Genomic DNA, 57,671 nt, shown 5'->3' with positions numbered 1-57,671 from the left:
CCATCTATTGTCCCAATGCGGCTTGTGCAATGGCGCACGGGCAATTGTCCCGCTGCGGCATAGCGCCCAAGCGGCCCGCAAAGCCCATCCGCGGCGGCCGCCACAGACGCGCGGCTTGACCGGTTTGTGAGTTTAACCAAGGCCGATTTCCGTCAAGGAGTGGCGGCCGGCGTCCAGATCACGTCATCGATCCTCGTCGCGCCCGTTGCCAGCATCACCAGCCGGTCGAAGCCGAGCGCCGAGCCGCTGGCTTGCGGCATGATGGCGAGGGCGGCGAGAAAATCCTCATCCAGCGGATAGCGCTCGCCATAGACGCGCTCCTTCTCGTCCATCTCGGCGGCAAAGCGCCGGCGCTGCTCGGCCGGATCGGTCAGTTCGCCAAAAGCATTGGCGAGCTCGACGCCGCAGCAATAGAGCTCGAAGCGCTCGGCCACGCGCTGGTCCTCCGCGCTCGGCCGGGCGAGCGCCGCTTCCGAGATCGGATAGCCGTACAAGATGGTGGCCCGCCCCTGCCCCAGCACCGGTTCGACCTTCTCGACCATTACCCGGCTGAACAAATCGGCCCAGTTGTCATCGCCGGCCGTGCGCAGGCCGGCCTTGACCAGAGCATCATGGAGTGCGGCGCGGTCTGTGCCGCCATCGGCAGAAACGGTGGCAAGAAGATCGATGCCGGCGTAACGCGCAAAAGCTTCCGCCACGCTCACGCGTTCCGGCTCGGCGAACGGATCGGCCTCGCGGCCGCGAAAGCGGAAGGTTTTGGCGCCGGCCCGCTCGGCTGCCAGCTTCAGCAGTTCGGCGCAATCGGCCATCAGGCTGTCATAGGTTTCGCCGACCCGATACCATTCCAGCATGGTGAATTCGGGATGGTGCAAGGGGCCGCGCTCGCGGTTGCGCCAGACGGCGCCCAGGCTGAAGATGCGCCGCTCACCGGCGGCCAGCAGCTTCTTGCAGGCGAACTCCGGCGAGGTGTGGAGATAAAGCGGCCGGCGCGCGCCGTCGGCGCCGATCGCCTCGGTGGCGAAGGCTGAGAGATGCGCCTCGTTGCCGGGCGAAATCTGCAATGCCGCCGTCTCGACCTCGATGAAGTCCCGCTCGCCAAACCAGCCGCGCATTGCGGCAGCTATGGCGTTGCGGGCCATCAGCCGCGGCCGGCGGTCGGCGTGAACATCCGGCGTCCACCAGGGCGAAGCGCCAGTCATGGGTTTGCCGGGCAACGGAATTGCTGACAGGGCTGGCGGTTCGGGCCAAGATGCGCTACGGCGACGGCTCTCGCAGCCGATTTGCGCCGAACGATCGTTTCAGGCCAACGAAGTCTAGGATTGAAAACCGTGGTGAAGGTCATCGCCAGTTCGCTCCGTAAAGGCAATGTCGTCGACAAGGACGGCAAGCTTTACGTGATCCTCTTTGCCGAAAACATCCACCCTGGCAAGGGTACGCCGGTCACCCAGCTCGACATGCGCCGCATCTCCGACGGGGTGAAGGTTTCGGAGCGCTACCGCACCACCGAGCAGGTCGAGCGCGCCTATGTCGAGGAGCGCGAGCACACCTTCCTCTACGCCGACGCCGAGGGGTATCACTTCATGAACCCGGAAAGCTACGACCAGGTCGCGGTGCCGGAAAGCGTGGTCGGCGACATGGCGCCCTACCTGCTCGAAGGCATGGCGGTGCAGATTTCGCAGTTCAACGGCATCGCCATAGCCCTGGTGCTGCCGCAGCGCGCTACTTTCGAAGTGGTCGAGACGGAGCCGACGACCAAAGGCCAGACGGCGTCCTCGTCATACAAGCCGGCCGTGCTTTCCAACGGCGTGCGCACGCTGGTGCCGCCGCACATCGCGCCGGGTACCCGCGTGGTGGTGATGACGGCTGACGGGGCCTATGTGGAGCGGGCGAAGGACTGAGGCGCGAGCGCCTCCGTCCTGGTTAATCCCTTGCCCGGTACTAATCCCCCACATTGCCTTCTGCGGCCGCTGGCTCGATAGTCCTGCCGATGTGGCAGACCTTTGTGACCTACTGGCCTCTGATCCTTGTGATCATTCCGATGCTGATGGCCGCCATCGGCATCGTCCACGCAATCATGACCAAGGAAGACGTGCGCGCCGCCACCGGCTGGGTCGGCGTGATGATCTTGTCGCCGTTCCTTGGCGCGATCATCTATGCCATTGCCGGCATCAACCGCATCCGCCGCGCCACGATCAGCGCCATGCGGCCCGTCGCCGGTGAAGCCGAGACAGCCAAACACGACCACGACATTGCGCTCGAAACACTCATCTCAGCCGAATTCGGCCAGCGCTTTGCCGGCCTGAAGACGCTAGGCGACAGGGTGGCGCGGCGCGGCCTGCTTTCGGGAAATGCAATCACCATCCTGAGGACCGGCGACGAAGCCTACGCGGCAATGTGCGGGGCGATCGACGGCGCACGGCGCAGCATCCTGCTCGAGACCTACATCTTCGACAATGACGAGATCGGACGACGTTTTGTCGGATCGCTGGCCGGAGCGGTCCGGCGCGGTGTGACGGTTCGCGTGCTGATCGATGCGGTGGGCGTGCGCTATTCCGTGCCCAGCATTCTTGGGACACTCCGGGAAGCCGGCGTCACCGTCGATCTGTTCAACGGCAACATCGTCATGGGCCTGAGACTTCCCTATGCGAATTTGAGGACGCACAGGAAAATCCTGATCGTCGACGGTGTGGTGGCGTTCACGGGAGGCATGAACATCCGCAAGGGATTCTCGGCCGAATTCGCCGGCAGCGCCAGTTCGGCGGATACGCATTTCCAGGTCACGGGGCCCGTCGTGGCCGACCTGTTCGCGGTTGCCGCCGAAGACTGGCGTTTTGCCGGCAACGAGGCCCTCAAGGACGAGGTCTGGCACGTGGAAAAGCCCTCGCCGCCTCCCGGTCAACCGATCCTGGTGCGGGCGGTGGCGTCGGGGCCTGACGCCAGCATCGAAACCAACCATAAATTGCTGATGGGGGCATTTTCCGTCGCCCGCAAATCGATCCGCATCATGTCGCCCTATTTCCTGCCGGACCGGGAATTTGTCAGCGCGCTGGTCACGGCGGCCCGGCGCGGTGTCGAGATCGACATCGTCGTGCCCGCGGTCAACAATCTCTTCCTGGTCGGCCGCGCCATGACGGCGCAGTACGACCAGGTGCTGAAGCACTATTGCCGCGTCTGGCGTCATGAAGGGTCATTCGACCATTCGAAGCTGTTGTCGGTCGATGGCGTCTGGGCCTATGTCGGCTCTTCCAACCTCGACGCCCGGTCGCTGCGGCTGAATTTCGAAATCGACCTGGAGGTGCTGGATACCGGCTTTGCCGCCGAGATCGAAGGGCGCATCGGAGCGGCAATCGCTTCCGCCAAACCCGTCACACTCGCAACCTTGAAAGCGCGGCCATTTCTCATCCGGGTTTTTGACCGGTTGTTATGGCTGGGATCGCCCTATCTCTAATGCATACCGCCTCGAAGTGGTCCCGGTTGTGAGAGAACGATATGCATAGAACAAAGAATCAGGACATCGAATAGCAGGCCTATGGACATAAACGGACGCAGCCTTCCTGAAACAGTGCTCCTGTCGATCCGCGGCAGGAAAGCGCGCAAGGCGAACGCGACGCCGCGCAAGCACATTGAAGGCGCCCAGATGGTGGTCGCCTCCTACAACGTCCACAAATGCATCGGCACCGACCGCAGGTTCGACCCCGAACGCACCGCCCGCGTCATCCGCGAGATCGGCCCCGACGTCATCGCACTGCAGGAGGCCGACAACCGCTTCGGCGATCGCGCCGGGCTGCTCGACCTTGCCCGGATCGAACACGAAACCGGGCTTGTGCCGGTGCCGGTTTCCGGAAGCGGCAAGGGCCATGGCTGGCGCGGCAACGTGCTTTTGTTCAAGCGCGGCACCGTGCGCGACGTCCATCAGATCAAGCTTCCGGGACTGGAGCCCCGCGGCGCGCTGGTTGCCGAGATCGACCTCGACGAAACGCGCACTCTGCGCGTCATCGCCGCGCATCTCGGCCTGTTGCGCCGCTCGCGCTCGGAGCAGGCCCGCGTCGTGCTCGACATCATGAGCAACCAGGATGAAAGGCCGACCTTGCTGCTCGGCGACCTCAACGAATGGCGGCTGGGCAACCGCTCGGCGCTCAAGACGCTGCACGCCACCTTTGGTTTCACGCCGGCGGCGGTGCCGACTTTTCCCTCAGGCCTGCCGGTGCTGGCGCTCGACCGGATCATGGCCAACCGGCACGGCATGGTCTCGTCGGTGGAAGCCCATGACACGCCGCTGTCGCGGGTTGCGTCGGATCATTTGCCGCTGACGGCGTTCGTCAGCCTGTAACTCATCCGTCCCGCAGCCAGACCAGCATCTCACCAGGTTCGCGGTTGTCCCAGGCAAAGTACGGGACAGCGGTGATTTTCGTTTCGCTCACCGCCGGCGGATCGGTGCGATAGAGCCCGGGTCCCCAGTTTTCCTGCGCTTCCTTGCTGGCAAGTGCCGAAAGCGTGACGATGCCGCCGAGCAGGTTCGGCTCGGCATGCGCCTCGATTTTTGCCGTTCGCGGCAGAGCGATCCGATGCAACTGGCCGGCATTGTCGGTCTCCTCGACGCAATAGATCAGCGGACCGCGCGCAAGTGCGACGCGGCCGATGTCCTGACGCACCTCCGGATTGGCGAACAGACGGGCGATCGACATTTCGAGATCGAGTTCGACCCGGTCGCCCTGGCGCCACTCGCGCCGGATCGCGGCATAGCCGTCGCTGGTGATGTCATCCAGATCGACCGCGGCGCCGTTGACCTTGAGCGCCGCCTTGCCGCACCAGGAGGGGACGCGCAGGTGCAAGGTGAACTCGACCGGCGCGTCGGCTTCGATCAGGATCGAGACCGCGCCATCCCAAGGATAATTGCTGGTCTGAATCAGACTGACCGCCCGGTTCGATATGTCGAAGCGCGCGGTGCTGTCGCCGTAGAGATGGACGGCCAGCGCGTCGTCCGAGAGGGAGTAGAAATAGCTGCCGATGGACGCGACCATGCGGCCGACATTGGGCGGGCAACAGGGGCAGCGATGCCATTTCCAGCGATTGTGCCTGCCCCGGCTCTCCAACGGGTTCTCGTAGAAGAACAGCGAGCCGTCGAGCGACAGGCCGGAGATCGAGCCGTTGTAGAGCGCCCGCTCCATCATGTCGGCGTAGCGGGCGTTGGGACCCATGCCGAGCATGCGGCTGGCCCAGAACACGAGGCCGACCGAGGCACAGGTCTCGGCATAGGCGGTTTCGTTGGGCAGGTCGTAGTCGCTGGTAAAGCCCTCATTGTGCGCCGATGGCCCGAGGCCGCCGGTGATATAGAGGTTTTTGGTGGTGAGATCGTTCCAGAGCCGGTCGAGCGCTACCCTGAGCGTATCGTCGCCATATTCGGTGGCGATGTCGGCCATGCCGGAATAGAGGTACATCGCCCTGACCGCATGGCCGACGACCTTGTCCTGCTCGCGCACCGGCTTGTGCGACTGGTTGTACTCATAAGTCTTGAAATGATAGGCCTTCGGATCGGCGCCGCGCGCACGCGCCTCCTCGTCGAAATAATGCGGCTGTTGCCCGCGCTGGTCGATGAAATACCTGGCCAGGTCCATGTATTTCTGCTCGCCGGTCGCCCGCGCCAGCTTGACCAGCGCCAGCTCGATCTCCTCATGGCCGCAATAGCCCTTCTTCTTGCCCAGCTCCGGACCGAAGGTGTCGGCGATATGGTCGACATAGCGGCACATGATATCCAGCAGCTTGCGCTTGCCGGTGGCCTGGTAGTAGGCGACCGCGCCTTCGATCAGATGGCCGGCGCAATAGAGCTCGTGGCAATCGCGCAGATTGGTCCAGCGCTTGCCGGGCTGGATACGCTGGTACCAGCTGGAGAGATAACCGTCTTCCTGCTGCAGTCTGCCGTAGAGGTCGATGACGGCATCGATCTTCTTCTCGAGTGCCGCGTTCTTGCGCCGGTAGAGCGAATAGGCCGCGGTCTCGATGGTCTTGCCCCAATCGGAGTCCCAGAACATCTGCGTCGTCACCGTCGAGCCGGTGAAGCCGGGGCTGGCAGCCTCGTCGGGCGACGGCGAATGGAACGGAATGACGACGCCCGGCGAGGGCCGGTCCGGGTCGATCTGCTCCAGCATGCGCGCCTCGACGCAGCGCTCGTAGAGGATGTCGGCGGTGCGCGACGCCACGGCATCGACACGGTCGCCCCAGAAGCCGCGGACATCGACCTGCGGCACCGGCAGTGGGCGGAAGGCGAGTTTGTTGGCGGATGGTTGAACGGTCATCGTGTCACTCCGTTGGATAGTGGTCATTCACGGCGGGTCATTTCACCGCGCCGGCCATCAGGCCGCGGATGTAGAAGCGCTGCAGCAAGAGGAAGAGCACCAGGCACGGCACCATCATCACGGTGACGCCCGCCTGCACCGCGCCCCAGTCGATGGCGCCGAAGCGGCCGGACTGAAGTGCGGTCATCATGATCGGCAGCGTGAATTTGGACTGATCGGTCATCAGCACGAGGGCGGCCAGGAATTCGTTCCAGGCGCCGAGGAAGGCAAACAGCGCGATGGTGACGATGCCCGGCCAGACCAGCGGCAGCATCACCTTGAGCAGCATGGTGACGTTGTTGGCGCCGTCCATGCGCGCGGCCTCCTCGATCTCGCGCGGCACCGCGTCGAAGGCGTTGCGCATCATGAAGATCGAGAACGGCAATTGCAGCGTGACGTAGACCAGGACCAGCCCGGTCAGCGTGTTGTGCAGGCCGACCTTGGTCAGCACCAGGAAGATCGGCGTCAGGATCGACTGGAACGGGATCATGATCGTCGACAGGATGACGATGAAGAGCACATCCTTCATGGGAAAGCGGAAGCGCGAAAAGCCGTAGCCGGCCAGCACGCTGACGACGACCGACAGGATCACCGTCATCGAGGCGACATAGAGGCTGTTTTGCGCCGGCAGCCAGAGGCCGTCGCCAAAGGTGTCGAGCGTGCGGTAGTTCTCGACCGAGAAGCCGGTCGTCGGCCATGGCGGCAGCGGCGGCTGGCGCGCCTCCTGCGCCGGCTTGAAGGTCGACAGCACGGCCCAGACGATCGGCGCGATGAACAGCACTGAGGCGATCATGCCGGTCGAATGCTCGGCGATCCTGAGCCAGAGGCGGCTGCTGCGGCTTCTTGCCTGCGCCATCAGTCGATGCCCTCCGGCTTGCGCAGCAGCCACAGCTGAACCAGGCTGAGCGCCACCAATATGGCCAGCAGGATCATCGACAAAGCTGCGCCATAGCCGAGCTTGAACGAAACGAAGGACTGGTTGAAGATCCAGTAGACGGCGGTCAGCGTCTGGTTGCGCGGGCCGCCGCGCAGGATGATGTAGAACTGGTCGAAGGCCAGGATCGAACCGGCGATCGACAGGATCAGCGCCAGCGCCAGCGTGCGGCGCATCAGCGGCAGGGTGATGGCGCGAAAGCGCGCGAACGGCCCTGCCCCGTCGATCATCGCCGACTCCTGCAGATCGGTCGGGATCGACTGCAGGCCGGTCATCAGGATGATCATGGTGAAGCCCGCCACCTTCCAGACGACCATGGCGATGATCGACCAGAAGGCGGGCTGGAACGTCGCCAGCAGGTTGAACTTCTTCGCCGTCAGGCCAAGGTCGTAGGCGGCCGGGCTGAACAGGCCGGAATCGACATTGAGCAGCCACGACCAGAGCAGGCTGGCCGAGGCAAAACCGACGACCGCCGGCATGAAGAAGGATGTCCGGTAAAAACCGGTCAGCCGCCTGGGCTTTTCGATGAACAGCGCCAGCGGAAAGGCGACGGCGAAGATCACGATGGTGACGATCACGGTGTAGTAGGCGGTGAAGCTCAGCGCGTTCCAGAAACGGTTGTCGCGCAGGATCGCCCGGTAATTGTCGAAGCCGATGTAAAAATGCTCGCCCATCAGCGGCCAGTTGTGCAGCGACATCCAGGCCGTCATGCCGAGCGGAATGATGAAGAACACGACGACCAGCGCCACGGCCGGCGCGACATAGAGCAGGCCGATCCACTGCCGGCGGCCGGCGCCGACCAGTTTTCTGGCGCGTGGCGGGGTGGTGGTGGTGGTCATACGTGGGCTCCGGGTGCGGTGATCCCCCTCCCCCTCGAGGGGAGGGTCCGGNCCGGCCGCAGGCCGGGGGTGGGGTCCTCCGCGCAGTGCGCCGACGAAAAAGAACGTCGAGCACTGCCGGAACGACCCCACCCGGACCTGCGGTCCGACCTCCCCTCGAGGGGGAGGTAGGGGCGGCGCCGCTTACTTTTGCGGCGCCTGGTCGATGATCGACTGCATGGTCTCTTGTGCATTGGCGATGGCGCCGTCGACGTCGTCGCCGAAGACGACCTCGTTGATCATCTGCGTCCACGGACCGTTGGCCGAGTTGATCAGGTCGTTGAACACCACGGAATAGGGCGTGCGGCCCTTGGCCATGGCTTCGGCGGCGATCTGGTAGCGCGGATCGAGATCTTTCAGCGCCTCCTTGGCGATGTCGCCGCGCACCGGCAGGCTGCCGTATTTGGCCAGGATGGTCTGGCCTTCGAGCGAATAGGCGAAGTCGAGAAACTCCTTCACCACGGCGAGCTTCTTGGTGCCCTTGGTGACGACGAAATTGTCGCCGCCGGCAAACGACGACCAGCCGCTGTCCTTGCCCGGCAGGAAGGTGACGCCATAGTCGATATCCGGATACTGCGTGTTGAGTGCGCCGATGGCGAAGGCGCCGGACGGCGAAATGCCGATATTGCCGGTGGCGAAGGCGGCAAAGAAATTGGCGCCGGTGTCGGTCTGCGCGCCGGCCGGCACCAGATCCTTCTTGACCATAGAGCGGTAGAGGTCGATGGCGCCGCGCAGTTGCGGGCTGTCGAGCGTCGCCTTCGAGCCGTCCTCGGAGAGGATGTCGCCGCCCGATGCCCACACCAGCGGCGTGAAGGTGAAGATGTTGCAGCCGCCGCAATTGCCGGAGAAGTAGAAGCCCTTGATGTCGCCACCGAGCGCGTTGACCTTTTCGGCATCGGCCTCGATCTCGGCCCAGTTGGCCGGCCCCTTGTCGGGATCGAGCCCCGCCTGCTTGAACAATTTCTTGTTCCAGATCAGCACCGAGGCGTCGGCCGAGAACGGCAGCCCGTAAATGTGGTCCTTGTAGGTGCCGGTCTTGACATGCGCCGGCGACAGGCTGGCGAAATAGGGCAGCGATTTCGCCCAGTCGGTGATGTCTTCGAGCTGGCCGGCGGCGGCAAAGGATGGCGTGTAGATCAGGTCGAGCGACAGCGCGTCGGGCGCCGTGCCGCCGGCGGCGGCGGCGCCATATTTCGGGATGATCTCGGCATTGGGAATGATGTCCAGCTTGACCTGGTTCTCATGGCCCTTGTTGAAGGCGTCGACGATGCGCGGCATGAAGTTCGAGCCGTCGGCGCGAACCCAGATGTTGGCGGTGTCGGCGGCCATTGCAGGCAAGGCAATGATGCTCGCGGCGAGCGCGAACCCGGTAATCACGGTCTTCATGGTTTTCCTCCTCATGGTTCTGTTCTCCTCCCTGTTGCGGCGCTCCCTTAGATGGCGCCGCACGTTCTCCTAGCCGTCCAATGGGCGGCCGCATGACTGACGCACCACCAGCCGGCACGGCAGTTTTCGAATGCCCGGCGCGGCGGGTTCGCCACCGACGAGCGAAAGCAGTGTGAGGCCGGCCTCGCGGCCGAGCGCTGCCAGGTTCATGTCGACCGAGGTCAGCGGCGGGCGGGTTGCCTCCGCCACGATCTCCCAATTGTCGAAGCCGATGACGCCGACATCGCCGGGCACGCCAAGGCCGCGCTCGCGCAGCGCATCGATGACGCCGCGCGCGATCTGGTCGTTGCCGCAGAACACCGCATCGGGTTTCTCTCCCTTCTTGTTGAAGAGCGTTGGGCCGTCGAACAGCTTTCCGACGGCTTCATGCCCCCAGGCTTCCGACCACGAGCCGAGCAAGGGCTCGGTGACCGGCAGGCCGTGCGCGGCCAGCACATCGCGAAAAGCCTGTGCCCGCTCATTCACCACGGCAAAACTTTCGGGACCGCTGACATGGGCGATGCGCCGCCGCCCGAGGCGGCAAAAATGCTCGACCGCCAGCCGCGCTCCGCCGGCATCGTCGGAGACGAAGGCGATGGCATCGGGATCGGGCTGGCTGAAGGCGTAGATGACGGGCACGCCGAGATTGGCGAGGTCGACCGGCAGATGGCGGTCGATGCGCTTGCCGCTGGCGATGATGCCGTCGATGCGCTTGTCCAGCATCGCCTCGACATGCAGCTGCGCCAGCCGCGGATCGTCCTCGACATTGCACATGAACACCGAAACGCCGGCATCGACCAGCGCATCGGAAATGCCCGACATGACCGGCAGCGAAAAGCGGCCATAGGTGTCGTTGGTCAACAGGCCGACGGTAAAGGAGCGCCGCCGCAGCAGGCTCTGCGCCAGGCTGTTGGGGCGAAAGCCAAGCCGCTGCGCCGTCTCGCGAATGCGCTGCCGCGTCTCGGCGGTCATCCGCCCCTGCCCGTTCAGCGCCTTGGAGGCCGTGGCCACACTGACGCCAGCCATCGCCGCCACTTCACGCAGCGTGACGGGTTGTTTGGCGGGTGGTGGCGTGTCGGAGGCCATGTTTTGGGTGTCGGTCCTCGGTTTGGGAAAAGGTTTTCTCTTAGTGGGGCGGAGCATGTCGAGATGGGTGGTCGGCGGGTGCTGCGGGGTTTGGGAAAACGTTTTCTCAGAGGGAGATTAGGATGAGAATTTGGGGATGGCAAGAGGGATAGAGGGGTGACTGGCAGGCAGTTGAGCATGGTTCACACGATGCGACACCGGCTCGAAGCGGATATTCCCCTAACGGTAGCCATCTGCTGCCGCCAGCCGGAAATGGATACAAGGCATCGTAGACGCCGCCCAGCCAAACGATCATATCAGTCGCATGCCGGTGTTTGATGCTGTTGACTACAATGGCTGGCCACGAACGCGAAAGGCGGCGAGGGATAGTTCGTTGGTAGTCGGTCTTCAAGGAGGATATGGTGACAGACTCAGGCAAGAGAGATTAGATTGCACATAGCAGCGGGGATTTATGGCCAAGCGGGTGAGCGTAATAAATTTCAAGGGCGGCGTCGGGAAAACCACGCTGTCATTTCAGTTCGCCGCGGGGCTGGCTCGTTTCCATCGCAGCCGCGTGTTGCTAGTGGACGTCGACCATCAAAGCAGCCTTTCGATTGTTTGTTTAACTGCCCCAGTTTGGGGCCGTTCCATACAAGCAAATCGAACTATCAATGAGATTTTCAAACCGTTCATAGGTCAATCTGGCTCGTTACCCGGCGCTGGTATCATTGAAAAGAACGCCATAAAAACGGTTCCTGGCAACCACTACGCCTCACTGGATATTGTTCCAGCGAGCCTAGAGCTGGACGACGTTGAAATTGAGCTTACGGCATCTCATCATGGCAACGCGATACATTCCGAATGGGATAAGCGTACGCTAATTTGCAAGTGGCTAGAGACTGCTGGAATAGACGAATTATACGACTACATCATTTTTGATTGCCCGCCTGCCACGAAAATCGTTTCACAGAATGCCATCGCCGCCAGCCACGGATACATTCTTCCAGTTATCCCCGAGGCTGTCATGGAACGTGGCGCGCCACATCTAGTAAGCATGATTCAAAACGGTATCGACGTAAGGCTGAAGGCGCTAGCGACCATGGGGGCTAGCCGCCCCATGCATGTACCAGACACCCAATTGGTGGGCGTTGCCATAACCCGGATCCGCACTCACGGGGCGGCACATTCTGGATATGTTGACGACCATACGGTTCATCTTGCATCGCTGCAAAGGCGTTGGGGCCAGAATCTGCTACGGCCCTACATTGAAGAAGGGACAGGTGTGTCGCAGGCCCTTGCCGACGCGGTGCCTGTCTACGACCGAGCGAACACGCAGAACATTGGCGCGAGGGGCCTACATACAATGTACCGAAACCTCACCGACACACTAAAAGCACGGATTGACGCACTTTGAAGAGCAGAAGGAAAATTAGTGGTATGGCTGACCGGATCGCCAAGGGCCTATCCGATCAGGATGTGGTGCGATTTTTGAGACAGATGGTCACCTTGTACAAAGATCGCCGCAGTGGAAACCCTGCCCTAGCCGAAGCGTTAAGGAAGCTCGCCGATCGGCTAGAAAAGGAGGCTGCGGCTCAACGTGTCGATTCCTCCCCGGCGCAATCGTCCCTTTGGGTAACCCCGTCCACTGAAGAGTTAAGGGCCTACGACGACGACGCAATCTCGACATACATCACTGACGAGGCCCGTACGAAGCTGGATTTGGTCGAACTTGCGTTTGCGCGCTTTTCAATCCCGCGTTCAAAACTTCAACGGATGCCCGCCGCTGAAATTCGGGATGCAATCAGTGCAGCCCTCAAGCACGAACAGTCACTTAAGATAATTTCAGAAGAAGCCGAGCGATACGGCGCAAGTCGCCGTTCTTAGCGTGGAGGATAGGCGATCGCCGGCCAATCAAAAAACTGTCGGTGCGTTTCGCGCTTGACCAAGACCCATTCCTTCCTCGTTTGCGGAACTGTTCTGACACGCTGCCCGAGCAGCGCGCAATCACGTGCCTAAAATGCGTCCGCGCTGGCTGCTAAGCAGCTACTGAGTACGGCCAATGATGTGAAGATGAGTATTCATCTTCTTTCACCTTAACGGACACATTGAAGCGCGCGCCAGGTGCGCTGTCTGAAACAGTCTTAGGGCAGCGTCTGATATCGATGGTGGTATCGAGCCCTTGACCGTCCACCGCCCGAACAACCTTCTTCTTTCCGTCCTGCATCACCTCTACTAAGTAACTCTGGTAGGGCGCATGCCCACCCTTGGCTTCGCTGTGGTCTGGAATGAATGTTAGCGCGCAAGGAATTCGCGCGAAGTCAAGCCGCTGCATGTTTCTCATCAAGCTAAGTTTTGAGAAAAGCGGAAGATTTCCGGACGCGCCTGTCACGTCTTTATGAGTAATGATGCCAAATACGATCTTGTAGTCCGAATCCACAAACGGCGCTAGAAAATTTGCTGGATCAGCACCCTCTAGTTTTTGGGTAATGATCGCTTCCAACTTCTCTCGAGACGCGGCCTCGTGCGTGATCAGTTCAACAGAATTCACGCCCTGGTTGAACAGGTGACTGAGGTGCGATGAGCGCGTGGAGATCTTGATGTGATAAAATACGCCCCGTTGACCGGACCTCGCGATTGCATCGGCGCGCGCCGTGTAGATGTCGCAAGGTTCAATCGTTGTGCTTCCAGAGGGACTAATATCGGTCTGGTCAAGGCAAAGAAACCCTGCGTGCGCGGCCGCCATTGCCTCATTGTAGTTTGCTTCGCTGTAAACACGCTTTCCCTTGTTCATAGCGTCGTGGTTGTAGGGGCTTAGGTCGGTCATCTCGCACTTGGCATCCAGGTAGGTTCTCAGCCGCGCGGCAAAGGCCTTTTCAACCTTATACCAAGCGCCCTCACATAGATGATAGATCACGTCCTCGCCCGGAGGTTCTATGTCGAATAGAACGCTGCGATAAAGTCCATATGACTTATCGGGCAAACCTTCTGTGTCGGTGAGGATGAGACGGTATTCACCTTTAAGGGCATCCATAGTGAGATCAGCGAGACCCTCATCGCCGACGTATTCGTAGAACTGCTCAATGGAGATGTCGGGGTAAATCTGGCTTGGGCCCTCACCGCCCCCGAACATGCAGCAGGTGTTATCTTTGTAGTCGACGATGTCGGGAATGGTGAGTGTCGTCGCCCCGTCTTTCCCCCTGATCGAGGCAAGGAGTTGAGCATCCAATGGCGCAATATCGGCGGGATTGCGCACGGGTGTTATGTTTTCGATATTCGGGAACGAAACTTTGTATTCGTCACTCTCATAAAGTTTTAGAAAGCGACCGCATCGATCAGCCAGTTGATCTGGTTGAATTTTGAGGCTGATCTTTAGGCTAGCTGAGCCAGTAGCGCTTTTAAAAAGCTCCTCAAACTCCGGCTTCACCTTGCCGGTGAGACTCTTAATTATCTCGCTATTGGCGTCGAAATCGAGGTACGTCAATTCAGTTGAAATCGGGACTTGCGTGCGTTTTCGGCGCGCAGGTCCCGGTTCAACCATGTCAGCGCTTCGCAGTTCTTTGGGATCAAGCATGTTTAGGGTAACGCGCAAGCCGAAGTCATACTCGTAAGCGACATCCTTGAGATTGTGATGGACTTGCCCGAAACAGACTGCAAAATGGCGTTCGCCTACCGTCAAGAACAGGAGCGCCCCTTTGAACTCCTGCCAGATGTCATCCTCGATGCCGAAATACGAGCGCCACCAAGGGCGCTTTCGATCGGCATCAAGTAAATATATGACCGCACCTTTGGGCACGTGGTTGGCCTGAGCAGGCTCCAGCTCATGATCATCTACGAGAGAATTATTTGAATCGTAATTTTCACGCAGAAGATAAATAGAAAACGGCCTTGATTTTTCGGCCATGCCGCCCCCCCCTAGACAACCGATTACTTTTGTCAACAACTAACCACAGAAATATACATAAGACAACAACATGGCTACAGGCCAACAGAGAGTGGTGCAGGCGCCCTGCTCGACGAGTGACCCTTGACTCACTGCTTGAAGCAGTGCTCGCGGTGCCATCGTAAGAAATGGGGATGTGGGCGTTCGAGCTGTCGGCGGGGCGGAAGCGCTCGACGGGTTCTGTTTATGAATGCCTTCACGCTGCCGAGGTCATTGACCTGCCGTGAGATCAGTATTTCCAAGTCATCGGATAGACTGATCAATCCGCGATCGAACATCCAATGCGCTGTACCGGACAGTGAGATCCCATTGTTGATGATGTCAGGCCCGTTCGCTTCGACCGGTCGAATATGTGCGGCGGAAACCTCTGCTCTGCCGCCGCCATTTATCAACTTGAGTCCCGTGATTGCGCAGCGTTCATCATAGGCGCGCAAGACGACGCGACGGAAAATGCGATCCCGCACGATTCGCGATCCAATGTAACTCACACGATTGCGATTCTGCTCGAACTGGAATGGAGCCTGCTCATCCTGAAACCCGGACGACGCGCCGATCTCATCGACGCGCGGCAACAACGGCTCGCTGATGTCCAAACCCAGATCGACAATACGGTTGAAGTCGCTTGGGCTAATTGGGCGGACGGCAGATTGGGCGCGACCAGAATTTTGTCCTTCGTCATTGAGTACGCCTCGCTCAACGACACCGCCCGCCCCGTTGAACGGAACAGGATTGGCGAAATCAAGGTAGGATCCAGCCTCGATCAGAGCGAGGTACATGGCAGGCTTCACAGGATCAGGAATAACCTGTTGGACTTTGGCCATGGCGAAGTAGCCACGGGTGTCTTTTACCTTGCTGGGCTCGTAGTAGATGATCCAATCACCGACCCATGCTTCGACCCGACGCAAATACTGGCTGGGAAACTGGTATTGCTCAGCGGGGCTGTCATCGTAGATCGAATCTGAACGGTGAATGAAAACCCCGAATCCCATGATCTTTCTACAGTGCGTTCTGAGGTGGCTACCTCGGGCCTGATATCGAAACCCTATTGCGAGTTTAGTCTAGGCCAGAGAAGCGCCATCCCCGCAAGGGCCAACGAGCGGCCGGCCAAGACGCACTCACCCAGGTACACTCCAGAAACAAAATTCAACAGTTCGGAAAAACCGGCGAAAAGATCGGGTGGCACAGGCTTCCAAGTCAGGAATCCGGGTTCTTCCTTTTTGGAAGCCCTCCACCAACAAATCGCAGCGGCGCCCCTCGCCTGCTCCAGCGGCGGCATGAACAGCCGGGCGGTGCCCAGGTAGAACCTGCCATTACCGAGCTCAGCTTCATGATCCAACCAGTCCTTGGGTCAGATGCGATGGCGGAGCGCGTCGATGATCACCGCCATCGCAGGGGAGAGCTGTCGCCTGCTCGGGTAGTAGAGGTGATAGCCGGCAAAAGGCGGACTCCAGTCGTCAAGCACGAGCCTGAGGCGTCCGTCGGCGATGTGGTGGCTGACGAGGTTTTCCGGGACGTAGGCGATCCCGAAGCCGCTTGTCGCAGCCTCGATCATGGGAATGGACGAATTGAAGGTAAGTTGGCCTTCCACCCGCACACGTAGGTCGCGGCCATCCCTGGCGAATTCCCAGGCATACAATCCGCCGAACGTCGCCTGCCGCATATTGATGCAGTCATGGTCGACCAGGTCCTGAGGCGAGGTCGGAACCGGATGGCGGGAAAAGTAGTCCGGCGACGCCACGGCCACGAGCCTCCAATCCGGCCCGATGCGCACTGCGATCATATCCCTGTCGATGCTCTCGCCGAGCCGCACGCCTGCGTCGAAGCGCTCCTCCACAATGTTCTTCATGCCGTTGTCGCTGTAGAGCTCGACGCGCACGTCAGGATTGTCGTTGAGCAAGGGCTGGAGCTTCGGCCAGACGGTCGTCTGGAGCGCATGGTCGGACAGGGTGATGCGGACCGTTCCGGAGGGCTTGTCGCGGAAGGCCACCAGGCTTGCGAGGTCGGATTCGATTTCCTCGAAGCGGGGAACGAGAGATTGGAAAAGTCGCTCGCCGGCCTCGGTCGGAGAGACGCTCCGCGTCGTACGCGTCAGCAGGCGGACGCCAAGACGAGCTTCAAGCTCCTTGATTGTCGAACTCAGGGTCGACTGCGAGGTGCCGAGCTTGGCCGCCGCCCTGGTGAAACTGCGTTCGCGGGCGACCGCCACGAACCAGAGCAGATCCTTCATGCCATCGCGCTGCATAGGGCACCCCCCCGTCGGACATTCATATCATGAGCAGATAAGTCCATGCGGATTGCTTAGTCTACTTAAATGGGTTCTGCTGCAATATCTTCTGGCAGCGATGGCGGCTGATCCGTCCGGCCGCTTTGCCAGGATGCCAATCATGGAAACCACATACGACACAAGGCTTGTCGAAAACCGCGCCGCATGGGGCGCGGTGTTGTCGATGGCGCTGTGTGTTTTCGTGCTCATCGCGTCGGAATTCATGCCGGTCAGCCTGCTGTCGCCGCTAGCGGCCGATCTCGGTATCACCGAGGGCCGCGCGGGACAGGCGATCTCGATTTCGGGCGCTTTCGCCGTCGTGACCAGCCTGCTGGTCGCCGGCCTCACGCGCCACATCGACCGCCGACTGGTCGTGACCGGCTTCACCCTCCTCCTCATCGTGTCCGGTCTGGCTGTCACCTTCGCGCCGAACTACGCGTTGCTCATGGTCGGCCGGGCGCTGCTCGGTATCGCGATCGGCGGGTTCTGGTCGATGTCGACCGCGATCGTCATGCGCCTCGTGCCGCGAGACATGGTTCCGAAGGGTCTCGCCATGCTGAACGCCGGCAATGCCATTGCGGCCACCATCGCCGCGCCGCTGGGCAGTTTTCTTGGCGCCTATGTCGGCTGGCGCGGCGCTTTCTTCCTCGTCGTGCCGTTTGGGCTCCTGGCGCTGGTCTGGCAGTGGACAAGCCTGCCGCCGCTGCCGCCGCGCCGGCGGAAGCGTGCCGGCAATCCGCTGACGCTGCTCGGCCGTCTTCCCGTCGCCACCGGCATGGCGTCGATCATGATGCTGTTCATCGGTCAGTTCGCGCTCTTCACCTATCTGCGGCCCTTCCTCGAGAACGTCACCCGGCTCGACATCGCCGCCCTCTCGGCGGTCCTGCTGGCGATGGGGCTGGCCGGGGTGCTCGGCACATGGTGCGTCGGCCGGCTTTTGCGTACGCGTCTGTTCAGCATCCTCATCGTCATCCCGCTGGTCATGGCTGCGCTGGCCGCCGCGCTCATCGCGCTCGGTGCACTCCCGGGTCCCACAGCGCTGCTGCTCGTTGCCTGGGGCTTCTTCGGCATGGCCGCGCCGGTTGGTTGGGGCACGTGGCTCAGCCGAACGTTGCCGAACGACGCGGAGGCCGGCGGCGGGTTGCAGGTAGCCGTCATCCAGCTCGCCATCACCGGCGGCGCCGCGATCGGCGGCACGCTGTTCGATACGGTCGGCTGGTGGGGACCGTTCACCCTGGGCGCGGTGCTGCTCTGCGGATCGGCGCTCGCCGCCCTTGCCGCAGCGTATATGGCCCGGAGGTCTTTGCCATGACGATCGAACGTGCGCCGCTCAGCCGCCGGACATTGCTCGGCATCGCGCTCGCGGTGGCGGCCCTGCCTCGCACAGCCGCCGGCCAGGAAAGCCAATCTCCCGTCAGCCAGGAGCCCACCGAAATGAAGATCAGGATGGTTTTCAACGGCCGCACCATGACCGCCACGCTCTACGACAATCCCTCGGCGCGCGACTTCTTCTCCATGCTGCCGCTCGACCTCGAGATCGAGGACTACGCCCATAACGAGAAGATCGCCTATCTGCCACGCAAGCTGACGCAGGAGGGAAGCGGTCCGTTCGCCGACGAGCAGCCCTATGACCTGTGCTATTTCATGCCCTGGGGCAACCTGGCCATGTTCTACGCCCACTACCGCCATCCCGGGCTGATCAGGCTTGGCCGCTTCGACGAGGGCGAGCAGGCCCTGCACATTCGCGGCAAATTCCCGCTTCGCATCGAACGCATTTGAGGACGCAAAGGAGATCACCATGGACATTCTTCGCGCCGGCACCAGGCCTTCCGGCAAGGGACCGCCTGACTGGTTCACCGGAACGGTGCGGATCGATCCGCTGTTCAATCCCTTCGACGCCGAGCGGATTCAAGGCGCACAGGTGACCTTCGAGCCCGGCGCCCGCACCGCCTGGCACACGCATCCGCTCGGCCAGACGCTGATCGTCGTCTCCGGCCTCGGCCGCGTGCAGCGCCAGGGTGGTCCGGTCGAGGAAATCCGTCCGGGCGACGTCGTCTGGTTCGCGCCCGGCGAAAAGCACTGGCACGGCGCGTCGCCTCAGACCGCCATGACCCACATCGCCCTCCAGGAGGTCAAGGACGGCAAGGTCGTGGACTGGCTGGAACATGTCAGCGACGCCGACTACGGCGCCTGATCTCTCCTCGAAAGGAACCAACATGCTTGCAACCGTTCTTCACAAACCGGGCGACATACGCTGCGAGGAAATCGCCGATCCGAAAATCATGCGGCCGACGGACGCCATCATCAAGCTGTCGGCAAGCTGCATCTGCGGCTCGGACCTGTGGCCCTATCGCGGGCTGCAGCCGGTCGCCGGGCCGATGCATATGGGCCACGAATATTGCGGCATCGTCGTCGAGGTCGGCGCAGAGGTGCGCACGGTCCGCCCCGGCCAGTTCGTCGTCGGCTCGTTCTGCCTCTCGGACAACACCTGCCCGCATTGCCGCTTCGGCTTCCAGTCGTCTTGCGTGCAGCGCGAGTTCATGTCGGGCGCGCAGGCGCCTTACGCCCGCGTACCGCTGGCCGATGGCACACTGGTCGCCACCGCCGAGGTGCCGCCGGCCGAACTCATCCCTGACCTGCTGGCTGTGTCCGATGTGCTCGGCACCGGCTGGTATGCGGCCGACGCAGCCGAGGTCCGCGAAGGATCGACGGTGGTCGTGGTCGGCGATGGTGCGGTCGGCCTGATGGGCGTGCTTGCGGCCAAGGAGATGGGCGCCGAGCGCATCATCGCCATGAGCCGGCACGCCAGCCGCCAAAAGCTCGCCCGTGAGTTCGGCGCCACCGAAATCGTCGCTGAGCGCGGCGAGGAAGGCGTGGCCCGCATCAAGGAACTCACCAAGGGCGTCGGCGCGGACTCCGTGCTGGAATGCGTCGGCACGGGAGAATCCTTCGACCAGGCGCTGGCCTGCTCCCGCCCTGGCGGCACCATCGGCTATGTCGGCGTGCCCCATGGCGTGAACTTCGACGGCCAAAAACTATTCTTCGGCCAGAAACGCATGCTGGGCGGCCCGGCGCCGGTGCGCCGCTTCCTGCCTGACCTGATGGACCGTGTGCTGCAAGGTCGGATCAAGCCCGGCAAGGTCTTCGACCTCAAGCTGCCGCTGGCCGAGGTCGCTGAAGGCTACCGCGCCATGGACGAGCGTCGCGCCATCAAGGTCATGCTTTCGGTGTGAGCAAAGATCGGGCGGACGGCCTGTGCGCACCCACAACTCAGAAAAGGGACAACATATGACGATGAGATTGAAGATTGCCGCCCTTGCGCTTGCGCTTTCGGTCGCCACGCCAGCTTTCTCGCAAGAGCCTCCGATCATCGGCGCATGGCGCATGACGTCGCTGGAGGCCGGCGCCGAGGGAAACCTGAAGCCCGTGCCCTATTCCGGCCAGGTCATCTTCACCGAGGCCGGCACCCTCTCGGTGCAGGCGCAGAACCCCGACCCCAAGGCGCCGGACACGCCTTACACGGCGAATGGCTACGAAGCCTATTACGGGCCGGTCGCCATCAACGACAAGGACAAGACCTTCGTCATCACGATCGAGTCCTCCCTGGTCCGCAACCTTGTCGGCAAGAGCATGAAACGCAAATTCGAGGTCTCGGACAACAAACTGGTCCTCACGCCTGACAACCCGGCCGAAGGCTGGCGCGTGACCTACGAACGCTACTGATCCGAACAGTTGGATTACCGATTGACCAAAATGGCGCGGATATCAGACCGAAATGGCGTCATGGCGGAACTGACGCCGATCATGGCGGCTGTCTTCGCCGGCTTCCTGCTGATCGGCCTGGCGCTACCCGTCCTGCCGCTGCATCTTCACCAGCAGCTTGGCTTCGGCCCCTTCGCAGTGGGACTGGTGACGGGCAGCCAGTTCGTCGCCTCGATGCTGTCGCGCATCGGGGCTGGCAACTATGCCGATGGGCGCGGCGGCAAGCGCGCCGTCGTCGTCGGCCTCATTGCCGCTACCCTTGCCGGGCTATTTTACCTCGGCTCGCTGGCATTGCTCGACCGGCCGGTAGCGTCCGCATCGGCGCTGTTCGCCGGACGGGCGGTGCTGGGCGCGTCCGAGAGCTTCATCATCACCGGCGGCGTCGCCTGGGGCCTCTCCGTTGCGGGCGGACAGAACTCCGGAAAAGTCATAGCCTGGGTGGGCACGGCGATGTTTGCGGCGCTCGCGCTAGGGGCGCCGGCCGGATCTGCGCTTTATGCAGCGAGCGGTTTCACCGCGATCGCACTCGCGACGATCGTCCTGCCGCTGGCGACGCTGCTTGCCATCCTGCCGATGCGCGGCACCAGCGCCGTCGCGAGCAGCGCGCCGCAGTCATGGAGGAGCGTGGCGAAAGCGGTCTGGCTTCCTGGCGTCGGAGCTGCTTTCAGCAGCCTCGGCTATGGTGCTATTCTGGGCTTCGGCGCCCTGCTCTTCGCCGAGCGGAGCTGGCAGCCGGTATGGCTTCCCTTCACGGCCTATGCCGCGTCGCTGACCGTGGCAAGGCTGTGCTTCGGCCACCTGCCCGACAGGCTTGGGGGCGCACGCGTCGCTGTGATCTTCGTCGCGGTCGAGGCGGCAGGGCTGATGCTGATCTGGCTTGCGACCGGGCCTGTTGTCGCCGCGATCGGAGCGGGTCTGACTGGCCTCGGCTACTCGCTGGTCTATCCCGGCCTCGGCGCCGAGGCCGTAGGCCGTCTTCCGTCGCGCAGCCGCGGCCTGGCAATGGGACTCTACACCGTCTTCCTCGACGTGGCGCTCGGCTTCGGCAGTCCGGCGCTCGGCTTGGTCGCCGCGTCGACCGGGCAATTCGTCTTCTTCGCCGTTGCGGCGGCAACGCTTCCGGCGTTGGGCATCGCTCTGCTGCTGGGTCGCCGTAACGCCCCATCGTAGACAGCTCGCCGGCGCCGTCCGCATGAGGTTCGCTCATAGTCTCTTTCCGGGTTGCCACGGAGGCTGAACCCTCCCCCGCAAGGTGCAGCGAGCGGCCGGCCAAGCTCCCCGCCCAGACACACTCCAGAAACAAAATTCAACAGTTCGGAAAAACCGGCGAAAAGATCGGGTGGCATAAGCTTCCCGGTCGGGATTCCGGGCACTTCCTTTTTGGAAGCCCTCCACCAACAAAATCGCAGCGGCGGCGCAGTGCCTCCTCCAGCGGCGGCATGAACAGCCGGGCAATGCCCGGCGAGGACGAGAAAGTATGGACATGGACTACGATATCGCCGAACTGGACAGCGACGCGGCAACGGCGATCGGCAGCCTGGCAAGCATCGATGCGCTGGCAAGGATCGCTCGCGCCGCGGCAAGGGACGGCCAGGTCCTGACGGGCGCCGACTTTGCCCTGCAGCCGGGTGAGCGGCTCGATACGGTGTTCGAGCAGCTCGCCGTAACGTTTGCCGCACTGCCGGCGGTGATCTCCGAAGAGCGCGTGTGGACCTATCAGGAGCTGAACAGCCGTGCCAACCAGTTCGCCCGCATGCTGATCAAGCACGGCGTGCGGCCGGGCCACCGGGTCGGGCTCATTCTCGACCGGTCGGCGGAGACCTATGTCGCGTTGCTGGCGGTGATGAAGGCGGGGGCTGCCTTCGTGCCGCTGGCCACCGCGTTTCCGCAGGAGCGGATGGCGCTGATCATCGAAGACGCCGCCGTCAGCATGATCGTCACCATCGCCGCCTATGCGTCGCGCGCCGGTCAACTGCCCGTTCCCCATGTGCTGATCGACAGCGCCGCCGCCGAGATTTCCGCGCAGTCGCCCGCGCCGCTGAAGCCGCAGGCGGCCGACGACATTTGCTACATCCTCTATACCTCGGGCACCACTGGCAAGCCCAAGGGCGTGGTCATCACGCACCAGAGCTTCGTCAATTTCATACACGTCGCGGCCGCCTCCTACGGCTACCGGCCGGGCGACCGGGTGTATCAGGGCATGACCATTGCCTTCGACTTTTCCTCCGAAGAGATCTGGGTGCCGTTCGTCGCCGGCGCGACGGTGGTGCCGGCTCCTGGCCAGATGCCGCTGGTGGGCGAGGAACTGGCGGATTTCCTGCGCCTCCATGACATCACCTGCATGGCCTGCAGCCCGACATTGTTGTCATCGATGACATCGGACGTTCCCAGCCTGCGCACGCTTCTGGTGGGCGGCGAGGCCTGCCCGCACAATCTGGTGGTGCGCTGGTCGAAGCCGGGCCGGCAGATCCTCAACACCTACGGGCCGACCGAGGCGACCGTCACCGCAACGATGGGGGCGCTGACGCCGGACCGTCCCGTCACGATCGGCGCGCCGTTGCCGACTTACTCGATCGTCATTCTCGACGCTTCGCTGCCGCAACTTGCCGAGCCCGGTGAACTGGGCGAGATCGGCATTGCCGGCATCGGGCTCGCCGTCGGTTATCTGAACCGGCCGGACCTGACCGACCATAAATTCATCGCCGATTTCGTCGGCCTGCCGAACAACCCGTCGCAGCGCATCTACCGCACCGGCGATCTTGGCCGGATCAACGATAGCGGCGAGATCGAGTATGCCGGGCGCATCGACACGCAGGTGAAGATTCGCGGATATCGCATCGAACTCGGCGAGATCGAGGCGGTGCTGCTCGACCAGCCCGAGATCGCCCAGGCCGCCGTGACCACCTGGGAGATCGAGCCCGGCCGCGTCGAACTCGTTGCCTATTACGCGCTTAAAACCGGCGTAGCGGCGGTTTCCCGTGCGGATCTCGCCCAGACGATGAAGCGGCGGCTGCCCGACTACATGGTGCCCGCCTATCTGGAGGAACTGCCTGCCATCCCGATGACCGTCTCCAACAAGGTAGACCTGCGCCAGCTGCCGAAGCCGACGAGCATCCGGCTTTCGGCCGATCGCACGATGGTGCCGCCCGCCAATGAGGACGAGCGTTTCCTGGCGGAAGCGCTGGCCACGGTGCTGAAATTCGACGCGGTGTCGGTCGAGGATCACTTCTTCGACGATCTCGGCGCCAACTCCTTGCTGATGGCGCATTTCTGCGCGCGCGTGCGCACCAGGAAGGAATGGGCGACGACGTCGATGCGCGACATCTATCTCTATCCCACAGTGGCGCGCCTGGCGCTGCATCTGGGGGTAGCGGAGGAGATGACGACGGCAACCAACGAGCCGGTCCTCACCCGCCGGGCCTCGAACTTCGCCTACTGGACCTGCGGCGCGGCGCAGCTTTCGTTCTACGGCCTCTACAGCTACGTGGCGCTCTGGGCGATCAATGACGGCCTCAACTGGATGTATGACGCGCTCGACGATCCGCTGCAGCTCTATATCCGGTGCGTGGCGCTCTCGGCCGCCGTGTTCTTCGGCATGTCGGGCTTTGCCGTCCTGGCGAAATGGGTGCTCATCGGCCGGTGGAAGGCCGAGGCGTTTCCGGTCTGGGGCGTGCGCTACTTCCGCTTCTGGGTGGTCAAGACATTGATCCGAACCGCGCCCGTCGTGCTGTTCCGCGGCAGCCCGCTCTACAGCCTCTATCTGCAGCTGCTCGGCACCAAGCTCGGGAAAAACGCCGTCATCGAATCGAAGTCCGTGCCCGTCTGCACGGATCTTATTTCCATCGGCGCCAACACCATCCTGCGCAAGGAATCGATGATCCTCGGCTTCAGGGCCCAGTCCGGTTATATCCACACCGGGCCGCTGACCATCGGCCGCGATGCTTTCGTCGGCGTCGGCTCCACGCTCGACATCGACACCAGGATCGGCAACGGCGCCCAGCTCGGCCATTCGTCCTCGCTGCATCGCGGGCAAAGCATTCCCGACGGCGAGCACTGGCATGGATCGCCGGCGGTGCCGACCACGGCGGACTATTGCAAGGTGCGCAATGTCAATCCTTACCAGGTCCGGCGCTTCCTCTATGAAGCGCTGCAGCTGGTCGGCCTGTTTGGCCTCGTCACCCCGCTGCCGCTCCTGTTCCACAGCTACTGGGAATATGTCGGCGACGACTATCAGGAGACGATCGGCCTTGTCGCGATCGGCACCACGGTCACGCTTTTCGGCTATATCGCGGCGGCTTTCCTGGCAGCGACGCTGGTGCCGCGCCTGACGAGCCTGATCTTGAAGCCGGGCCGCACCTACACGCTTTACGGTTTCCGCTACTGGCTGCAGACCGTCGCCGAATTCGCCAGCAATTCCCGCGTGCTCGGGCTCCTGGCCGGCGACAGCTCGGCAATCGTGCACTACATGCGCGCCATCGGCTGGAACCTCAACAGAGTGGTGCAGACCGGCTCCAATTTCGGCTCCAACCAGCAGCACGAAAACCCGCTTCTGTGCGAGATCGGCACCGAGACCATGGTCTCGGACGGGCTGTTCATGATCAACATGCACAAATCCGCCTCGGCCTTCAGGCTCGAGCCGACGCGCATCGGCGAACGCAACTATCTCGGCAACAACATCTATTATCCGCCGGACGGCCGCACCGGCGACAACGTGCTGCTCGGCACCAAGGTGATGATCCCCATCGATGGGCCGGTGCGCGAGAATGTCGGCCTTCTCGGTTCGCCTGCGTTTGAAATCCCGCGCATGGTGAACCGCGACAAGGAGCTTATCGCCGGCGTCGACGAGGCCGACCGGCGCCGGCGCATCCCGCACAAGAACCGCCACAACCTGGTGACCATTCTTCTGTTCCTGGCAACGCAATGGGTCATGCTGTTCGTCACGCTGGCGATCTGGGACCGGGCGCTAAACTACTATACGGAATGGGCGGAGGTCGCCCTGTTCGCCGCCGTGCTTTTGACCTCGGCGATCACCATTCCGTTCTACATTCTGGTCGAGCGGGCAAGCCTTGGCTTTGGCCGGTTAAAGCCGCAGATGACGACGATCTACGACGTCGCCTTCTGGCGCCACGAACGCCACTGGAAGCTGGCGGATTCGCCGATCGTGCGCCTGTTCGCCGGCACGCCGTTCCGGCCGATGATCCTGCGCCTGCTCGGCGTCAAGGTCGGCAGCCGGGTCTATGATGGCGGCAGCAACCTGACCGAGCGCTCGCTGGTCGAGATCGGCGACGACGTCACGCTCAACGAGGGCTGCGTCATTCAGGCCCACTCGCTGGAAGAAGGCGCGTTCAAGTCCGATTTCATCCGCATCGGCGATGGTTGCACGCTCGGACCTTCCGCCTTTGTCCACTACGGCGTGGTGATGGGCAAAGGCTCGATGGTCGACGCGGACTCCTTCGTGATGAAGGGCGAAGAGCTGGAGCCCAACTCGATCTGGCGGGGCAACCCGGCCAAGCTGCATCGCTTCGTCGAGCCGGTGCCGGAGGATGGCGTCAAGGCAACGGCTTGATGAGCGCAGACATCCGCCTCGTTTCGGTGACTGCGGCCAACCGGGCTGTGGTCGCGGCCCTGGAGCTGGCCCCGGATCAGATGGATTTCGTCGCCAGCAATGCGGAGTCGCTGGACGAAGCCGAAACCGACGGGGACGCTCGGCCGCGCGTCGTCATGACAGGGGATCGCGTCGTCGGTTTCCTGATGTACGAGGCGCCGCAGGACGACGACGAGGCGCGGATCTACCGCTTCATGATCGGTCGCGTCCATCAGGGCCAAGGCTACGGCAAGGCCGCTTTGCGCGAAGTGCTGGATGAAATCATGCGGCTCGGCCACATCAGCCACGTTTCGATCTGCTACGAACCTGGGAATGAAGCGGCACGCCGCCTCTATCGCGCTGCCGGTTTCGTCGAAGAAGGGCCCGACGAGGACGGGGAAATGATCGCCGACCTCGCTCTGCGGGGCGAACAAGCCATGACGCGCCCGCCCGATGCCGGTGCCAGCCTGTCGGCGCATCTGCTGGCGGCGATGGCCGCCATGACGCCGGCCGGCGTTCGGATCGGATGCCGCACGATCCGCGAAGGCGATGAGAACCATTTGCTGCCGCAGGAAGCACGCTCCATCCCGTCACGCCTGCCGCTGATGCGGCGGGCGAGTGGCGCGGCGCGGTGGATCGCGCACGAGTTGCTGGCGGATATGGGCTTGAACGACGTCGCTATCCTCCGCGGCTCCTCCGGCGCACCGGTATGGCCTCATGGAGTAACGGGGTCGCTGGCTCACGACGACGAGATAGCCGTGGCGGCCGTCGCGCCGCTCTCCCACGTCGCCTCGCTCGGCATCGATATCGAGCCCGCTTTGCCCCTGCCCGACGACATCTTCGCGCTGGTTGCAGTCCCCGCTGACCGGATCGACGCAACCGACTCGTGTCTTGCCGGTCGCATCCTTTTTGCCGCCAAGGAAGCTGTCTACAAGGCCGCCTACCCGCTTGATCGCGAAGTGCTGGGCTATGAGGACATCACCGTCGATCTCGACGCAAGCGACGCTGTGACGAAGACGGGCCGCAGAGCGAGACTGGTTTACTGCGTTGCTCCGTGTGTGGTCGTTCTGGCGTTTGTCGATGGTGTCCGAAGCGCCCCCCTTTAAGCGCGATGGGCCAGCGCCCGACAGCAACGCCTGCTCAACAAAGCGCTTTTTTTCGCAGAGCGGTCGCAAAAGGCTCACACGGTTCGTCCTTTGACAGAAGAAGGAGAGCGCCATGAGAAACCTTATTATCACCGAGTCAGCATCGATGGCATCGCCGAGGTCGAGAAGCTGCCCAGCGTGACCTGGAACGATGAGATGCAAAGGTTCAAGGAGGACGAGCTTGCCGACAGCGGGGCCATGCTTCTGGGGCGCACGACCTACGAGATTTTTGCCGGCTCTTGGCCCAAGGAAACCGGAGACTTCGCCGACCGGTTCAATGCGCTGCCGAAATATGTCGCGTCGACAAGCCCGAAGGCACTCGACTGGAAACCGGCCGAGTTGCTGAAGGGTGCGTTGCCGGAAGCGGTTCGGGCGCTGAAGCAAGGCAGCGGCGGCAACATCTATGTGCATGGCAGCCTGAGCGTCGCGCGGGAATTGCTGCGCCATGGTCTGGTCGATCGCGTCAGGCTGCTGAGCTACCCTGGCTCCGTCGGGGAGGGCAAGAAGCTGTTCCCGCCCGATATGCCGGTGGCGTTGGAGCCGATCTCGACCGTACAGTTCAGCAATGGCGTGGTGGCGCTGGAATATGCGGCTGGGAGGGTGTGAGACGCTGGTGGGGTAATCTCCCCTTGAGGGGAGATGTCGCCGAAGGCGACAGAGGCGGTCGGTCCGTCCTGACGCAACCTCCTATCGACAGTAGGAGGTCTAGCTTCACGCGAGACGACCCCGTCTGGCCTGCCGGCCATCTCCCCCTCGAGGGGGGAGATCGGCAGCTCACCCTGCTTTCTTCCCCCGCTTGCCCTTGGCACGCGCCTCGACCACTCTTTCCACCTCCCGCTTCAGTTCGTCCTTGACCTCCTGCGTCTCGGCCAGCAGCGTGTCGATCTTCATGAAATCGAGCACGCGGTATTTCGACACCGGCGGGCGGATCAGTATGTCGGGGGGGCGCTGGTTCAGCTTGTGGGCGATGATCGACTGCATCATCAATTGCGTGGCGCCATACATCAGGTCGACCGTGGTCGGGTGCTTGCGCTCGGCCTCGCTAGGCGCGCCGACGACGTCGATGGCGATGATGATGTCGGCGGCGTTTTCGATGAGGTCGAACGGCACCGGATTGTAGATGCCGCCGTCGATCAGCACGCGGTCGTCGCGCGTCACCGGGCGGAACACCGCGGGAATGGCAGCCGAGGCGGCGAGCGCCGAATGCAGGTCGCCCTCGTCGAAGACGGCCAGCTTGTGACCGAAATAGTCCGTCGCCGTCACCTTGAGCGGAATCATCAGCTCGGCGAAGGTTTCCGGGATGGCTTCCGGCAGGAACGCCTTCAAGATGCGCTCTATGTTGAACTGGCTCACGCGGATGCCGCCCTGCATCGCCTCGGCGATGGTGCCGGGACGCGAGCGCCACATGCGCGCCGCCACCTCGGCGCGGCGGCCGAGGATCGAGCGGGCGTAGTCCTCGATGTCCTTGCCGCTCATGCCCGAGGCCATGCCGGCGCCCATGATGGCGCCGATCGAGGAGCCGGCGATGGCCACCGGCTTGATGCCGAGCTCGTCCAGCGCCTCGACGATGTGGATATGGGCGAGGCCGCGCGCGCCGCCGCCGCCAAAGGCGATACCGAAAGTCGGACCTGTCATTTGGCCTCCAGCTTCGGCCCGATGCTCATGATCGCGGGCGCCGGCGTCAGCAGCTTCTTCGCCGCTGCCTTGACCTGATCGAGCGTCACGCCGTTGATGAGCGCCGCGCGGCGCTGCACGTAGTCGATGCCGAGATTGTCGAGCTGCAATTCCACCAGGGTCGCGGCAATGGCGCTGGAAGAATCCAGATTGCTGATAGCATAGGAGCCGACCATGTATTTCTTGGTCGCGTCCAGCTCGGCCTCGGTCGGCCCCTCCTGCGCCATCTTCTTGACCACCTCCTTGACGATGGCGAGCGTCTCGGCGGCGCGGTCGGAACGCGTCGCCGTGGTGATGATCAGCGCATTGGAATGCTGGTGGTCGACCAGGTTGGAATCGACGGAGTAGGCCAAGCCGCGCTTTTCCCGCACCTCGTCATAGAGGCGCGAGGTGAAGGTGCCGCCGCCGAGAATCTGGTTCATCAGCACCGCGGGGAAGAAATCCGGCGCATCGCGCTTCACACCGGGGTAGGCAAACTGCAGCGAGGTCTGCGGCAGGTCGTAGTCGACCTCGAGCTGCTGGCCGAGCTTCAGCTCCGTATCGGCAACCGGTTGCAGCACCTGCTTTTCCGGCAGATCGCCGAAGACCTCATCGAGCTTCCGTTTCAGCGTCGCGGCATCTATGTCGCCGACCACCGCAACATGCAGGCCGCTGCGGGCGAAATTGGCCTTGTGGAAGGCAGCCAGATCCGCTGCCGTGATGGTGGCGATGCTGTCCTTGGTGCCCTGGTCGGGCCTGGAATACGGATGTTCGCCATAGATCGCGCGCAGCCATTTGGTTTGCGCGACGGTGTTGGGGTCACGCTCATTGGCGATGATGCCGGACAGGATCTGGGCGCGGATGCGGTCGATCGGCGCCTGGTCGAAGCGCGGGCTGGTGACCGCCAGCCTGAGCAGGTCGAAGGCCGCATCCTTCTGCTCGGCCAGCATCCGCATCGCGCCATAGGTGCCGTCGCGCGCCGCTTCGAAGCCCATCTCTGCGCCGGCATCGTCAAGCTTGATCTGGAAGGCCTCGCTGTCGAGGTCGCCGGCGCCCTCGTCGAACAGGCCGGTCATCAGATTGACCAACCCTTCCCGCCCCGCCGGATCCTGCGTCGAGCCGCCATCGAAGACGAAGCGGATGGCGATGATCGGAATGGAGTGGTCCTCGACCAGCCAGGCATTGACGCCCTTTGACGAGGTCACCGGTTGGATGTCCATCGCGTGCGCGGCAAGCGCCGGCAGGATGAGGAAGAAGATGCCGAGGAACAGTGTGGCGAGGGCGTGGAGAACCGCGATGCGCCTATGAGTAATCGCATCAGGCCATTGATCGCCAAGGTCAGCTCCGCCCCTCATCCCGCTGCCGGGCACTTCTCCCCGTATAGTGACGGGGAGAAGGGGTCTCGCCGCGACGCTGGCGCTCTTCTTACGACGCTGATGGTTGGCGAAATCGACGATGACAGCGCCCCTCTCCCCGTCACTATAGGGGGAGAGGATGCCGGCAGGCAGGTGAGGGACAGCGCTAACGCTCAATCTCGTCATCATCAATTCCCCGCCTGTTGCTGCGGCAAGAGATAGCCGGTCGTCGTACGATCGAGCAGCAGATAGCGTGCGGCGACCGCCTTGATCTCATCGGCGGTGACCTTGCGAATGCGGTCCGGCCATTCCTCGATATCCCTGACGTTGCCGCCGGTGGCGAGCTCGGCGCCGTAGAGATTGGCCATCTCGTCCTGCTTGTCGCGGGCGAAGATCATGGCCCTGATATAGCGGGCCTTGGCCTTCTCCAGCTCGTCCGCGGTGACGCCGTCCTTGACGATGCGGGCGATCTCGGCCTCGACGGCCGCCTCGACGTCGCTCAGCTTGGCGTCGCCGCGCGGCGCGCCATAGACGGTGAAATTGGTGGCGTCGAGCATCGTACCCTGGAAGAAGGCGCCGGTCGCCGATGCGATGCCTTGCTTGACCACGAGTTGCTGGTAGAGCCTGCTGCGGCTGCCGCCGCCAAGGATCTCTCCCAGCAGGTCGAGCGCCTCGGCCTCGCCGGGTTTTGCCGTGTGGTAGGACGGAACCACCCATTGCGTCGAAAAGCTCGGCACCGAAACGCGCCCATCGGTGAGCGTCACCGTGCGCTTGGTGTTCTGCTCCGGCTCGACCGGGCGGATGCGCGGGGGCAGGTCGGGACCGCGCGCGACCTTGCCATAGGTTTTTTCGGCCAGCGCCTTCACGACCTCCGGCTCGACATCGCCGGCCACGATCAGCACCGCATTATTGGGGCGGTAGTATTTGTCATAGAAGGCAACCGCATCGGTGCGGTTCAACTGCTCCATCTCCTGCATCCAGCCGATCACCGGAATGCGGTAGGGCTGGTTCTGCCAGAGCGTCGCGTCGACCTCTTCGTCGAGCACCGCCTGCGGATTGCTGTCGATGCGCGCGCGGCGCTCTTCCAGGATCACGTCGCGCTCGGTCTTGATGACCTCGTCGGTCAAGATGAGGTTGCGCATGCGATCGGCCTCGAAGCTCATCATCTCACCAAGTGCCGAGGGCGCCACCGTCTCGTGGAAGGCAGTGTAGTCATATGAGGTGAAGGCGTTGTTGGAGCCGCCGATGGCCGATATGGCGCGGTCGAACTCGCCCGCGGCGTGGTTGGTCGTGGCCTTGAACATCAGGTGTTCGAAGAAGTGCGCTATGCCGGACTTGCCTGGCGGCTCGTCGGCGCTGCCGATCTTGTACCACACCATATGGGTGACGATGGGGGCGCGATGATCGGGAATGACCACCACCTCCATGCCATTGTCGAGCAGGAAGTTGGCCACCTTGCCATCATCCGCGGCCAGGGCCGGGCCGGCCATGGTCAGCGCGGTGGCGAGCAAGGCTCTCCGCAGCCATTCAGTATGAAATGTCATTGATGGCTCCGGTTGTTATCGCGCGACGATAGGCAAGGTTAGCCGCGGAGGCAAAGTGAATTGTGCGTCATTTTGAAGGCGCCGATCGCCCCACCCTTACGCAAGCTCGATGAACCGGACCACCGTCTCGCCGTAGTTTCGTTCATCAACCACCGAGAATTCCGGCCCAATCTCGAAGGGCGCCGAGGCGGCTTCCTCGACCACGCAGAGCGCGCCGGGCAGCAACCAGCCGCCATCCCTGGCCGAGCGCAGGGCGCGCTCGCCAAGGCCCTTGCCATAGGGCGGATCGGCGAAGACCAGGCCGAATGCCGCAAGCGTACCGGCCTCACCCAGGGCGGTCGCGTCGCGGCGGAAGATCTTGGTGCGGCCGGTAAGGCCAAAAGCTTCGACATTGGTGCGGATCAGGCCGCGCCCTTCGGCCGATTCTTCGATAAAGACGCCATAGGAAGCGCCGCGCGACAGCGCTTCGAGGCCGAGAGCGCCGGTGCCGGCGAAAAGGTCGAGCACACGCGCGCCGTCGAGCTTGTCGGCAAAGCGGTGCGCCAACACGTTGAAGACGGCCTCGCGGGCGCGGTCGGTCGTCGGGCGGATGGCATGGTCGCGCGGCGTCGCCAGCGGACGCCCGCGAAATTGGCCGCCGACGATTCTCATTTATGCCCGGGTCTCATTTAAGGCCGGATCTCATTTAAGTCCCGGCATCATCTGGTCCTCGGGCCCTTGGGACCGTTGCGTGGCCGCTCGCCGCCCCGACTGCCATCCGGACGCTCGCCACCCGGCTTGCCGAACGGCTTGGCTCCGCCCGGCTTGCCATAGGACGGCTTGAACGACGCCTTGCGCGCCTTGGCCTCAGCCGCCTTGGCGGCATCGGCTTCCGCCCTGCCCTTGCCGATCGGACGCGCGCCCGGCGCCATCCAGACATTAGCCTTGCGCTGGCCCGGCGGATCGATCGGCCGCTGCTCGCGCTCGGGCTTCTTGCCGCCGCGCGGTTTGTCACCAAAGGCGCCGCGCGGCTTGTCGCCGAAGCCTCCACGGGGCTTGTCGCCAAAATCGCCGCGCGGCTTTTCGCGAAACTCGCTGCGCGGCTTGTCCGAAAACTCGCTGCGCTCAGGTCTCGGGCCGCGTTCGCCAAAGCTCTTTTCCGGCCTCGCGCCCCTTTCGGGACTGGTCGACAGCTTGCCGAGCGCTTCGTCGCGGCTGCCTTCGCGGCGCTTGCGGTTCTTGATCAGACCGCCCTCGCCGATCGGCCGATGGTCACCCTCGCGGGTGACTTTCGGCCGTTCCGGCTCCACGTCACGCTCTCGCCGCACCGGCTGGTTGGAAAACGGCTTGATGATCTCGGCGTCGAAATTGGCGCCGGATTCCTCGACCAGTCGCTCGCCGAGCTGGTCGCGCAAGACGCGGCCCTTGATCTCCAGCACATGGCCTTCGGCGAGATCGTCGAGCTGGAACGGTCCGTAGGAGATACGGATCAGCCGCGTCACGTCGAGGCCGAGCGATCCAAGGATGTTCTTCACTTCGCGGTTCTTGCCTTCGCGCAGGCCGATCGTCAGCCACGCGTTGGTGCCTTGTTCACGATCGAGCGTCGCCTCGATGGCGCCGTAGAAGACGCCGTCGACGGCAATGCCTTCACGCAGGCCTGCGAGCATGCTTTCCTCGACCTTGCCATGAACGCGCACGCGGTAACGGCGCAGCCAGCCAGTGGCAGGCAGTTCGAGCACGCGCGACAGACCGCCATCATTGGTGAGCAGCAGCAGGCCTTCGGTGTTGATGTCGAGGCGGCCGATGGTCATCAGCCGCGGCAATTCGGCCGGCAGCACGTCGAACACGGTCTTGCGGCCCTCGGGGTCGCGGTTGGTGGTAACGACGCCGGCCGGCTTGTGAAACAGGAACAGGCGGGTGCGCTCGATCGGCGGGATCTCCATGCCGTCGAGATGGATGATGTCGCCCGGCATGACGTTGAAGGCCGGCGAGGTCAAAGCCCGGTTGTTGACCTTGACACGGCCCGCCGCGATCAGGTCTTCGGCGTCGCGGCGCGACGCCAGGCCGGCGCGGGCCAACCGCTTGGCGATACGCTCGCCGGCTTCTTCCGCATCTGCCGGACGCGGGCGCGGCTTGAAGGCGCCGCCAGATGCTTGCGGCCGGTCACCACCGAAATCGCGCTTGGGGCGATCGCTGAAGTCACGCTTGGGACGATCTCCGGCGTCGCGCTGCGGGCGATCGCCAAAATCGCGCTTTGGCCGGTCAAAACGCTTTTCGCCCTCGGCGGAAGCAGGCCGATCGCCACGCGGTGCGTAGGGCTTGCGCGGCCCTTCACGCTTTTCGAAAGGCTTGCCTTCGGGACGCGGCCCCTTGCTGAATGGCCGATCGCCGCCCTTGAAATCGCGCTTTGGCCGCTCGCCATCGGCCGCAACCGGCCGATCGCCGCGCGGTGCATAGGGCTTGCGCGGCCCCTCGCGCTTTTCATACGGCTTGCGTTCACCCTCGGCCGCCATAGGGCGATCCCCACGCGGCGCATAGGGTTTGCGCGGCCCTTCGCGCTTTTCATACGGCTTGCGCTCGCCTTCGGCTGCCATCGGCCGGTCACCGCGTGGTGCATATGGCTTGCGCGGTCCCTCGCGCTTTTCGAAGGGCTTGCCTTCGGAACGCGGACCTTTGCTGAATGGCCGGTCGCCACTTTTGAAATCGCGCTTGGGCCGCTCGCCCTCAGCCGCTGCGGGCCGGGCGCCTCGCGGTGAATAGGGTTTCTTGGCCCCGAAGGAGGGTTTGCCGCTTTTGCCGGCGGCGCCATCGCGGCGCGGCCCCGCGGCTCCAGGGCCGCTTTTGCCCGGGCCTTTGTGGCGCGGAGATTTCTTGTCGTTGTCGTCCATGTGGCCTTTGCCTTGTTGCGCTGCTACAGCGTGGCGCATCCTTTCGGACGCGCAAAGGACGCTATAGCACTTTGATTTGGCGCATGATCATTTCCGAAAATCTGTTCCGATATTCGGGTTGACGCGCTCCATAACAGGATCACCGCCAAGTGGCGAGGAGATAATCGGAATGGAAACCGCGTGAAGCGGCCGGATTTCATGGCGCTGGCGCTGAAAGAGGCGCAAGCCGCCGCCTTGCGCGGAGAAGTTCCAGTTGGCGCCGTCATCGCCAGCGGCGACACGGTGGTGGCATCCGCCGGTAACCGCACCCGCGAACTTGCCGATCCGACGGCGCATGCCGAAATGCTGGCCATCCGCGCGGCCTGCCAAACGCTCTCCAGGGAGCGGCTGACCGGCCACGACCTCTATGTGACGCTGGAACCCTGCGCCATGTGCGCAGGCGCCATTTCCTTCGCCAGGCTGCGCCGGCTCTATTTCGGCGCGGCCGACGAGAAGGGCGGCGCGGTGGTCAACGGCGTGCGCTTCTTCGCCTCGCCGACCTGCCACCATACGCCCGACATCTATCCGGGCATGGCCGAGGCCGACGCGGCGCTGCTGCTCAGGGAATTCTTTCGGGAAAGACGCGAAACGTAGAGCCTTCAGCTACCGAAGGCGACGGTTCCTACCAGGAGGGCAGCCAGTCGAAGAGCCCGCCGCTCTTGCCCTTGGCGGCCGCTTCCTTCTTGAGGCGGCGTTCCTTCTTGTATTCATCCTCGCCGAGTTCGCCCTGCGGCGCCGTGTCGGAGGCAGCTCGATAGGCCAGAGGCGGCTCGCTCAGATATCTGCGAGTGTTGGGGTCGCCCTGCTTTTGCTCTGCGGTGCGGCGCTGGATCTCGGCGGCGCGGCCCTTGTCTGAATCCTTCGGCGACCAGGCCGGCGGGTGGCTGGAGCCCGAATCCGCCAGCGCCTTCTTCACGGAAGCCGGATCGGTCTGCACGTCATCGACGATCCCCGACTGATAGGACGGGTCGTCCTGGTGGGCAGTGGCGTCGGCACGCAGGCGGGCGCGGCGCTGCTCGGGCGATTCGGGCCAATCGGTGCTCGCCGTCTCGATGCTTTCCTGCGGCGGCGGCAGCACTTCCTTCTGCCCCGGCGCCGGCTTTACCAGCTCCGGACGCGGCCTGTAGTCGATCTGTTCCTTGTGCTTGGGCGTGATCGCGAAGGCGCCGGAAAGGTCTCCGGCAAGCTGCTCGCCAGCCGTCTTGTCGGTGCCGTAGGTAGGCGAGCCCATGCAACCGGACAGAGCGAGGCCGGACGCGACAAGCGGCGCCAGCAGCGCAACGCGCGCATAAGTTCTCTTGGTCATGCCAAAAAGTCCCACTCTAGACAGCCTCTCGATCGTCACCGGCCAAAGGCCCGGTCCCCATCGTCCACGCTCTTGCGACGGAATTCCGGCGACAATTTGTCTTCCGGAGTTTCGCGTGTTTATCTCAACCACTCGTTAAGGGCAACGCGCGGGCGGTTTTCGCCCACGCGGCATGGCATTTGTGCTCCGGCTTATGAGCAGTCACAAACGTCCCAGAGCCTTGAGTTCATGCAGCACGGCGGCATCGCGGGCAGACACGTCGGGGAATTCCACGTCCTGCCCGACATCGGCGGTATAGCGCCACGAACGCGCGCATTTGACCAAGCCGCGGTCCTCGGCCTTTTCGACCACCACCGCGACACCTTTGACATCGTCGAGCGCAAAGGCGCCTTCCGGCGCCTTGCCATGGGCGATGACGAGATCGCTGGTGATCGCCATTTCAGCCATGTCGACATCGGCGATCGCGGCTTCAAGCGCGGCATCGTCGAGGGTCACGACCGGCACGGCTTCCAGCGAGGCACCGATGACCTTCTGAGCGCGTGCGATCTCGAGCGCGCCGGTGACGACTCGGCGGACCTGCCGCACCTTGCGCCATTTTTCCGCCAGTGCCTCGTTCTTCCAGTCGGCCGGAATCTCGGGGAACTGGTCGAGATGCAGCGAGACAGCATCCGGATGACGGTCGAGCCAGGCTTCTTCCGTGGTGAAGGGCAGCATCGGCGCCAGCCATTTCACCAGGCAGTCGAAGAGGTGGCGCACCACTTGCACCGAGGTCTTGCGCTTCACGCTGGCGGGTCCCTCGCAATAGAGCGCGTCCTTCCTGATGTCGAAATAGAAGGCCGACAGCTCGACCACCATGAAGTCGAGCAAAGTGCGGGTGATGCGTTTGAACTCGAACGCGTCGTAGCCCGAGCGCACGACCTCATCGAGCTCGGCCAGCCGATGCAGCATCAGCCGCTCCAGTTCCGGCATCTTGTCCAGCGGCACCTCCTCGCCATCGTCATGGGCGAGCGTGCCCAGCATCCAGCGGATGGTGTTGCGGAGCTTGCGGTAGGCGTCGATGTTGGTCTGCAGCACGTTCTTGCCGAGACGCTGGTCTTCCCAATAGTCCGTCGTCACCACCCATAACCGCAGAATGTCGGCGCCGGACTGCTTGATGACGTCTTGCGGCACCACGGTGTTGCCGAGCGATTTCGACATCTTTCGCCCCTCCTCATCCATGGTGAAGCCATGGGTGACGACGGTGTCGTAAGGTGCCCTGCCCCTGGTGCCGCAGCTTTCGAGCAGCGAGGAGTGGAACCAGCCGCGATGCTGGTCGGAGCCTTCGAGATAGACGTCGGCCGGCCATTTCAGGTCCGGACGGTCTTCCAGCGTGAAGACATGCGTCGAGCCCGAATCGAACCAGACGTCGAGGATGTCCATCACCTGCTTCCATTTGGAGGCATCGTGATTGCCGAGGAAACGCTCCTTGGCGCCGGCAGCGAACCAGGCGTCGGCGCCTTCCTGTTCGAAAGCATCCATGATGCGCTGGTTGACGGCTTCGTCCTTCAGCACGTTGCCATCCTCATCGGCAAAGACGGCGATCGGCACGCCCCAGGCGCGCTGGCGTGACAAGACCCAATCCGGGCGTTCCTCGATCATGGCGCGGATACGGTTCTGGCCGGCCGCCGGCACGAAGCGTGTGTCGTCGATCGCCTTCAGCGCACGGCTGCGCAACGTCGTGCCGTCGCCGAGGTCCTTGTCCATATAGACGAACCATTGCGGCGTGTTGCGGAAGATGATCGGCTTCTTCGACCGCCAGGAATGCGGGTAGGAATGCTTCAGCCGGCCGCGCGCGAACAGCGCGTTGCGCTTGATCAGTTCGTCGATGACCGCCTGGTTGGCATTGCCCTTCTTGCCGTTATCGTCGATGACACGCGCGGCGCCACCTTCGCGATCCGGGCCAAAACCCGGCGCGTCTCTGGTGAAGAAGCCGGCGTCGTCGACGGTAAACGGGATGGCGGGATCGATGCCACGTGCGCGCAAATCCGATGCCGCATCCATCCAGGCATCAAAGTCCTCGCGGCCATGGCCGGGCGCGGTGTGGACGAAACCGGTACCGGCATCGTCGGTGACATGGTCCCCGGCAAGCATGGGTACGGCGAATTCGTAACCACCGCCGAGACCTTTGAAGGGATGTGAAAGTGTAAGGCTTCCAAGCTCTTCGACCGAAACGCTGCGAAGCCGATTCAAGGTGACCTTGGCCTTGGCCGAGGAGTCTTCGGCAAGCGCATCTGCAAAGATCAGCTTCTCACCGGGCTGTGGACCGAACGAATTTTCGGCTGCGGTAACTTCATAAAGGCCGTAGCCGATCCGTGACGAATAGTTGACGGCACGGTTGCCGGGGATCGTCCACGGGGTTGTCGTCCAGATGACGACGTGGGCGTTGTCCAAAAGTGCAACGCTTTCCGGAACGCGCATGGACGATGCAGCGTCTGATACAAAGTGCTCAACGCTCCAAAATCCTGACACAACTGGAAACTTCACCCAGATCGTGTCGGACTCATAGTCCTGGTATTCGATCTCGGCCTCGGCCAGTGCGGTGCGCTCGACGACGCTCCACATTACCGGCTTGGAGCCGCGATAGAGCTGGCCGGACATGGCGAACTTCAACAACTCCCCGGCGATGCGCGACTCCGAGTGGAAAGCCATCGTCGTATAGGGGTTCTTGAAATCGCCGACGACGCCGAGCCGCTGGAACTCGCCGCCCTGCACCGTGATCCAGTTCGCGGCGAAGTCGCGGCATTCCTTGCGGAACTCGTTGACCGGCACCTCGTCCTTGTTCTTGCCCTTGGCGCGGTACTGTTCCTCGATCTTCCATTCGATCGGCAGGCCGTGGCAGTCCCAGCCGGGCACGTAATTGGAGTCATAGCCGCGCATCTGGAACGAGCGGGTGATGACGTCCTTGAGGATCTTGTTCAGCGCGTGGCCGATATGGATGTTGCCATTGGCGTAGGGCGGGCCGTCATGCAGCACGTATTTTTCGCGGTCGGCGGCCGCCTCGCGCAGCTTGGCGTAAAGGTCCATATCCTGCCAGCGCTTGACCAGCAGCGGCTCTTTTTCAGGCAAGCCGGCGCGCATCGGGAAATCCGTCTGCGGCAGATAGAGCGTCTTGGAATAGTCGATCGTTTCAACAGTGTCGGTCATTGGTCTGCCATGTGCATTGCCCGGCGGGCGTAAAAGCTCGGGCGTGAACTATCATGATTGGAAAAGCGCGAGGGGGCGCGCAAAACTCCCGGCGGCTCCGGCGGCGCTCAGGCCGCCCGGAACACCGGGCCTGTAATTCGTATCGTCAGCGCGCGAAGGCGTGAAAAGCTCGTCATTGCCGGGCTTTTAACGGAGAAAGCCGCAGGAATAAAGCGTCTCTTGTTCGATTCACTTACATCGCGAAGTCGAAGCGATAGGTGGTCGAGACGCCGACCGTGAACTGGTTACGGTCGCCGCGCTCCTTGACCAGGCTGGAATCGGCGGCCGGGCCCTTCAGGCGCGCATATTCGCCGAACAGGCTGGCGGTCATCGGATCGGTCACGTTCCAGGTGATGGCGCCACCAAGGCCGGCCGATTTCAGGCCGCCGCCAGGATGGTATTCGCTCAGGCCCGAGGCCACAGCCTCCTTGGCGTTGACGCCATAATAGGAGTTGAAATAGCCCGACGAGGCAAAGGACACGCGCGGGCCGCCCGAAATCCTCACCGTCGGCGTGATATCATAGAACGCATCGGCGGCGATGTCGGCGACAAAGCCGTCATGGGCACGGATGCCGTGGCGCAGTTCGGCGCGGGCGCGCAACCAGTCCGTAGGGTAGAATTCGAAGAAGCCGCCGACCTCACCGCCCCAGCGCACCGGGTCGAGGCCCTTGAGTTCATCCTTGCTGTCGCGTGAAAACAGGAATTTTCCGGTCAGGCCGGCGCGGACGCCGCCATCGTCGACCAGCGCCAGCGAGATGTTGTCGTTGCGCGAGCTAAAGCGCGCGGCCGGGCCGGCCTTGCCCAGCGAGATGATCGGCGATGCGCTGAGCAGATAGCTGTTGGAGCCCTCGAATTTCGGCGCGACCATGCCGGTGGCGCCAAGCGTCAGGTACCAGTCGCCGGACATCCAGCCGAAGGCACCCTCGCCCGCATTGGCGGTGGACACAGTGAGCAGCGCCGAGGCGAGAAACAGCGGAATCGTCCAGACAATACGCATCATCACCCATACGCGAAACAAAACGGAGAGAACATCCGGCAGCCAAAGCCATGGCGCCGGTTCGGTAAAATTTGACTTAAAATCTACAGCAGTGGCGGCAACTGCGACCCTGTTTTTTGCGCTGTGGCCCATTTGAACAGGGCGCCGCCGGGCCTGTGGCGAGTTGACAGAAAAAGCGAGGTTGCCTAAATTCGCGTTAGTGCAGACTAACATGAACAGATGGACAGCGCTTGGCGACCCGACCAGGCGGACGATCTTCGAACTGCTGGTCGAACAACCCTGTTCGGTCGGGGAATTGGCTCGTGCGCTTCCTGTCACCCGGCCGGCGGTCTCGCAGCACCTGAAGGTGCTCAAGGACGCCGGCCTCGTGGCCAACACACGGCTCGGCAAGCAACGCATCTACCGGGTCGATCCGGAAGGCTTGGCCAGCCTGCGCGCCGAACTCGACCGGTTCTGGAGCAAGACCTTGGCGGCCTACAAAGTGGTCGTCGAACAGCCCTTGAAGGAGCAGGAATGAGCACGCATCAACCGCCCGTGAGGCACTCCATCCTTGTCGAGGCTCCGATCGCGCATGCCTTCAAGGTCTTCACCGAGGACTTCGGCAGTTTCAAACCCAAAGAGCATAACCTGCTTGCCGTGCCGATCGCGGAGACGATCTTCGAACCCCGCGTTGGCGGTCACGTCTACGACCGCGGTGTGGATGGCAGCGAGTGCCGCTGGGCACGGGTGCTGGCCTACGAGCCGCCGAACCGACTGCTTCTGAGTTGGGATATCAGCCCTCAATGGCAGATCGAGACCAATCCGGACAGGACCAGCGAGTGGGAAGTCCGGTTTACGGCGGAGACGAATAGCCGGACCCGCGTCGAGATCGAGCATCGCAATCTCGAACGTCATGGCGAAGGCTGGGAAGGCGTGCGCTTTGGGATTGACGGTGATCAAGGCTGGCCGCTGTATCTCAGGCGATTCCAAGATCTTTTTGCCGGCAAAGTGACCTGAAGGAGCACAACTATGGAACCCTATTGGCTAAGCATCCTCGGTGTACTGATCCTCTGTCTTTTGTCAGTCGCGCTGGCGGTTTACTCGGGTTCGTCCAAGGGATTTGCCGGAGCGCTTTCCGGTCCGGTGATCCCGGCCGACGACGCCAATCTCCTCTACAGGATCGACCGCGTGCATATGAACTCGGTCGAGGCGCTGGCGCCTTTTGTCGTCCCGGCGGTGCTGGCCATGATGGTTGGCGTTGGGTCGGCCACGTTGGCGACCATTGTCTGGGTTCATGTGGCGATACGCCTGCTTCACCTAGGGGTTTACCTACGCGGCGGCAATGCCGCCAAGGGTGGCAGTGTCAGAACGATCGTCTACGTCTCTGGAGCGATCGTCACGCTTGTCCTCGTCCTTGTGACTGGCTGGGCTGCCATAAATTGACACGTACGCGCGAACCTCAAGCCACCGACGCTTTGTTTATTTACTAGCCGTCGCCATCGGCTGGACGTCCGCTATAGCCGGGGCTAACCTCCCGGCAAGGTGCCAGGCGATTTCGAGGAGATGCAGCAATGACCCTGCACGGTGATACCCTGAAAGATGCGATCGGCCGGACACGGGACAAATGGGGGTGGTTCGTCGCGCTCGGCGTGCTGCTGCTCATCTTCGGCGGCATTGCCTTCGGCAATCTGTTCATCGCCACCGTCGCCTCGGTCTATGTCGTGGGCTGGCTGATGCTGATGGCCGGCATCATCGAGATCGTGCATGCCTTCGGCGTGAAGACCTGGAGTCGCTTCTTCTATTGGCTGCTCAGCGGTCTACTTTATGCCGTTGCCGGTTTCTTTGCCTTCGACAATCCGCTGCTGGCCTCGACGGTGCTGACCTTGCTGCTGGCGGTGGCGCTGGTCGCTTCAGGCGCGCTCAGGGCCTGGGTCGGCTATAGCCACCGACCGGAAAAGGGCTGGGGCTGGGTCGTCGCGGCGGGCCTGATCAGCGTGCTGGCGGGGCTGACCATCGCCATGGGCTGGCCAGTCAACAGCCTGTGGGTGCTCGGCCTGTTCCTGGCCATCGACCTGATCTTCCAGGGCTGGAGCTTCATCGCTCTCGGACTGGCGTTGAAGAAGTAGGGGCTTGAAGAGGTAAGCGGCCGGAAGGCTCAAAAAGCGATGGCGCCGTCCAGATCCGAAAGCGGCCTGACGCCGGCCAGCAGCGCGCGCGCCTCCGCCTCGTCGCACTTCATTTGTACCACCAGCCCATCGAGCCCATCGAACTTCACCTCGGGGCGCAAAAAGCCGAAGAACGATACGTCGCAGATCTCGCCGTAAAGATCGCCGGCAAAGTCGAAGACGAAGGTTTCGAGCAGCGGCGCGCCATTGTCGTCGACAGTCGGGCGACGCCCGAAGCTGGCGACACCATCATAGAGCGTGCCGTCGGCGCGGCGAAAGCGGACGGCATAAATCCCTTCCTTCAGAGTTGTTTCCGGCGAAAGCCTCATGTTGGCTGTCGGGAAGCCGAGCGTGCGGCCGAGCTGCTGGCCGCCGATCACTTCGCTTTCGACGGTGAAGCGGTAGCCGAGCAGGCCTGCGGCCTCGGCGACCTCTCCCTCGCAGAGCAGCTCGCGGATACGGCTCGACGACACCACCTCGGCGCCCTCGTCGCGAAAGGCGTCGACCAGGGTGACGCCGAAACCATGGCGCTCGCCTGCCGCCATCAGAAACGCAGGACCGCCCTGCCGGTCCTTGCCGAAGTGAAAATCGAAGCCGGTGACGGCATGGATGATGCCGAGGTTCGTCTCCAGCACATCGGTCACGAAAGCCTCGGCCGACAGGCCGGCAAAGGCGCGCGTGAACGGCTGTTCGACGAGTGCGGCAAAGCCCAGATGCGACAGCAGCCGCGCCTTCATCCGCGGCGGCGTCAATACGAACAGCGGCATATCGGGCCTGAACACCTTGCGCGGATGCGGGTCGAAGGTCAGCACTAGCGCCGGCACGCCGCGCCGCCCGGCTTCGGCAAGCGCGCGATCGAGCACCGCCTGGTGGCCGCGATGGACGCCGTCGAAATTGCCGATCGCCACCACGCCGCCGCGCAAATGCGGCGGCAGCGGCGCGGTTGCTGAAATGTGTTCGAAAGCTGCGCTCATGCAGCAACCCTACCGCAGTCTCGGAATGACGGCGACCGGCCGGTAGCCGTGCTTTTGCAGAAAGGCTGCAAGCCTGGCGGGGTCCGGCTGCATGGGATCGCCATAGTCGCGCGCGTGAATGCCGCCCGAGACGTAAAGCACGTCGATGCCGTTGTCGGCGGCGCCCTTGACGTCGGTCATCATGCCGTCGCCGATGGCCAGCACCTCGGTGCGCGCGACGTCTCGGCCGAGAAGCACGGCAACCTCCCGCAGCGCTACGTCATAGACCGGCGCATAAGGTTTTCCGGCGATCAGCGTGCGGCCGCCAAGCTGGGCATAGTCGCGCGCCAAGGCGCCGGCGCACCAGATCATGCGCTCGCCGCGTTCGACCACGATGTCGGGATTGGCGCAGATGAAAGGCAGGTTCCTGGCGCGCAGCCGGCGCAGCAGATCGGCGTAATCCTCAGGCGTTTCCACCTCGTCGTCGAACAGCCCGGTGCAGACCGCGCCGGAGGCCTCGAACTCCTCGACGAGCTCGACGTCCAGACCGTCATAGAGGGTGAAATCGCGGTCGGCGCCGATATGGAAGATTTTTCGTGGGCCTTCGGCGATAAGGTCGCGGGTCACATCGCCTGAGGTGACGACGCGATCGTAGGCGGCGGCGGGAACGCCGATCGCATTCATCTGCGCCACCACATCGGCATTGCGGCGCGGCGAGTTGGTGATCAGGACGACCGGGACCTTCGCCGCACGCGCGGCGGCAAGCGCTTCGGCAGCCGCCGGAAAATGCCATTCGCCATTGTGGATCACGCCCCAGACATCGCACAGGATGGCCGAGTAGGCGCCCGACAAATCCGCGAGCGAGCCGATGATGTCAGGCGAATCCGCCATGCCGTTTTCCTGCTGTGACGATCATTGCGAGAGCTGCAGCCGACGGTCCGCCGCAACCGGCCCCGCATTAACCGAAGCGTTTCATCCTGTCACCAGCTTTTCGGCACTTGCCAGGCTGTTGCGCAACGGGCTGATCGAAGGTTGCACAGGCAGGAACCACCCTTCTCCGAGCTTCGGTCGATCGAAACAATGTCGCACCGCTGATCACCAGGGCCGAGTGGTTAACGAGCCTTGAAAAGATGGGCCTATGTTGAACGCATTTCAGCAACCTGAAATTTAACGATTTGTGGGCATCTTCGGACCGATATTGGGTCCTGGCAGGGGTGCTGAAGGCATGATCCGCAGATTTCTGAACGACAGACGCGGCAACTATGCCTTGATGACAGTGATCACCATGGTGCCCTTGATGGGCGCGCTGGCGATTGCCATCGACTACACCGACCTCCTGCGCCAAAAACAGAACATGCTGAACGCGCTGGATGCCGCCGGAATTGCCACGGCACAGCAGATCGTCACCGGGGCGACCGACACGGCATCCAAGGCCTATGCGAAGGATTTCTTCGAGGCCAATCTCAGAGCCGTCAGTCCGGCCGATACGGCGCTGACGGTGACGCTGCCCAACAACAACGCAGGTGGTGGCACGCTGAAGCTGTGCGCCGAATTGACGTATCACCCCTATTTCCTGCCGGCAGCGGCCATGATGATCGGAAGAACCGCCGCCGACGTCACAACGTCGGCATGCTCGGAGATCCGCCTCAAAAACACGCTGGAAGTGTCTCTCGTGCTCGACAATTCCGGCTCCATGAGCATCAACGGCTCCGGCACCGGCCAGCCACGAATAGATTTGCTCAAGAAGGCCGCTACCGAGCTTGTCAACACGATGGCGCTCCAAGCCGCACAAATGAGGCAGGTCACCAGGCCGGTGCAGTTCTCGCTGGTCCCGTTTTCTGCGTCGGTCAATGTCGGCGCTCCGATCCCCCCGGCTCCATTGCCGACGTGGCTGGACACGACCGGCATTTCCCCGATCCATCATCAGAACTTCGATTGGTCGACGATGACAGCGGCGGCAAATGCCACCAAATGGATCGAAAAAGTAGGCAGCGTTTACTACCAGCGCGGCACGGGCTGGGGCACTGACAAAGACAAGGAGATGACGCGTTTCACTCTCTATCAGGACATGATGGCAACGACCTGTACGACGAAAAACCCGAACGGCACTTGCAAGACCTCCGTCGTCGCCAAATACGAAGCCTGGAAGGGCTGCGTGGAGGCGAGGCCGTATCCCTATAATGACGACGACACATCGCCGACCACGGGCACGCCCGCCACCATGTTCGTGCCGATGTTCGCGCCGGACGAAGCTGGCAATTTCTGGACCGACACAACTCGCACCAGCACATCGACGTGGGGTTACGCGAACAATTGGTGGATCGATTATTCCGACACGCTGACTGTCCCCAAACGCCAAGCGGATATGCGAAAGTATTTTCTGACAAAGCCCTGGGACGCAGCAGCCGCTGCGGCCGATGATGGACCCAATTCGGCATGCACGACCGCCGCGATCACGCCGTTGCAGGACATAACCACCACCGATGGCAAGAAAATCCTGACGGATGCCATCAATGCCATGGCCCCGACGGGCAACACCAACGTGCCGGAAGGGCTGGCCTGGGGCTGGCGGACGGTGTCGAGCAACGAGCCTTTTACGCAAGGCCGGCCGAACACCGAAAGAGGCAACGACAAAGTGGTCATCGTCCTGACCGACGGCGCAAACACCTATAGCATCGGCCCTAGCAACGACATGACCAGCAACTACGCCAAGAATGGATCGACCTACGCCGCCTACGGCTACACCGGCCCTAATTTTCCGAAGCCAGTCGAGCCTGCGACCCGCCTGTTCGTCAACACGACCGTCGCCAAGACAACTTATACGGCGGCCAACTACACAACCGCGCTTGACCAGCAGATGCAAACGCTTTGCACCAATGCGAAGAATTCGAACATTCTCTTGATGACGGTCTCGCTTGACCTGGTTACCACCAAGCCGGCGGAAAAGACTGCCATAGACGCGCTCAAGAAATGCTCCTCGGATTCGCGCTTCCGCAAGGATCCGACCGACCCGAGCAAGCCGGCGAAGCTGTACTGGAACGCGACCGGCGCCACCTTGTCGCAAAGTTTCAAGGAAATCGCCGACGAACTGTCGAACCTGCGCATCGTCAGCTGATCGGCGCGATCTTTCGAACAAGGCGCTCCGCCTCGCGGGGCGTTTTGTTGCGGCGTTGCTCACGTGTCCGTGCATTTGGTTAGCGCCTGGTGAAGCGCTATCCGCGCAATCGAGCAGTTTCCCAAACCCGTCCTTCAACGTTTTGTGAAACTGTGGCGGCATTGAAGAATCCGCAGGCGGGGCCGCTTACATCACATGCGTGAACTCTGGCGCACATTCCGGCGTGACTTCTGGCGTGACCGCCGCGGCAATTACGCTCTGATGACCGTTGTGGCGATGGTGCCACTGATGGGCGGCGTGGCAATGGCTGTCGACTACACCGGCGTGGTCAGCGAGAAGCAGAGGGTGGTCAACGCGCTCGACGCCGCCAACTTCGCCACCGCGCGCCGGCTGGTGGAAGGCGCCACCGACGACCAGTTGCGGGCCTATGCGCTCGACTTCTTCAAGGCAAACCTCAACGATGTCGATCCTGCCGACACGACGCTCAGCGTTACGCTGCCCAGCAGCACGACCGGCGGCGGCATCGTCAAGCTGTGCGCCAGCCTGGTCTACAAGCCCTATTTCCTGCCGGCAGCGGCGATGCTGATCGGCAGGACGTCGGCAGACGTCACCTACTCCGTGTGTTCGCAAGTCCGGCTGAAGAACACGCTGGAAGTGGCTATGGTGCTCGACAATTCGGGGTCGATGTCGAACACCGGCACGGGTGCCGGACAAAAGCGCATCGACCTTCTCAAGCAAGCCGCCAAGCAGCTGGTCGACACGCTTGCCTTGCAGGCCGCGATGATCAAGCAGATCGACAAGCCGGTCCAGTTCAGCCTGGTGCCGTTCGCCGCCTCTGTCAATGTCGGCGCCAGCAACGACAACGCGTCATGGATCGACGCCTACGGGCTGTCGCCCATCCACAACGAGAATTTCGCCTGGTCCACGCTTAATGCAGCCGACAAATATGCCCAGAAGATCGGCGGCATCTGGTACAAGAAAGGCACTGGCTGGGGTGAGCAGGAGGGGCAGATGCTGACCCGCTTCTCGCTCTACCGCGACATGAAGGTGGTCACCAGCCACGAGCGCATCGTCGGCAGCAAACGCGTGGTGTGCGACAAATATCGCGCCAATCATACATGCTCGGACAGCCACAACGAATACGACTACAACGACACATACGGACCGTTCGCCAGCTGGCAGGGCTGCGTCGAGGTCCGTCCCTACCCCTATAATGTCACCGACGCGCCGGCCTCCGGCGGACCGAACAACACCGGCACCGGCGTCGGCGATCCCGCGACCATGTTCGTGCCGATGTTCGCGCCAGACGAGCCGGGCAATCATTGGTACATAACGCAGGACCCCGACGAGGTGGCCCCCAAGACCTATGGCGCAGCCAACAGCTGGTGGAACGACGATCCGGCGAGCACCACCGGCAAGACCAGGCAGTCCAACATGGCCAAGTATTTCCAGCCACGGCCGATCAATGCTCCGGTGCTGTCGGCCGGTGCCGGTCCTAACTACAGCTGCACGACGACACCGATCACGCCGCTGACCGACGTCTCCAACACCGCCGGGCTGACCAAGATCAAGGCTGCGATTGACCTGATGGCGCCGAACGGCTTCACCAATGTGCCGGAAGGCATGGCCTGGGGCTGGCGCACCGTCTCCAGCACGGAGCCTTTCACAGGAGGACGTCCTGAGACGGAGCGCGGCAACGACAAGGTGGTCATCGTGCTCACTGACGGCGAGAACACCTATGCGGTGCCCAGCAGCGATCCCGCCGGCAACAAGTCGACCTATGCCGCCTATGGCTATACCGGCGTCGGCTACAACGGCACTGCGGTCACCCGCCTGTTCGGCGGCACGTCGAGCGCCATCGGCCAGCTCAACTATTCGTCGAGCAACTACACCGCCGCGCTCAACGAGCAGATGGCGACGCTGTGCAACAACGCCAAGGCGGCCAACATCATGGTGATGACGGTGGCGCTCGATATGTCGACGACCGACGCCGGCGACAAGAGCGCGATGGAGGCACTGAAGACGTGCTCTTCGGACTCGCGCTTCCGCAAGGATCCGACCGACCCGAGCAAGCCTGCAAAACTGTTCTGGAACGCGACCGGCGCCACGCTGTCCGACAATTTCAAGGAAATCGCCAACGAGCTCTCGAACCTGCGCGTGGTGAGCTGAGGGTCAAGCTGCTGATCTTGCCCCTTGCGGGGGAAATTGACGGCTTCGCCGCTTTCGCCAATTGTCGACGCTGGCGCAAAGGCTCCGGCCATCATGCTCTTGCGGTGAGTCAAAACGCGTGCTCGGTATCGTCACTCTTCCCGGAGATTGCCCGTGCCCGAAACCGCCAACCATCTCGCCTTCGCGCTGGTCTGCCTGGGCATGGTCCTGACGCCCGGGCCGAACATGATCTACCTGATCTCGCGCTCGCTGTCGCAAGGCCCCAAGGCCGGGCTGATCTCGCTCGGCGGCGTGGCGGCCGGCTTTCTGTTCTATGTCGTATCGGCTGCGCTGGGCATCACCGCGCTGCTGCTTGCCGTGCCGTTTGCCTATGACGCACTGCGCATTGCCGGCGCGCTCTATCTGCTATGGCTCGCCTGGCAAGCGGTGCGGCCCGGCGGGCGCTCACCATTCCAGGTGCGCGAACTGCCGAAGGACAGGCCGCGCAAGCTGTTCGCGATGGGCCTGATGACCAATCTCCTCAATCCCAAGGTGGCGGTGCTTTATCTGTCGCTGCTGCCGCAGTTCATCTCGCTGGGCAACGGCCATGTGCTGTCGCAGCTTCTGGTGCTCGGCGCCACGCAGATCTCGATCAGCCTGACCGCCAATGCCATCATCGCGGTAACGGCCGGTTCGATCGCCACCTTCCTTGCCGGACGGCCGCTATGGATGGTCATCCAGCGCTGGATGATGGGCACGGTGCTCGCCGCGCTGGCGCTTAAAATGGCGACCGACGCGCAACGCTGATCGGACGCAGCGCGCCGAGACTACATCGGCCGCCGACCTTCCCATTCGAATCGGCCGGCCGAACCTGCACGGAGGCCAGCGATTGAGATTTTCCAGCCCTGCCCGGCAAAAGCCATGATCGCGGCTAAGTCAGGCAGGCATGACAATGATCTGCACCACCAATCATCCGCTCGCGCAAACCCGCTCTGGCGCAGCAAGTCCAAAACCAAACAGGCGCCTGCTGCTGATCGGCCTTGCAGCCATGGCCGGCCTCGCTGCTTGCAGTACGGTCTCGGTGCCGACCGGCGAAGGCGCCGGTGTGTCGTCCTCGGCCACCGCGACGCTGGCCGGCATCCGAGCTTCGGCCGGACTGCCGGCGCTGGTGCCGGACGCCCAGCTCGAGCAGGCCGCTCGGCAGCAGGCCGGCTATATGGCCTCACGCGAACGCATGAGCCACACGACGGGCTGGGGAAAGGATTTCGCGTCGCGGATGAAGGACAATGGGGTGCGGGGCGCCGCCGCCGAGAACATCGCCGAGGGCCGCTTCGACCAGCAGAAACTGTTCGACATCTGGATGCATTCGGCTGGCCACCGCCGCAACATGCTCGATCCGGATTTCAGCCGCTTCGGCCTCGCCTATGTACGCGACGGACGCGACAGCGCCATCCGCTACTGGAGCCTGGTGCTCGGAAAATAGCAGCCAGCGGTTACGGCGCGAGCCAGCCGTCAGCCTTTCGCGATCAGCTCGCCGATATCCCCAGCCGACAGGGGTTTGCTGAAATAATTGCCCTGCACCTCGTCACAATTGTTCTTGCGCAGGAAGGCGACCGGGTCTTCCGTTTCGACACCTTCGGCCAGCACCCGAAGGTTCAACTTCTGCCCCAGGGAAATCACGGCGCCAGTGACCGCTTGATCGTTCTCGTCGGTCGCGAGATCGTTGATGAAGGACTTGTCGATCTTCAGCCGCGCCACCGGAAACGTCTTGAGAGCGCTGAGACTGGAATAGCCTGTTCCGAAATCGTCGATCGATATCTGCACGCCGAGCTTTTGCAGTCCGTTCATCGTTGCGACCGCCAGCTCGAAATCCTGCATGATCAGGCTTTCCGTCACTTCGAGCTCGAGATACCTCGCCTCCAGGCCGCTTTCCTTCAATGCGTTGACGACGCGGTCGATCAGGTTCTTCTCCCGGAACTGCCGCGCCGACACGTTGACGCAGACGGTTACGGGCGACAGACCGGCGCGCTGCCAGGCTTTGTTCTGCCGGCAGGCTTCGTGCAGGATCCAGTCGCCGAGCGGCACGATCAGCCCGGTCTCCTCGGCGGTCGGGATGAACATCGCCGGCGAAACCAGGCCTCGCGTCGGGTGGTTCCAGCGCACCAGCGCTTCGACGGCGAAAACCTGCCCCGATCGCAGATCCACCTGTGGCTGATAATGCAGAGCGAATTCCGACCGGGCGAGCGCGTTTCGCAATTCCTCCTGAAGCAGGAATTTTTCATGTGCCGTTGAGTTGAACTCCGGGGCATAGAACTGGAAATTGTCGCGGCCGAATTCCTTGGCGCGATACATGGCGGCGTCGGCATTGGCCAACAGCGTATCCGGGCTGGTCCCGTCCTTCGGGTAATTTGCGATGCCGATGCTGGCCGTCGTTCTCAGCCGATGCTCTCCGACAAGAACCGGTTCCGCGATCGCATCCCTGATCGTCTGCAGGGTTTCCGAGACCACATCGACATTGGTGGTTTGGTCGAACAGGACGATGACAAATTCGTCGCCGCCAAGCCGCACGACGGTGTCGGTGGCCTTCACGCATCCAACCAAACGGCTGGCGACGGTCTTGAGGAGTTCGTCGCCGGCATTGTGGCCAAACGTATCGTTCACCAGTTTGAAATTGTCGAGATCGATGAACACTACCGTCATCCAGCGATTGTATCGCTGCGCGTAGAGGACCGCCTGGGAAAGCCGATCCTCCAGCAAAGCGCGATTGGGCAGGCCGGTCAGCGCATCATGGTTGGCCATGAAGTGGATCTGGTCTTCCGCCAGTTTGCGCTCGATCGCGATGCCGGCAATGTGTGTGGTGAACTCGATCAGGCGGGTCTCGGCATGGGTGGGTTCGCGCACGGTCATCGAATACATGGCAAAGGCGCCCAACACGACGCCCCGATGCGACAGGATCGGGGTTGACCAGCACGAACGATAGCCATGGGGTGCCGCCAGTTCGCGGTAATCGTCCCAAAGCGGATCCTGCAGAATATCGGTAACAATGACCGGTTCCCGCCGGTAGATGGCGGTTCCGCAGGATCCCACCTTGGGACCGATGGCCGCCCCATCGATGGCGCTCGTATAGGCTTTCGCCAGGCCCGGCGCCGCACCGTGACGCAAATGAATGCCGTCCTTGTCGAGCAGCAGGACGGAACCGAATATCCCCTTCAACTGAGCCTCGACGAAGCGCATGAGGCGGTCGAGCACGTCCTCCAGCGGCGCGCTCGTGGCAATCATTTCGAGGATCTGCGCCTGCCCGCTGCGAAGGACATCCGCCTGCTTGCGGGCGGTGATGTCGTGGGCAATGCCAACCAGGCCGAAGATTTCATTTTGGCGATTGCGCAACGGCACCTTCGTCGACGAAAGCCATTTGCCGTTCCCCGACGCATCGACGACAAACTCTTCCGCGTCGATCATTGGTTGTCCGCTCTTGAGCAGGCGCTGCTCGACCAGGCGAAATTTCCGCGCAACTTCCGGGGGGTGGAGATCAAAATCGGTCAAACCGATCATGTCGCTGGTCTTGTTGCGGCCGCTATCGGTCGCAAGGGCGCTGTTGACCACGACGAAACGGCTTTGCGTATCCTTGACCCAGAGGTAATCGGGCACCCAGTCGATCAGCGCCTGCAGCGAAATGCGCTCGTCGACGATCTGCCGATTGGCGAGGAGTTCAGTGATGTCCTCATGCGTGGCGATCCAACTGCCATCGGGCATGGGCTGGTTACGGATCTGGATTGTGCGACCATCGACAAGTTTGGCGGTCCAGAGCCGCGAAGCCTTGCCCGAATTGATCGAGCGAGCCGTTGCGAGATAGGTGTCGGCGGCCGTCGCCGCCGTGCCGGCGGCGACGCGGCGTTCGACGATTTCGCTCAGTGTCACGCCAGGCCGCAATTCCTCGGGCGCAATGCGGTAGATTTCCGCATAGCGCCGGTTGCTCAGGATCAGCCGTTCATCGGCATCGAAAAAGCAGATGCCTTGCGAAATATTCTCGATCGCAGTCTCGAAGCGCAGGGTCTGCCCTTCGAGACCCGCAATGGTCGTGCGAAGTTCTCCCTCGAGCGTATCGTAGGAAACGTCAGCCAGTCTTGCCAATGCGGCTACGCCCACCGGCCCGCGCGCCCCGACGGATCTTCTGGATGACTTCGTGACCAAACAGACCTCCTCCGGTTTGGCACCTGAAACAAGAAAGGGCCTCTGTCGTGCCAGACGAAAGTCGACTGACAATGTTACAGATGTGCTAATTCAAGATGAACTGTAACGGAATTGGAGGCGTCAGCAACCAGATACCAAAGGTGCAAATGTCATTTCAAATCAACTTCCAACGGCTCATTATCGATATTCTTTTGCACACGCGGGTTTTGACGATCATCCGAGCAACAAATCATCAGGGGCAACCAGCTTGCTGCCAGCGCTACCGGCGCCCGCCTCAATCCATATGCGCGGCAGGAGCTGCCGCGCCGGCCGGAGCGGTCTTCGGCTTGCGCAGCAGGAAGACAAACGGAATGGCAACCAGCGTCATCACCATCAGCAGTTTGAAGTCGTTGACGTAGGAGATCATCATCGCCTGGATGTTGACCATGCGGTCCACCTGCGAAAGTGCCGTCGGATCGCCGCCTGCTGCCGCCGGCGAGGCCGCCCACAAATTGGGGTTGAACGGGTTGATGAAAGCCGACAGTTCGGTGTGATTGACCTGCGTGTTGCGCACCATGAGAACCGTCACCACCGACACACCGATCGACGAACCGAGATTTCGAACCAGGCTGAACAGGGCCGTGGCGTCGGTGCGGAAGCGCACGTCGAGCGTAGCGAAGGCCACCGTGGACAGCGGCACGAACACCATGCCCATGCCCAGGCCCTGGATGACGCCGGAGCTGAGGATCAGCCAATTGTCCATCTGCGGCGTGAAGGAGGACATGGTGTAGAGCGACTGCGCGGTGAGCAGAAAGCCGATGACGACGAGGATGCGGGCGTCGATCCTGCTCATGAGCCGTCCAACGACAAGCATCGAAATCATCGTGCCGACACCGCGCGGCCCCAGGACGACGCCGATGGTGACGGTCGGATAGCCGAAGATGGTCGACAGCATCGGCGGCAGCAGCGACATCGAGGCCAGGATCAGCACGCCCATGACGAAGATGAAAGCCAGACCGGTGACGAAATTGCGGTCGAGGAAGATCTTGGGGTCGATGAAAGGACGTTCCGCCGTCAGTGTATGGATGATGAAAACCCAGAAGCCGGTGATCGAAAGAGCAAGCTCGATCCAGATTTCGACCGAGGAAAACCAGTCGACCTCGCCGCCGCGGTCGAGCAGCAGCTGCAGCGCGCCGACGCCGAGCGAAATCATGGCGAAACCGAAGAAATCGAAGCTGCGGATCCGCCGGGCAACGACCGGCAAATAGGCTGCCATGCCGAGGAAGGCGATGATGCCGACCGGCAAATTGATGAAGAACACCCAGCGCCAGTTGAAATTCTCGGTCAGCCAACCGCCCAGCGTCGGACCCAGGATCGGCCCCAGCATGATGCCGGCGCCCCAGATGGCCATCGCCTGGCCGTGGCGTTCCCTGGGGTTGATGTCGAGCAGGAAGGTCTGCGACAGCGGCACGATGGCTGCGCCGAACACGCCCTGCATCAGCCGGAAGAACACTATGCTCTCCAGGCTCCAGGCAATGCCGCACAGCATCGAGAACACGGTGAAGCCGACAACCGCCGCCAGGAACAGTTCCTTGCGGCCGAAGCGGTCGGCCAGCCAGCCGGTCACCGGCGTCATGATCGCGGCGGCAACGATGTAGGAGGTCAACACCCAGTTTATGTTGTCGGGCGACGCGCCGAGGTCGCCGGTCATGGTCGGCAGCGCGACATTGGCAATCGTGGTGTCGAGCGCCTGCATGACCGTCGCCAGCATCAGCGCCACGGTGATCAGGCCGCGATGCGGCACTTCCTTGAAAGGTTCTGGTGTGGTCATGATGCGGAACTTCCGACAGGTTACAAAAACGTGTACATTAGGTTTCCGGGCGGCGAGGCCTTCTCTGGTGAAGAGACCCTCATCGCGGTGGGACGCGATCTATCGATGTGGGGGTTACATCGATCGAAGGTCTCGACACATCAGGCGCTTGCCGCCCGGAAATCCAAGGTCCGAAGGATGGGCGCGCCGAGATGGTCCAGGTTCTGGGCAGGCCGCGATGCGGCCCGGTCCAATCCACCCCTCGTTCAACCTGCCGTCGGACCGATCCTGTCATCTCAACTTCACCTCGCCTGCGGCGGGCGTTCTGCCGGGCCGTGATCCTGCTTTTCGAGATCACGGTCCATTCACAGTCTATTGTGCTTCGCCTGCGGTGGCGTGGCCGAAGATAGCGGGGAACCCGCGAGCAACGCCGGTATCCACCGTAACCGAGGCGCTCATACCGGTGCGCAGCGCCATTTTGGCGTCGGCATCGGTCAGCTCCAGGCGCACCGGAATGCGCTGCGTGACCTTGACCCAGTTGCCGGTGGCGTTTTGAGCAGGCAACAGCGAAAACTCCGCGCCGGTGCCGGCGCCGATCGCCTTGACGGTGGCCTCGAAAGTTCTGCCCGGATAGGTGTCGACGACGATCTCGGCCTTCTGGCCAGGCTTCATGTGGGTAAGCTGGGTTTCCTTGAAATTGGCATCGATCCAGGTGTCGCCGGTCTCGACCAACGCAAACAGCGGCGTGCCGGAACCGACATACTGGCCGATCTTGAACGAGGAGGCCTGGCTGATGACGCCGTCGGCCGGCGCCTTGACCGTGGTCTGCGCCAGATCGTAGGCGGCCTTGTCGCGCGCGGCGAGTGCGGCCATCACCGTCGGATGCTTGTCGGTCTCGATATCGGGATTGCCGGCGAGAGCCGCCTTGGCGCTGATGATGCCTTGCTCGGCAACGGCCAGTTGCTGCCTGGCTTTGTCGAGATCGTTCTTGGCCTCGTCCAGCGACGATTTGGCGTTGATGCCCTTCTGGGCAAGGTCGGCGGCGCGGTCATACTGCGACTGCGCGTAGTCGACCTGGCTGGCATCGGACTTTTCCTGCGCCAGCGCCTGGCTGTAGGCGGCGCGCAGCTGTTCGATACCGACGCGTGCGACTGCGACCGCCGCGTCGGCCTGCGCCAATGCAATCCGGTAGGGCTCGGGGTCGACGGCAAACAGCACATCGCCCTGCTTGACCTGCTGATTGTCCGAGATGCCGACCTGAACGATGCGTCCGGCGGTGTCCGAGGCGATCGACACCTTGGCCTGCTGCAAATTGGCGTTCTCGGTTTCCTGATAGCGGCCGCCGGTCACCCAGACATAACCGCCACCAATGGCCAGCGCGGCCGGCAGGGCGACCATCAGCAGCAAGCGGCCGAGGCGGCGCTTCTTGACCGGAGCCGGAGCGGGTTGAACCGGGGGAGCCACCGCGACAGGTGCTGCGGCCGGCTGTGCAGGCGCTTCGGCGGCCGGCTTTGCCGGCGTCTCGATCTTGGTTACATTCTCGTCTAGTTTGGCTGCCGCGTTCATGCTGCTGCCCCTTCCGTACTCTTCAAGGACGACGTCTCGCCGTCCGCCAGGTTTTGCACGATGGTGTCCAGCGCCCGGATCAGGACGCGGCGGTCGTCCGGCGAAACGCCGACCAGCGATTCCTCATAAACTTCGCCGGCAAGGCTTTTGACCTCGGCATAGGCCGCGTTCGCCTTGGCTGTCGGGAAGATCATGCGCACGCGCCGGTCAGTTGCATCGGAGCGCCGTTCGATCCAGCCGCCCTCCTCCATCCGGTCGACGAGGCGTGAAACGCTGATCGGCTCGATTTCGAGAAGTTCGGCGAGGCGAGCCTGGGCGACGCCCGCCTCCTTCGCAACGCGAACCAGAAGCCGCCATTGTGCCGAGGAAAGGCCAAGTCCGCTGGCGCGCGCCTCGAAGCGCTTGCGCATAAGGCGCTGCACGTCGTGGATCAAAAAGCCCAATCTATCTATGCCGTCGGAAACCATGAGCGGTATATATTATAAGCGTGCTTACCATTCAAGGCGCCGCATTGCACCAGAGCCGAAAAAGAGGGATGGCAGCCATGCAGATGCGGTCATGGCACAGTCAATGACGGTTGCGGATGACCTCCCGACCGTGACGTGAATTGCCGTCGAGAACGCCGCGAGGAGAAAGGTCGTCTTGCGCGTCCTCGCCACCGGCACACCTAGGCTTTCGGCGGCATTTTCGCCGGCGGCGAAGGCATCGAGCCGGCGGTGGTTCCACAGCGCATAGGCAAGGATGGTGCCCGCACCCAGCGCGCCCAGATATTGTCCCAGCGAGCCAGGCCGAGGCCGCCCAGCAACGGCTTTCCACGATGGTGACCTGCCACAGTCGACCAGCGCCCTTCGATTTTACGACAGGCGCAATTTCGATCAAACTGGCCTCGCAAAAAGCCGACAAAATGTGCCGCCAAATGCGAGGAGACCTATGAACCCGACCGAGAAAGCGCTGTGGTTTGTCGAGAGCCATTTGCCGGAAGCGATCTCGCTTGAGGATGTCGCGCAAAGCAGCGGCGTCTCGCGCTTTCATGTGACGCGCGCCTTTGGCGCCGCCACCGGCCGTTCGGTGATGGGCTATATGCGCGCGCGCCGGCTGACCGAAGCGGCGCGCAAGCTGGCTTCCGGCGCGCCCGACATCCTCGCTGTCGCGCTCGATGCCGGCTACGCCTCGCACGAAGCCTTCACCCGCGCCTTCCGCGATCAGTTCGGCACGACGCCGGAACTGGTGCGCGCGCAGGGCAGTCTCAGCAATCTCGACCTGGTGGAGCCGATCCTGATGGACCAGTCCTTCCTCGCCTCACTGCCGCCGCCGCGCTTCGAGACCGGCCATCCCTTCCTCATTGCCGGCCTCGGCGAGCGCTACAGCTGCGAAGCCAGCGCGGCTATTCCGATGCAGTGGCAGCGCTTCGGTCCCTATATCGGCAACATTCCGGGCGAGACCGGCGACGTCGC

At 62.7% G+C, this 57,671-nt stretch carries 47 protein-coding genes and 1 pseudogene (1 of these 48 running past the window's edge); 24 read left to right on the top strand and 24 right to left on the bottom strand.

Annotation, left to right across the window (positions count from 1 at the left end):
* Positions 1–152: 152 nt before the first annotated feature.
* Positions 153–1,199 carry an EF-P lysine aminoacylase EpmA gene (epmA, locus tag X726_RS147405; RefSeq protein ID WP_023671572.1) on the bottom strand — a complete coding sequence of 349 codons (1,047 nt, stop codon included), beginning with the start codon at positions 1,197–1,199 and terminating at the stop codon, positions 153–155.
* A gap of 129 nt (positions 1,200–1,328) precedes the next feature.
* Between epmA and efp the strand changes: the two genes are divergently transcribed.
* The 3 genes from efp (at position 1,329) to X726_RS147420 (ending at position 4,330) form a co-directional block, all read left to right on the top strand.
* Positions 1,329–1,898 carry an elongation factor P gene (gene efp, locus X726_RS147410; protein WP_023682947.1) on the top strand — a complete coding sequence of 190 codons (570 nt, stop codon included), beginning with the start codon at positions 1,329–1,331 and terminating at the stop codon, positions 1,896–1,898.
* Between the two features lie 89 nt (positions 1,899–1,987).
* Positions 1,988–3,448, top strand: coding sequence for a phospholipase D-like domain-containing protein (locus tag X726_RS147415; RefSeq protein WP_023671570.1), 1,461 nt, complete (start codon positions 1,988–1,990; stop codon positions 3,446–3,448).
* Positions 3,449–3,529: 81 nt separating this feature from the next.
* The gene (locus X726_RS147420; RefSeq protein ID WP_023671569.1) at positions 3,530–4,330 is read left to right on the top strand and encodes an endonuclease/exonuclease/phosphatase family protein; all 801 of its coding nucleotides are present in this window, start codon (positions 3,530–3,532) and stop codon (positions 4,328–4,330) included.
* Position 4,331: 1 nt separating this feature from the next.
* Here X726_RS147420 and X726_RS147425 read toward each other — a convergent pair whose 3' ends face one another.
* From X726_RS147425 to X726_RS147445, 5 genes are all read right to left on the bottom strand, one after another.
* The gene (locus X726_RS147425) at positions 4,332–6,293 is read right to left on the bottom strand and encodes a glycoside hydrolase family 127 protein (protein ID WP_023671568.1); all 1,962 of its coding nucleotides are present in this window, start codon (positions 6,291–6,293) and stop codon (positions 4,332–4,334) included.
* A gap of 37 nt (positions 6,294–6,330) precedes the next feature.
* The gene (locus tag X726_RS147430; protein WP_023671567.1) at positions 6,331–7,188 is read right to left on the bottom strand and encodes a carbohydrate ABC transporter permease; all 858 of its coding nucleotides are present in this window, start codon (positions 7,186–7,188) and stop codon (positions 6,331–6,333) included.
* Complete coding sequence (locus X726_RS147435) at positions 7,188–8,105, bottom strand: sugar ABC transporter permease (protein ID WP_023671566.1); 918 nt, start codon at positions 8,103–8,105, stop codon at positions 7,188–7,190. The genes X726_RS147430 and X726_RS147435 overlap by 1 nt, the downstream gene beginning before the upstream one ends.
* A 183-nt stretch (positions 8,106–8,288) precedes the next feature.
* Complete coding sequence (locus X726_RS147440; RefSeq protein WP_023752063.1) at positions 8,289–9,530, bottom strand: sugar ABC transporter substrate-binding protein; 1,242 nt, start codon at positions 9,528–9,530, stop codon at positions 8,289–8,291.
* Between the two features lie 69 nt (positions 9,531–9,599).
* The gene (locus X726_RS147445; RefSeq protein WP_023671563.1) at positions 9,600–10,655 is read right to left on the bottom strand and encodes a LacI family DNA-binding transcriptional regulator; all 1,056 of its coding nucleotides are present in this window, start codon (positions 10,653–10,655) and stop codon (positions 9,600–9,602) included.
* A gap of 451 nt (positions 10,656–11,106) precedes the next feature.
* On the opposite strand from X726_RS147445, the gene X726_RS147450 reads away from it, so the two are divergent.
* Together X726_RS147450 and X726_RS147455 are read left to right on the top strand one after the other, a co-directional pair.
* A complete protein-coding gene (locus X726_RS147450; protein ID WP_023671562.1) occupies positions 11,107–12,048 on the top strand; it encodes an AAA family ATPase in 942 nt (313 codons plus the stop codon).
* Between the two features lie 23 nt (positions 12,049–12,071).
* The gene (locus tag X726_RS147455) at positions 12,072–12,518 is read left to right on the top strand and encodes a hypothetical protein (protein WP_023671561.1); all 447 of its coding nucleotides are present in this window, start codon (positions 12,072–12,074) and stop codon (positions 12,516–12,518) included.
* Between the two features lie 151 nt (positions 12,519–12,669).
* Here the strand turns inward: X726_RS147455 and X726_RS147460 are convergent, their stop codons facing one another.
* The 3 genes from X726_RS147460 to X726_RS147475 all read right to left on the bottom strand — a co-directional run bounded on the left by X726_RS147460 (position 12,670) and on the right by X726_RS147475 (position 16,816).
* Positions 12,670–14,535, bottom strand: coding sequence for a DUF6119 family protein (locus X726_RS147460; protein ID WP_023671560.1), 1,866 nt, complete (start codon positions 14,533–14,535; stop codon positions 12,670–12,672).
* A 128-nt stretch (positions 14,536–14,663) separates the two neighbouring features.
* On the bottom strand, positions 14,664–15,563 hold the full coding sequence (locus X726_RS1000000169365) for an HNH endonuclease (protein WP_084630840.1): 900 nt from the start codon (positions 15,561–15,563) through the stop codon (positions 14,664–14,666).
* Positions 15,564–15,922: 359 nt separating this feature from the next.
* Positions 15,923–16,816, bottom strand: a complete 894-nt coding sequence (locus tag X726_RS147475; RefSeq protein ID WP_023671557.1) for a LysR family transcriptional regulator — start codon at positions 16,814–16,816, stop codon at positions 15,923–15,925.
* Positions 16,817–16,958: 142 nt separating this feature from the next.
* Between X726_RS147475 and X726_RS147480 the strand changes: the two genes are divergently transcribed.
* From X726_RS147480 to X726_RS10505, 9 genes are all read left to right on the top strand, one after another.
* Positions 16,959–18,149 (top strand): MFS transporter, encoded by a 1,191-nt coding sequence (locus tag X726_RS147480; RefSeq protein ID WP_031215163.1) that lies wholly within the window; start codon positions 16,959–16,961, stop codon positions 18,147–18,149.
* Positions 18,146–18,616: a cyclophilin-like fold protein gene (locus X726_RS147485; RefSeq protein WP_023671555.1), complete on the top strand. Its 471-nt coding sequence runs from the start codon at positions 18,146–18,148 to the stop codon at positions 18,614–18,616. Before X726_RS147480 ends, X726_RS147485 begins: the two co-directional genes overlap by 4 nt.
* 19 nt (positions 18,617–18,635) lie before the next feature.
* Positions 18,636–19,031: a cupin domain-containing protein gene (locus tag X726_RS147490; protein WP_023671554.1), complete on the top strand. Its 396-nt coding sequence runs from the start codon at positions 18,636–18,638 to the stop codon at positions 19,029–19,031.
* Between the two features lie 22 nt (positions 19,032–19,053).
* Entirely contained in the window at positions 19,054–20,070 is a 1,017-nt protein-coding gene (locus tag X726_RS147495; protein ID WP_023671553.1) for a zinc-dependent alcohol dehydrogenase family protein, read from the top strand.
* A 55-nt stretch (positions 20,071–20,125) separates the two neighbouring features.
* A complete protein-coding gene (locus tag X726_RS147500; RefSeq protein ID WP_023671552.1) occupies positions 20,126–20,560 on the top strand; it encodes a lipocalin-like domain-containing protein in 435 nt (144 codons plus the stop codon).
* A 30-nt stretch (positions 20,561–20,590) separates the two neighbouring features.
* Positions 20,591–21,769, top strand: a complete 1,179-nt coding sequence (locus X726_RS147505; RefSeq protein WP_023671551.1) for an arabinose transporter — start codon at positions 20,591–20,593, stop codon at positions 21,767–21,769.
* A gap of 307 nt (positions 21,770–22,076) precedes the next feature.
* Entirely contained in the window at positions 22,077–26,165 is a 4,089-nt protein-coding gene (locus X726_RS147510; RefSeq protein ID WP_023671550.1) for a Pls/PosA family non-ribosomal peptide synthetase, read from the top strand.
* Positions 26,165–27,289 carry a GNAT family N-acetyltransferase gene (locus X726_RS1000000172410; protein ID WP_023671549.1) on the top strand — a complete coding sequence of 375 codons (1,125 nt, stop codon included), beginning with the start codon at positions 26,165–26,167 and terminating at the stop codon, positions 27,287–27,289. Before X726_RS147510 ends, X726_RS1000000172410 begins: the two co-directional genes overlap by 1 nt.
* Before the next feature lie 90 nt (positions 27,290–27,379).
* Positions 27,380–27,934: a dihydrofolate reductase family protein gene (locus tag X726_RS10505; protein WP_023671548.1), complete on the top strand. Its 555-nt coding sequence runs from the start codon at positions 27,380–27,382 to the stop codon at positions 27,932–27,934.
* A 168-nt stretch (positions 27,935–28,102) separates the two neighbouring features.
* Here X726_RS10505 and X726_RS147515 read toward each other — a convergent pair whose 3' ends face one another.
* The 5 genes from X726_RS147515 to X726_RS147535 all read right to left on the bottom strand — a co-directional run bounded on the left by X726_RS147515 (position 28,103) and on the right by X726_RS147535 (position 34,747).
* On the bottom strand, positions 28,103–28,963 hold the full coding sequence (locus tag X726_RS147515; RefSeq protein ID WP_023671547.1) for a patatin-like phospholipase family protein: 861 nt from the start codon (positions 28,961–28,963) through the stop codon (positions 28,103–28,105).
* Complete coding sequence (locus X726_RS147520) at positions 28,960–30,336, bottom strand: pitrilysin family protein (RefSeq protein WP_023671546.1); 1,377 nt, start codon at positions 30,334–30,336, stop codon at positions 28,960–28,962. The genes X726_RS147515 and X726_RS147520 overlap by 4 nt, the downstream gene beginning before the upstream one ends.
* Before the next feature lie 188 nt (positions 30,337–30,524).
* Positions 30,525–31,880, bottom strand: a complete 1,356-nt coding sequence (locus X726_RS147525; protein WP_023747744.1) for a pitrilysin family protein — start codon at positions 31,878–31,880, stop codon at positions 30,525–30,527.
* Between the two features lie 96 nt (positions 31,881–31,976).
* On the bottom strand, positions 31,977–32,531 hold the full coding sequence (gene rsmD / locus X726_RS147530) for a 16S rRNA (guanine(966)-N(2))-methyltransferase RsmD (protein WP_023671544.1): 555 nt from the start codon (positions 32,529–32,531) through the stop codon (positions 31,977–31,979).
* Between the two features lie 47 nt (positions 32,532–32,578).
* Positions 32,579–34,747, bottom strand: coding sequence for a pseudouridine synthase (locus X726_RS147535; RefSeq protein WP_031215160.1), 2,169 nt, complete (start codon positions 34,745–34,747; stop codon positions 32,579–32,581).
* Between the two features lie 180 nt (positions 34,748–34,927).
* Between X726_RS147535 and X726_RS147540 the strand changes: the two genes are divergently transcribed.
* Complete coding sequence (locus tag X726_RS147540; protein ID WP_023724815.1) at positions 34,928–35,380, top strand: nucleoside deaminase; 453 nt, start codon at positions 34,928–34,930, stop codon at positions 35,378–35,380.
* A gap of 28 nt (positions 35,381–35,408) precedes the next feature.
* Here the strand turns inward: X726_RS147540 and X726_RS147545 are convergent, their stop codons facing one another.
* From X726_RS147545 to X726_RS147555, 3 genes are all read right to left on the bottom strand, one after another.
* Positions 35,409–36,092: a hypothetical protein gene (locus tag X726_RS147545; RefSeq protein ID WP_023671541.1), complete on the bottom strand. Its 684-nt coding sequence runs from the start codon at positions 36,090–36,092 to the stop codon at positions 35,409–35,411.
* 201 nt (positions 36,093–36,293) lie between these two features.
* Positions 36,294–39,275: an isoleucine--tRNA ligase gene (gene ileS, locus X726_RS147550; protein WP_023671540.1), complete on the bottom strand. Its 2,982-nt coding sequence runs from the start codon at positions 39,273–39,275 to the stop codon at positions 36,294–36,296.
* Positions 39,276–39,507: 232 nt separating this feature from the next.
* On the bottom strand, positions 39,508–40,311 hold the full coding sequence (locus X726_RS147555) for a MipA/OmpV family protein (protein ID WP_031215158.1): 804 nt from the start codon (positions 40,309–40,311) through the stop codon (positions 39,508–39,510).
* A gap of 211 nt (positions 40,312–40,522) precedes the next feature.
* Between X726_RS147555 and X726_RS147560 the strand changes: the two genes are divergently transcribed.
* The 4 genes from X726_RS147560 (at position 40,523) to X726_RS147575 (ending at position 42,416) form a co-directional block, all read left to right on the top strand.
* Positions 40,523–40,828 carry a metalloregulator ArsR/SmtB family transcription factor gene (locus X726_RS147560; RefSeq protein ID WP_023671538.1) on the top strand — a complete coding sequence of 102 codons (306 nt, stop codon included), beginning with the start codon at positions 40,523–40,525 and terminating at the stop codon, positions 40,826–40,828.
* The gene (locus X726_RS147565) at positions 40,825–41,307 is read left to right on the top strand and encodes an SRPBCC family protein (RefSeq protein WP_023671537.1); all 483 of its coding nucleotides are present in this window, start codon (positions 40,825–40,827) and stop codon (positions 41,305–41,307) included. The genes X726_RS147560 and X726_RS147565 overlap by 4 nt, the downstream gene beginning before the upstream one ends.
* 12 nt (positions 41,308–41,319) lie before the next feature.
* A complete protein-coding gene (locus tag X726_RS147570; protein WP_023671536.1) occupies positions 41,320–41,733 on the top strand; it encodes an MAPEG family protein in 414 nt (137 codons plus the stop codon).
* Positions 41,734–41,861: 128 nt separating this feature from the next.
* Complete coding sequence (locus tag X726_RS147575; protein ID WP_023671535.1) at positions 41,862–42,416, top strand: HdeD family acid-resistance protein; 555 nt, start codon at positions 41,862–41,864, stop codon at positions 42,414–42,416.
* A gap of 29 nt (positions 42,417–42,445) precedes the next feature.
* Here X726_RS147575 and X726_RS147580 read toward each other — a convergent pair whose 3' ends face one another.
* Together X726_RS147580 and X726_RS147585 are read right to left on the bottom strand one after the other, a co-directional pair.
* Positions 42,446–43,429 (bottom strand): bifunctional riboflavin kinase/FAD synthetase, encoded by a 984-nt coding sequence (locus tag X726_RS147580; protein WP_023671534.1) that lies wholly within the window; start codon positions 43,427–43,429, stop codon positions 42,446–42,448.
* A 9-nt stretch (positions 43,430–43,438) separates the two neighbouring features.
* Positions 43,439–44,299 (bottom strand): TIGR01459 family HAD-type hydrolase, encoded by an 861-nt coding sequence (locus X726_RS147585; protein WP_023671533.1) that lies wholly within the window; start codon positions 44,297–44,299, stop codon positions 43,439–43,441.
* Between the two features lie 334 nt (positions 44,300–44,633).
* On the opposite strand from X726_RS147585, the gene X726_RS147590 reads away from it, so the two are divergent.
* The 4 genes from X726_RS147590 to X726_RS147605 all read left to right on the top strand — a co-directional run bounded on the left by X726_RS147590 (position 44,634) and on the right by X726_RS147605 (position 50,154).
* Complete coding sequence (locus X726_RS147590; protein ID WP_023671532.1) at positions 44,634–46,523, top strand: pilus assembly protein; 1,890 nt, start codon at positions 44,634–44,636, stop codon at positions 46,521–46,523.
* Between the two features lie 195 nt (positions 46,524–46,718).
* The gene (locus tag X726_RS147595) at positions 46,719–48,692 is read left to right on the top strand and encodes a TadE/TadG family type IV pilus assembly protein (protein ID WP_023671531.1); all 1,974 of its coding nucleotides are present in this window, start codon (positions 46,719–46,721) and stop codon (positions 48,690–48,692) included.
* Between the two features lie 153 nt (positions 48,693–48,845).
* Entirely contained in the window at positions 48,846–49,478 is a 633-nt protein-coding gene (locus X726_RS147600) for a LysE family translocator (protein ID WP_023671530.1), read from the top strand.
* 139 nt (positions 49,479–49,617) lie between these two features.
* Positions 49,618–50,154, top strand: coding sequence for a CAP domain-containing protein (locus X726_RS147605; protein ID WP_023682979.1), 537 nt, complete (start codon positions 49,618–49,620; stop codon positions 50,152–50,154).
* Positions 50,155–50,183: 29 nt separating this feature from the next.
* On the opposite strand, the gene X726_RS147610 is transcribed toward X726_RS147605, so the two are convergent.
* The 5 genes and pseudogenes from X726_RS147610 to X726_RS1000000169360 form a co-directional block, all read right to left on the bottom strand.
* Positions 50,184–52,802, bottom strand: coding sequence for an EAL domain-containing protein (locus X726_RS147610; RefSeq protein WP_023671528.1), 2,619 nt, complete (start codon positions 52,800–52,802; stop codon positions 50,184–50,186).
* A 334-nt stretch (positions 52,803–53,136) separates the two neighbouring features.
* On the bottom strand, positions 53,137–54,672 hold the full coding sequence (locus X726_RS147615; protein WP_023671527.1) for a DHA2 family efflux MFS transporter permease subunit: 1,536 nt from the start codon (positions 54,670–54,672) through the stop codon (positions 53,137–53,139).
* Between the two features lie 351 nt (positions 54,673–55,023).
* Positions 55,024–56,217 (bottom strand): HlyD family secretion protein, encoded by a 1,194-nt coding sequence (locus tag X726_RS147620; RefSeq protein ID WP_023671526.1) that lies wholly within the window; start codon positions 56,215–56,217, stop codon positions 55,024–55,026.
* Positions 56,214–56,684 carry a MarR family transcriptional regulator gene (locus X726_RS147625; RefSeq protein WP_023705728.1) on the bottom strand — a complete coding sequence of 157 codons (471 nt, stop codon included), beginning with the start codon at positions 56,682–56,684 and terminating at the stop codon, positions 56,214–56,216. Before X726_RS147625 ends, X726_RS147620 begins: the two co-directional genes overlap by 4 nt.
* A gap of 126 nt (positions 56,685–56,810) precedes the next feature.
* Positions 56,811–57,019, bottom strand: a pseudogene (locus X726_RS1000000169360) (iron chelate uptake ABC transporter family permease subunit); the annotation flags it as partial.
* A 128-nt stretch (positions 57,020–57,147) separates the two neighbouring features.
* On the opposite strand from X726_RS1000000169360, the gene X726_RS147630 reads away from it, so the two are divergent.
* A protein-coding gene (locus X726_RS147630; protein ID WP_023671524.1) for an AraC family transcriptional regulator crosses the window boundary here: on the top strand, positions 57,148–57,671 show its 5' portion. It continues 310 nt past the right edge of the window; only the first 524 of its 834 coding nucleotides appear in the window; it begins with the start codon at positions 57,148–57,150; its stop codon lies beyond the right edge, outside the window.

This window comes from Mesorhizobium sp. LSJC285A00 (assembly GCF_000503155.1).
Taxonomy (GTDB): Bacteria; Pseudomonadota; Alphaproteobacteria; order Rhizobiales; family Rhizobiaceae; genus Mesorhizobium.
The sequence above is the reverse complement of the archived record's forward strand: the minus strand, read 5'-3'. Positions and strand labels throughout refer to the sequence as shown.

Bases quoted from the DNA above. Each gene is read 5' to 3' on its own strand.
- X726_RS1000000169365 (WP_084630840.1), bottom strand. From the start codon at position 15,563: ATGGGATTCGGGGTTTTCATTCACCGTTCAGATTCGATCTACGATGAC.
- X726_RS147565 (WP_023671537.1), top strand. From the start codon at position 40,825: ATGAGCACGCATCAACCGCCCGTGAGGCACTCCATCCTTGTCGAGGCT.
- X726_RS147430 (WP_023671567.1), bottom strand. From the start codon at position 7,188: ATGGCGCAGGCAAGAAGCCGCAGCAGCCGCCTCTGGCTCAGGATCGCC.
- X726_RS147580 (WP_023671534.1), bottom strand. From the start codon at position 43,429: ATGAGCGCAGCTTTCGAACACATTTCAGCAACCGCGCCGCTGCCGCCG.
- X726_RS147455 (WP_023671561.1), top strand. From the start codon at position 12,072: ATGGCTGACCGGATCGCCAAGGGCCTATCCGATCAGGATGTGGTGCGA.
- X726_RS147510 (WP_023671550.1), top strand. From the start codon at position 22,077: ATGGACATGGACTACGATATCGCCGAACTGGACAGCGACGCGGCAACG.
- X726_RS147535 (WP_031215160.1), bottom strand. From the start codon at position 34,747: ATGGACGACAACGACAAGAAATCTCCGCGCCACAAAGGCCCGGGCAAA.
- X726_RS147520 (WP_023671546.1), bottom strand. From the start codon at position 30,336: ATGAGGGGCGGAGCTGACCTTGGCGATCAATGGCCTGATGCGATTACT.
- rsmD (WP_023671544.1), bottom strand. From the start codon at position 32,531: ATGAGAATCGTCGGCGGCCAATTTCGCGGGCGTCCGCTGGCGACGCCG.
- X726_RS147500 (WP_023671552.1), top strand. From the start codon at position 20,126: ATGACGATGAGATTGAAGATTGCCGCCCTTGCGCTTGCGCTTTCGGTC.
- X726_RS147420 (WP_023671569.1), top strand. From the start codon at position 3,530: ATGGACATAAACGGACGCAGCCTTCCTGAAACAGTGCTCCTGTCGATC.
- X726_RS147595 (WP_023671531.1), top strand. From the start codon at position 46,719: ATGCGTGAACTCTGGCGCACATTCCGGCGTGACTTCTGGCGTGACCGC.
- X726_RS147450 (WP_023671562.1), top strand. From the start codon at position 11,107: ATGGCCAAGCGGGTGAGCGTAATAAATTTCAAGGGCGGCGTCGGGAAA.
- X726_RS147545 (WP_023671541.1), bottom strand. From the start codon at position 36,092: ATGACCAAGAGAACTTATGCGCGCGTTGCGCTGCTGGCGCCGCTTGTC.
- X726_RS147480 (WP_031215163.1), top strand. From the start codon at position 16,959: ATGGAAACCACATACGACACAAGGCTTGTCGAAAACCGCGCCGCATGG.
- X726_RS147575 (WP_023671535.1), top strand. From the start codon at position 41,862: ATGACCCTGCACGGTGATACCCTGAAAGATGCGATCGGCCGGACACGG.
- X726_RS147560 (WP_023671538.1), top strand. From the start codon at position 40,523: ATGAACAGATGGACAGCGCTTGGCGACCCGACCAGGCGGACGATCTTC.
- X726_RS147445 (WP_023671563.1), bottom strand. From the start codon at position 10,655: ATGGCCTCCGACACGCCACCACCCGCCAAACAACCCGTCACGCTGCGT.
- X726_RS147495 (WP_023671553.1), top strand. From the start codon at position 19,054: ATGCTTGCAACCGTTCTTCACAAACCGGGCGACATACGCTGCGAGGAA.
- X726_RS147490 (WP_023671554.1), top strand. From the start codon at position 18,636: ATGGACATTCTTCGCGCCGGCACCAGGCCTTCCGGCAAGGGACCGCCT.
- X726_RS147570 (WP_023671536.1), top strand. From the start codon at position 41,320: ATGGAACCCTATTGGCTAAGCATCCTCGGTGTACTGATCCTCTGTCTT.
- ileS (WP_023671540.1), bottom strand. From the start codon at position 39,275: ATGACCGACACTGTTGAAACGATCGACTATTCCAAGACGCTCTATCTG.
- X726_RS147415 (WP_023671570.1), top strand. From the start codon at position 1,988: ATGTGGCAGACCTTTGTGACCTACTGGCCTCTGATCCTTGTGATCATT.
- X726_RS147475 (WP_023671557.1), bottom strand. From the start codon at position 16,816: ATGCAGCGCGATGGCATGAAGGATCTGCTCTGGTTCGTGGCGGTCGCC.
- X726_RS147425 (WP_023671568.1), bottom strand. From the start codon at position 6,293: ATGACCGTTCAACCATCCGCCAACAAACTCGCCTTCCGCCCACTGCCG.
- X726_RS147605 (WP_023682979.1), top strand. From the start codon at position 49,618: ATGACAATGATCTGCACCACCAATCATCCGCTCGCGCAAACCCGCTCT.
- X726_RS147625 (WP_023705728.1), bottom strand. From the start codon at position 56,684: ATGGTTTCCGACGGCATAGATAGATTGGGCTTTTTGATCCACGACGTG.
- X726_RS1000000172410 (WP_023671549.1), top strand. From the start codon at position 26,165: ATGAGCGCAGACATCCGCCTCGTTTCGGTGACTGCGGCCAACCGGGCT.
- X726_RS147505 (WP_023671551.1), top strand. From the start codon at position 20,591: ATGGCGCGGATATCAGACCGAAATGGCGTCATGGCGGAACTGACGCCG.
- epmA (WP_023671572.1), bottom strand. From the start codon at position 1,199: ATGACTGGCGCTTCGCCCTGGTGGACGCCGGATGTTCACGCCGACCGC.
- X726_RS147435 (WP_023671566.1), bottom strand. From the start codon at position 8,105: ATGACCACCACCACCACCCCGCCACGCGCCAGAAAACTGGTCGGCGCC.
- X726_RS147620 (WP_023671526.1), bottom strand. From the start codon at position 56,217: ATGAACGCGGCAGCCAAACTAGACGAGAATGTAACCAAGATCGAGACG.
- X726_RS147515 (WP_023671547.1), bottom strand. From the start codon at position 28,963: ATGACAGGTCCGACTTTCGGTATCGCCTTTGGCGGCGGCGGCGCGCGC.
- X726_RS147590 (WP_023671532.1), top strand. From the start codon at position 44,634: ATGATCCGCAGATTTCTGAACGACAGACGCGGCAACTATGCCTTGATG.
- X726_RS147585 (WP_023671533.1), bottom strand. From the start codon at position 44,299: ATGGCGGATTCGCCTGACATCATCGGCTCGCTCGCGGATTTGTCGGGC.
- X726_RS147525 (WP_023747744.1), bottom strand. From the start codon at position 31,880: ATGACATTTCATACTGAATGGCTGCGGAGAGCCTTGCTCGCCACCGCG.
- X726_RS147615 (WP_023671527.1), bottom strand. From the start codon at position 54,672: ATGACCACACCAGAACCTTTCAAGGAAGTGCCGCATCGCGGCCTGATC.
- X726_RS147440 (WP_023752063.1), bottom strand. From the start codon at position 9,530: ATGAAGACCGTGATTACCGGGTTCGCGCTCGCCGCGAGCATCATTGCC.
- X726_RS147485 (WP_023671555.1), top strand. From the start codon at position 18,146: ATGACGATCGAACGTGCGCCGCTCAGCCGCCGGACATTGCTCGGCATC.
- X726_RS147555 (WP_031215158.1), bottom strand. From the start codon at position 40,311: ATGCGTATTGTCTGGACGATTCCGCTGTTTCTCGCCTCGGCGCTGCTC.
- X726_RS147460 (WP_023671560.1), bottom strand. From the start codon at position 14,535: ATGGCCGAAAAATCAAGGCCGTTTTCTATTTATCTTCTGCGTGAAAAT.